We start from the raw sequence: 48,946 nt of genomic DNA on the forward strand, positions 1-48,946 counted from the left end.
TGAGAATAGGCAAGTAAGGCGTCCTGCACGCGCGCACCCATAAATATTTCCAATTCCTTTTTATTAATGAAGACTTTCATAACCATGCATAACCAATAATTTTGAACTGGAATCCTTAAGTAATGTACCCTCAATAATATCAACATTTTCGATCAGCACAACCCCGGGGTGTTTTCCTTTTTCAAAACTTCCCAGGCTGTCAAAACCAAAGAACTTAGCACCATTCATTGTTGCCCAGGAGAGCACTTCACAAAAAGGGATATCAGGAAAAAATTCCTGCAGGGTTTTCATCTCATCCAGCATCTGCAAAGAATCATTGGAGGCAAGACTGTCTGTCCCGAGTAAAATATTGCACCCCATTCGTCTGAACAAATCAACTAGTGGCAATCGATTCTCGATATAAAGGTTTGCATTGGGACAGAGGCACCAGGCTGCATTCACAAAATTTTTCAGTGCGAAATCTATATCCTGTTCCTCACTGAAGGTATTATGCACCAGTAAAATAGAAGCCTGAGCATCCAGATCACCGGCAATACTTTCCAGGGGACGTTTTCCGGTAGCTTCGAACTTTCGGATACCCGGGTTAAACAATTGTCGTCGATCTGCAATTGGACCTTCCCCGGACTTAAAAAACAGATTTTCCTGTTCACTCTCCTGGTGATGAATCGAGAAAATGCCTGATGGATTTCCCTCTTTCATGATTAGCTGAAAAAGGTCGGAAGACACGGAGTAGGTAGCATGAGGAGTGACAGATGATCGGGAATTCCGTTTCAGGCCGCGAAAAACCTGATTAAGAACCTTTATCTTTTCAAAAGCAAGATCAGCTCTAACCGGGTCGGATGCAAAGACTTCAGAAAAGGTATGAAAGAGTGTGGCAGATTTCTCCTTGAAATCTGCTGTGATATCTGAATTGGAGATATCCCCTACTGCGACAATGCCGGATTCAAGCATACTTTTTCCGGTGGTTTCAATCATCAGCAAAGCCTGATCACGGCTCACATCTTTTCTTAATATTTCGAGCTGCTGCACAAATCCATCCAACCCACCATGAGGTTCAATCATTTCTTTTGCCCAGGAAAGCTCCAGATGGCAATGAGCATTAACGAAACCGGGACAAAGGAACCCTTTGAATCTCTCTACAGGAATCACTTCTAAATCAATATTTTCCGGGCTAAGCAAGTCCTGAATTTTCCCATAATCATCTAATACCAGTATCCCATCCCGAATTGGGGAATCATGAATTGGGAAAATGATATCAGCAGAAAGGAACCTCATGATTCTGATTGATTAATCACAAATGTAGCGATAATCCATTTCTCAGGAACGAACAAAATCCTTCAGGGATACCGGGAGTAGTAACTTTCAGTCAGTTTATCTGATCGCAATCCTATTACGCTTTGGGATTATTCCTTATTAAATCATCATTTAAACCCTTATTAATAAGTTATCCCTATTTTTGCAGATTAAAGCTTTTTAATGAAAGATCCAAGATTAGTAACAGGGTTCTCCAGGTTGACCAAAGACCAGAAGATAGACCTGGTTTCCAGCCATGTTAAACACTCACAGAAATTTGCTGACACTTTACGATCCTTATGGCATCAGGAGCCTGCCGTGCAGAAATTATATGATGAATTCAGTGAAAATACACTTTCAAACTATTATTTCCCGTATGGAGTAGCACCCAACTTTATGATCAATGGCAAGTTGTACATTGTACCCCTTGTAATTGAAGAAAGTTCTGTTGTTGCTGCCGCTGCAGGGGCTGCCAAATTCTGGGCTGAGCGCGGTGGATTCCATTCTGAAGTAGTTTCTACAGAGAAAATAGGCCAGGTTCACTTCCTCTGGAAATCTGATATAAGCCCCCTTAAGCTTGCATTCCCTGAATTAAAAGCCATTTTGCTTGAACGCACTGCAAGTTTTACAGGCAATATGAAACAACGAGGGGGTGGGATTCTGGATATTGAACTGGTGGATATGACAGATAAGATCCCTAATTACTACCAGATTAAAGGAACCTTTGACACCCGTGATTCTATGGGTGCAAATTTCATTAACAGTTGCCTGGAAGAATTCGCTGATATCCTGAAGGAATTTGTCACCGATGACGACCGTTTTGATGTATCTAATTTGGAGATTATCATGTCGATACTTTCCAACTTCACTCCTGAATGCAGGGTTAAAACATGGGTTGAATGTGATTTAAGCAAACATCAGGGTTTTGATGATTCCTATACCGATGAAGAATTTGTGGAGAGATTTGCCCTGGCAGTGAATATTGCAAGGGTAGATATCTTCAGGGCTACCACTCACAACAAAGGAATATTCAATGGAATTGATGCTGTTGCTTTGGCTACAGGTAATGATTTCAGGGCTATGGAAGCTTGCGGACATACCTGGGCATCCCGCGACGGACATTATAAAAGTTTGAGTGAAGTTAGTATTACCAATGGGACTTTCCGGTTCTCCATTGATCTCCCTATCGCTTTAGGCACTGTTGGAGGGCTGACGAACCTGCACCCCCTGGCTAAATATTCCCTTGAGTTACTGGGAAATCCAGGGGCGGTTGAACTGATGCAGATTGCCTCAGCAGCCGGATTGGCCAACAATTATGCTGCAGTTAAATCACTGGTGACCAAAGGAATTCAGAAAGGCCATATGAAAATGCACCTGTTGAATATCCTGAATGTTTGTAATGCAACAGAACTTGAAAAAAAGCAGGCTGTAGAATATTTCAAACATGAAAAAGTGACCTATAGCACAGTGAACAAGTTTCTTGAAAGTATCAGATAATTTACCCATTTTGAATTCAGAATCATATTATTCAAATGCGAAACTTTTAATCTCCGGGGAATACCTGGTTTTGGAAGGAGCCCTTTCACTGGCAGTACCATTGAATTTAGGACAGGACCTGATCGTTGAAACAAACAGTGACAGAGAATTGTATTGGGAAGCCCTGGAACCATCCGGAACCTGGTTCATGACGAGGCTATCACTCCCCTTGTTTACCCTTCTGGAAACAACTGATGCAGCTGCATCGGAACAACTGATTAAACTTCTGCAGGCAGCAAGGCTTTTAAATCCGCATTTCTTAACTGATGAGAAGGGTTTCAGCATTAAAACACATCTGAATTTCAACAGGAAGTGGGGATTGGGAAGCAGTTCCACACTCCTCGCCAACCTGGCATCCTGGGCTGAAATCGATCCTTTTGCACTACACTTTGCAACCTCCACAGGATCAGGTTATGATATTGCCTGTGCAATGGCTCCGGGCCCAATTCTCTATCAACTCAACGGAGGTAAACCCATCATTCAAAACATTGAATTTCATCCTCCTTTCTCTCATTCCATATATTTTGTGTACCTTGGCATCAAACAAGACTCCAACCAAGGGATCCATGACTACCGGAAACGTGTGGCCGAATTGCCAGGCGAAACCATTAACACCATGAATGCCTTAACTTTAGCTATGGCAACCTGTCATTCCTTTAATGATTTTACTCAACTGGTTCATGAGCATGAAACCTTAATGGGTGGGATACTAAACAAACCGATCCTTAATAAAACCCTCTTTTCCGGATTTCCGGGTGCAGCCAAATCCCTGGGTGCCTGGGGAGGAGATTTTGCCATGGTATGCAGCCAGCTGCCCTTTGACGACCTTAGATACGAATTGAAAAAGAGAGGAATGGAGACTCTGTTCCGGTTTGATGATATTGTGCGTAAAAATCAAAATCTTTAAATGCAGCCTTTCGAATATAAAGGATCAGGTAAATATAAACCGTTGAGTGGCCCTTTAAGTGCACACTGGCAATCCCCTTCCAATATTGCATTGGTGAAGTACTGGGGGAAAACCGGCCTCCAGTTACCTGTGAACCCCTCTCTTAGCATGACGTTAAGCAAGGCTTTTACTGAAACTACCCTGACAGTATTTCCCCTTGAGAATAAAAGTGAAAGGAGTGTGAAGGTATATGTGGACCAGGTATTAAACCCCGGTTTTGAAGAGAGAATCAGCGGCTTCCTGGATTCCATCTCAGATATATTCCCATTTATTCCGGAAGTTTCATTCAAAATAGATACCAGGAATACATTCCCTCATTCCGCCGGAATAGCCTCTTCAGCCTCTGGTTTTAGTGCCCTTGCCCTTTGCCTCTGTACTTTACAGGAGCAACTCTCAGGAACAGCTATTCCCGATTTTCAAGCCGTAGCTTCGCATGTTTCGCGTTTAGGCTCAGGTAGTGCCTGCCGTTCAATTTATGGTGGATTCACACTTTGGGGAAATACCCCTTATCTTACTGGTTCTGACGACAGGTTTGCCATTCCGGTGAACAATATTCACCCGGATTTCAACACTTTAAGAGATGCTATTCTGATAGTTGGCAGTGGCGAAAAGAAAGTATCCAGTTCTGCCGGCCATAGCCGAATGGAGAACCACCCTTTCGCAAAGGCCCGGATAATACAGGCTCAGAATAACATAGGGAAATTGCTAAAAGCAATGGAGGTTGGTGATATTGATACCTTTATAAGCGTAACTGAGCAAGAGGCTCTCACACTTCATGCATTAATGATGACCTCCTCTCCCGGTTTTATTCTCATGAACCCTGAAAGTGTCCGAATTATCAATCGTATCCAGGAGTTCAGAAGCATAAGCAAACTTAATATCTGTTTCACCCTCGATGCCGGACCGAATATTCATTTAATATTTTTTGAAAAAGATCGTGAACAAGTCCATCGTTTGATTGTTGAAGATTTATTACAAAATGATAAACAAAACAACTGGATTGATGACGCAATTGGAACAGGACCTTTTGGTTCATGAAAAAAGCACAAAAGGGATAACCCTAAGTAAATCAAATACAATGAAGAGAAAAACTGATATATTTTACGGAAAGGTTTTATTATTCGGTGAGTACAGTATTTTATTCAATTCAAAGGGCCTGACTATCCCTTACTCTCATTTCACTGGTCAGTTGAGTTTTATCAACGACGATAAGTATACAGATTATGACTTTGCAGTTCAGTCGAACAAGCAGATGTTTGAATTCCTGGAATATATGCAGGCATTTGAAGTTGAGGGGTTAATGCCTTGCAGGATGGACCTCAAGCGTCTTAGGCATGACCTTGAGAGTGGATTGTATTTTGAATCAAATATTCCCCAAGGTTATGGAATTGGCAGTTCAGGAGCATTGGTAGCTGCAGTCTATGACAGGTATTGTCTTGACAAGATTGAGACAGATGAAAATATTAGCTCTGAAAATATAAGTCGTCTGCGAACCATTTTCTCTATTTTAGAATCCTTATTTCATGGGCAAAGTAGTGGCATTGATCCGCTGAATTGTTATATCCAGCACCCTTTACTAATCAATTCCCGGGAAAATATATCCATTACCGGAATTCCCCGGAGCAAATTTGAAAATGAAGGGGTTATTTTTCTTGTGGATACCGGTAAAATTGGGAAAACGGGTCCTTTGGTCAACCACTTTCTTGAGCAGATGCGTTTCAAAGAATATGAAACTTTATTCAGAACCGATTACATTCCCTGGGTCAACCAGTGCATTTCAGATATTCTGAATGGGAGGATGAAATCTTTTTTCGATGCACTAATCAAGGTATCTGAGTTTCAATTGCAGCATTTCGGCAATATGATTCCTTCTGGTTTTATAGCACCCTGGAAATGGGGACTTGATACCGGTACCTTCCAGCTCAAGCTTTGCGGATCAGGAGGTGGTGGATTCCTGCTTGGATTTACCACAGATTATGCATCCTCCAGGAAATATTTCAACAATCTCGAACATGAAGTGATTCCTGTTTACAAATCAGGGCAGTAGCTAAAGAATAATCCGGCCTCACACCTTCACAAATCCTTTCATTCCTCTTCGGATTTGGGTAAATTTGCAGTAACAACCGCAAATTAATGTACTATGGGGCAAATCTTCTCAATTACCGGACAAATCGTTGATGTAGTATCAGGAACAATTTTTCCCGGCAGGATAAATATCTCTTCCGGTAAAATTGAATCTGTTGAAAAATTTGAGAATTCTGAAACGGTCCATATCCTGCCCGGACTCATTGATGCTCATATTCATATTGAGAGCTCCATGCTTTCTCCCTCTGAATTCGCCCGATTAGCTGTTGTTCATGGCACCACAGCCACGGTTTCCGACCCGCATGAAATTGCCAATGTCCTTGGAATGGAAGGGGTAAAATTTATGGTTGAAAATGGGAAGCAGACCCCATTCAAGTTCAATTTCGGTGCCCCCTCCTGTGTTCCTGCCACAGGATTTGAATCATCCGGTGCCATCCTGGGTTCTGCTGAAGTTGAAGAGCTGCTGGCTGATAATGAGATTCTATATCTTTCAGAAATGATGAACTTCCCCGGGGTGGTTTATAAAGATGAAGAAGTCATGGCCAAACTAAAAGCTGCAAGAGACCTCGGAAAACCCATTGATGGACATGCACCGGGACTGTCCGGCGAAATGCTTGAAATATATGCAAAATCAGGAATTACAACCGACCACGAATGCGTAAACATTGAGGAAGCTGAACAAAAAATTGCCCTGGGAATGCATATCCTGATTCGGGAAGGCAGTGCAGCAAGAAACTTCGATAACCTCATCCCTCTGCTCAAAACACACCCTGATAAAGTGATGTTTTGCAGCGATGATAAACACCCTGATGATCTGATCAAAGGGCATATGAACCTGTTATTAAAGCGATCAGTAGAAAAAGGGTATAACCTGATGGATGCAATCAGGGCCTGTACTCTGAACCCTGTAAAACATTACCGGCTGAAGAGCGGACTCCTTCAACCAGGTGATGATGCAGACTTTATTATCGTGGATTCCCCTAAAGAATTTAATATCCTTGCTACCTATATCCGGGGAGAAAAATATTCTGAAAACGGTGTGACTACGATACCTTCTGTGATTAGCACCCAACCCAACAGATTCAATATTGGTGAGATAATTCCCCTGATGCTTAAGGTTCCATCGAAGGATGGCAAGATAAAAGTTATTCATGCTTACGATGGAGAACTGGTAACCGGGAAAATGTTGGTGGAACCTTTTGTGAAGAATGGTTTCGTTGAAAGTGATATTGAAAAAGACATCCTCAAAATCACTGTAATCAATCGTTTCAGCCCATCTACACCAGCTATGGGATTCATTCACGGGATAGGACTGAAGCATGGAGCAATCGCCTCAACAGTGGCACATGACAGTCACAACCTTATTTGTGTGGGTACGAGCGACGAATATATGATGAAAGCCATTGAACTGGTTTCAAAAACCGGAGGCGGGATAGCATTTGCAGATGAAAATCATGAAATGATCCTGCCTCTTCCAATTGCAGGCATAATGACGGATGATGATGGAAACAGTGTGGCTAAAAAGTATGAGATAATTAACGACCTGGTTCACCAGAAGGGAAGCAAATTGAGGGCGCCTTTCATGACCTTGTCGTTCATGGCTTTATTGGTAATCCCTGAACTCAAACTAAGTGACAAGGGTTTGTTTGACGGAAATACCTTCAGTTTTACAGATCTGTTTGAGCGATGAGTTACCGTACCAGTCCATCTAAAAATCTGCACCAATGGCAACACTGGGTTTTTCAATTAGGGTCCATCAAAATTTTAATTTTATAACCACCTGTCTTTTTAGAGTTTACGATCAATAATAATCCTAATTAAACATTTTATTTCAGATTTATTTCTCCATTCGAGCCCCAGGTACCGCTCTACAACAGGATCTACTAAATATATACATATTTATCTGTGTATTATGTATTTTTTTATATTTGCAAAAACATTCGAATTATGTCAGATCAATTAAAACTTGATATCGTAAAGCTAGAAGCTGCTGCTAGTAAGCTACGCGCGATGGCTCATCCAATGCGTATTGCCATCATTGAACTTTTGAGTAACAATAAAAAATTGAGCGTTACTGAGATCTATGAATCACTCAGGATCGAGCAGGCAGCTGCAAGCCATCATTTGAATATTCTGAAGAGTAAAGGAATTCTGGCCTCTCGCCGTGATGGCAAGCAAATCCACTATTCATTGAAAAATAGTACTTTACTTGAGATCATCACTTGTATCAACAAGTGCAATGATGCTGCCTAGTGCTGTTTGCAGCTAGCCATTCAAACTAAGAAGCCCTGGAATAATCAGGGCTACATTTGCCATTCTTCTTCCAGATCCCAGTTCCCCCTGACTTCAAATATTTTGGGGTGAATATCAATTCTTTCAGGTTGTCTGTATTGCAGAAACCGACCTGAATCCCATTTCCCATTAGCATTCTGGTCATATATGGCTTTCAATCCATATTTTCCCGGAATAAGGAAACCAAAATCAACCCAACCTGATTTATCAAGGACATGTTGCTGTAGTACAACATTTTTGTCCCCCAACAATTGGATAATTACAGGATGTTTAACCGTGGCAAGCACAATATTCATCTTAAATTGTCCATAGTCTTCTTTTGTACGGAGCTGGAACTTTGACCTGACAGTATCATTAATGGCACCATAGATATCCTTGAAAACTCCCTGAGGGAAACAGAAGCTCATAATCCTCTGCAGTCTTCCAGGGAAAGTTCACCTTTACCTTGCGATGTAATTGGTCAACAAATTGCAATACCGGGAAAAGTGTATCGGGAGTCTCCTTCCCCCTGATAAGCAAAACCTTTGAGGAATCCATCAGTTGGAGCGGATTTGGGAAAGTGATTATATATGGCATATTCCATTCCAACTGCCGGGTCCTTGCAACAGGAACAACAAAATGAAGGGATGAATCTGCTTTGGACTGGTTCTTTCCTTTCTCATTGGATCTGATTTTAAAGGTAGTCCCAATTTCAAGTGTATCAGTCAATCGAATTTCATCCTGAATTTTTAACTTCAGTGTATCCGGTACCACTCCTGTCAACCAGTAATAAACAGTATCCCTGGCTGCAGAATATTCCCTCATCGACCATTGAGCTGTACTATCCATATTCAAAGGAACTACAGACAACTCCTTCACAGGATACCTGAAAAACAGGGTCATCAGATGTGGAGCAGTCATCACCCCTTTTAATAGCCTTTGTGTGGAATCCGGTTCCGGGAAAAGGTTCAGCGCATATTCCCCTTCCGTTGACATTACTTTCAGACTGGTATCGATGATGGACTGCCCCAAATATAAAGGCTCAACAAGGCTGTCGTAAAAAGCAACATTTTCTGTAGCAGGATTATATAAATAGTCATTATTCCCATCCTTCAGGGCAACCAATCTGTACTTTCCTGCTGCCAGGCTATTCAGGATAAACGCCCCCCCTTCGCCTGATCGTGACACATACATCGGTCTTTGCAGCATAGGAACTGAATCGGCCAGGTCGCGGTATAACATCACAAGCGCATCTTTAACAGGCATACGGGTAAAGGCATCAGTCACCCTTCCTTTAAGGCTTAATGAGTCGATAAATGAACCGGTAGAAAAAGCGAAAGAGAGGTTCTTAAGAGGATTTCTTTCTGTGATATCTGCAATAGCATCCCCAAAATAGAAATTGTAAGTGGTATTGGAGCGAAGGGTGTCTTTTAATTTTACAACCAGGGAACGGCCTTTAATGCGAAAATCCGGATCTTCATTTAAAGGAGGGGAAATAATCAGGTGTTTATCAATATCTACCAGTTGAATATATTCACTGAAACCCAGTATAAGCCTGTCACCTTTAAAATTGGCTGATTTATTTAAAGGGTTGGAATAGATGAGTGTTGGTGGTATTTCATCTTTTATTCCACCTGTTGGAGGTACGATGGTAGCACATGAGAAAGTGAACACTAATAGTGCTAATAATCCAAAAAAGCCTTTAAAAATCCGGAACCCCTGGTGAAACCGTTTCATGCAGTTTTATTTCAACTGCAAAGATGACAATTTTTCTGTTGCCGTCATTCAGCAATGAATAAAGCAATATGCTAAATCTCCTTAATTAACTTGATATTCCCAAGCAAAGAGGAGTGATCAGGCATTCGGTTAAGAATAAACTTCTCATGCAACAACTGGGTTGAAAGAATACCAGCAATAGCCATCTGGTCAACTTCTGAAAAATTGCTACCTGAATTAACTTTCGTCACAAGGCTTTGCACCCTGGTTGGGTCAAAAAATCCGGCTTGCCGAATCTTATGTTCTGAGAATAAATCAGCTACAAATTCAGGAGCATTGGGACCAAAGAAACTCCTGGCAATGGGAGCCCGGTAAGCCTGTTTGGGACGGTTTAGAATTGAATCAGGAATTTTACCTTTTACCGCTTTCTTCAGAAGGTATTTTTCATCCAATCCATTTAACCTGAATTTCTCCGGGAGACGAGAAGAGAATTCTATCACCCTGTAATCGAGGAATGGATACCGGCCTTCTACCGAATTACCCATTGCCATTCTATCGCCCTGGGAGGAAAGCAGGTAACCAGACATGAAAATAGAAGCTTCAAGATATTGGGACTTTGAAAGATCTCCCCAATTTCCAAAGCCTTGTGGCAATTCGGGGTATAATGCGCTAACCGGATCAAAATCTTTAAGACCCGATGTTAGCTGATCTGAAAAGTAAGATCGGATTCTCGATGTATTATGCCATCGAAGCAGGTGCGAATAGAGCGGGTCCGCTGTTTCTGTGAGCCTGAAACCAAAAAACATTTTAAGGGAGTGGTTATTCATCCCTTTCATCATCTTCAGGTAAGGATAGAGCTTACTTAAAAGCAGTGGCCGATACTTTGACTGAGGGTCCTTTGCCCAGAAACGCCTGATCCGGGCTTCCTTGAAAATATTATACCCTCCAAAAAATTCATCGGCACCTTCCCCGGTAACCACAACCTTTATATTATTTTGCCGCACTTTTTCTGAAAGCAGAAACATAGGCGTTGGGGCTGTCCGGAGAATCGGGAATTCTGTGTGCCAGATTGTATCGGGGAATGCTTTGGCAATTTCCTCAGAACTGCAAACCATGGCCATATGCCTCGTTTTGAAGAACCTGGCAGCTTCCAGCTGGTAAGGGGTTTCATCAAACTCCCCATCTCTGAATCCGATAGAGAATGTATTCAGAATTCCGGGGTCAATATCATTAATAAAAGCGGTTGTAATGCTTGAATCAAGGCCACCACTAAGGTAAGCGCCTACTGGTACATCTGCCCTGAGACGAATCTTAACCGCATCCCTGAAAAGTGAATTAAACTCTTCAACAGCGTCCTGAAGTGACATTTTGGAAGATACAGGCTCTTCAGGATAGCTCAGGCTCCAAAATCGTCTTATTTGTACACCTTCGTCATTAACAATCATGTAATGTGCCGGAGGTAGCTCCCTGATTTCCTTAAATGGAGTAGAAGGAGCAATGGTAGTCCAAAAAGTGAAAACCTGGGCAAGACTTTCATGATCAATTTCCCGGGGAATCCCTTCCAGAGTAAACAATCCTTTAATTTCGGAGCAAAAGGCAAATTGTCGGTTCTGCTGCCAATAAAACAAAGGCCGGATCCCAACCCTGTCGCGGGCCAGGAATAGTTCACGTTTTTCTTTATTCCAGATGGAGATTGCAAACTGACCATTAAATCGCTGTAGGCAGTCAGGCCCATATAAGGCATACATCTGCACAACTACTTCAGTATCACTATGGGTTTTAAGGTGGATTCCCCTGCTAAGGAGTTCTTCCCTCAGTTCTATGTAATTGAAAATTTCACCATTGAATACAATCCAATAGTTACCTGATTCGTCAGAAATTGGTTGCTGTCCGGAAGCCAGATCGATAATACTAAGTCTGACACTTCCAAGGCCTATTCCATTGCCTGCATATATTCCACTTTCATCAGGCCCTCTATGCCTGATAATGGAAAGCATGCGTTTCAGAATCGCTTCAGTGGACTGTTCCTTGTCATGGTAGTTGAATACCCCGGCGATTCCGCACATTTACCTACATTTGATATTTACGCTGCACAAAGCTTGTTATAGCGTTGATCGACTCAAAATTTTCCTCCAGTAATTCCGCATCTTCAGCCCTGATGAGAACTCCTCCTCAAGAAAATTGATGAGCGAAATAAATCCCATTGAATCAAATATACCCTGAACAAAAATCAGGGTATCATCGTGAATCTGGCTGGCCGGTGTAAAAGTCGTTTCAGCTATGAAAGTTCTTAATAATTCTTTTAACTCGACAGTTGTGTACATTTCAGTTAGAATAGTTGCCTTCATAAATAGTATCTGGTGGTAGTCCGTTGTTTCTAGAATAAATGAGCAGTATGATTGGAGCCAAGTAACCAGACAATAATCCCGCGAACCCGCAAATGTACAAATTGCTGATTTCAGATGAACAGAATGTTAATAAATTCGTCCGGCAATCTTTATCAATTCAACTCTTTTTTACTGTTCAGACCTATTTCGACTACAAGTCTATCTTGCTGAACAATAATTTATAGCTCTTATACCATAAAGTAATACACCCCCACTCAACTATTCGTTGAACAGGTTCATAGCCATTGGTTTTAATTCTTTCTTATCAATTTTTCCATTGGCACTTTTAGGCATTTGATCCAGGATAATAACGTTTAATGGTATCATAAAAGATTCAAGATTCCGGGCACATTGATGAAGCACATTTTTATCAGTAATACCTGAACCTTCATGAATGGTAATAAATGCTATCACAGCTTCTCCCCATAAGTGGTGAGGGATTCCCAGGACTGCAGTTTCCCTGACTCCATCCAACTGGTAGATCACATTTTCAATTTCCACAGGACTTACTTTTTCGCCTCTTGTTTTTATGATATCATCGTTTCTGCCCTGGAAGTATAAAAATCCTTCTTCATCTTTTGTAAACCAGTCATTGGAACATAACACTTTCTCCCCGGAGAATTTTCCAGGCTTTAACATCTCAGCACTCAAATCTGGCCGGTTCCAATATCCTGCCATAACATGAGGCCCCCTCACATGCAGTATTCCCGGCTGACCGGAAGAAACAGGATTTCCGTCAGTGTCAAGGAGAAAGACTTCTGCACCGGGGATGGCTTTTCCAACAGAACGGGGTTTCAAATCAATTAATTCAGGTTCAAGGTAACAAACCCGCTTGCATTCTGTGAGGCCATACATTGAGAAAATCAGCGCATTAGGGAAAATCCGTTGCAATCCGGGGATAAATTCTGCAGGTAAGGCAGCCGCTGTATTGGTCACCTTTTCAATTCCAGGGAATGAAATCCCCGACTCTTTGTTCGAGGCGATCATCATTGCATAAATAGTGGGAACCCCGGGAAATACTGTAGGCTGGTAAGCATCAATAGCTTTGTAGATGGAAGCCGGGAAAGTAAACGAGTATTCAATGATAAGTGTCGCACCTAATGTAACTGACATCAGCAGCTGATATAATCCATAATCGAAGGCCAGGGGTAACATCAGCATAATGCGATCCCTTTCTTCCAATCGGAGGTATTCAATCAGGCTCCAGGTAGTAAAAACCATCGACTGGTGCGTCATCATTACCCCTTTTGGAAACCCAGTGCTGCCAGAAGTGTATATCAATGCAGCCAGGTCGTTGGGAATAATCTGAGGCAGTTCATGATCTTGCTTGCCGGGTTTAAGAATTAGTTCCAATCGCTCACCGGGTACTTTCATCTCCCGACTCTTGCACTTATTATCAGTGAAAATGATATGTTTAACAGAGTCATTCCCCTCGAGTGCTTTGTCAATTTCCGCCAGCATCATGTCTTCTGTAATGATAAAACGTGCAGTACTATCATTGAGAATATAATTGAGCTTGCTGGCCTTTGTTTGTATATTAACTACCATGAAAACTCCGCCTGCCAGGCTGGTAGCATAAATCGCAAGGGCACATTGCCAGGAATTGTGCAGGTAAATGGCCACCCTGTCCCCTTTTTCAAGGCCTTTGCCTGCCATATTTGAGGCTAAACGCAGGGCGTCAGACAGAAATTGCTCGTAAGTATACTCTATACCCCTGTTTATGATTGCCGTTTTTCCGGGGAATCTCCGGGCTGAAATCAGTAAGGACTCCCCAAGCAATCTTTGCGGTATCTCAGGCATCAGGTTTGTTATTTAGTGTTTACAGTAAATAGGGGAAATAACCTGTGGCCCCCTAAAGATTATTTACTTTTCGGGAAAAAGTAATCTTTAGCAGATATTAAAGAGCTCCTAACCGCAGGTATTCTGTGGTTTTCTGTTTCCGTTTAAAGTTATTGAATATCAGCTCTACTTCCTGTGATGTTTTCCCCATTACCTCAGCAACCTCTTCAATATTGAATTCATTTTCGAATGCATACCATAATAAATCGAGGTCAATGAAGGGTAACTGGAAGAAAAACTCCTCCTGTGACTGTTCTGCTGAATAGGTATCTGTTGTGGGTATACGTTGAATAATTTCTTCAGGAATACCAAGTACCTCAGCTAACTGGTATACCTGTGATTTATAATAATTCCCAATAGGCATTAAGTCAACTCCACCGTCACCATGTTTTACAAAGAAACCCTGCTCCACTTCATGCTTATTGGCCGTCCCTACTACTGCAAAATGACATGATTCAGCATGATAGTAAAGCATCGACATCCTGCTTCTCTGTTTGAAATTTGAAGCAGCAACAATCTGCAGGTACTCCCTGACCGGTAAAACTTTCTTTTTCTCAATTCCATCAGGGCATATAATAGTAAGGTAAAATATCGGAGGCAGGCTTTGCTTAATACTTGAATGGTGAATTCCAATCTTAGACTTGTAAGTTGTAGGATCAAATTCGGGAAACACTCTTTTTATAGCCTCATCTCTGCGGTCGTAGCAACGATATCCATCAAGAGCTCCGGAGATATTTTCCACCAAAGAGGGAACCCCAAACTTGTCAGCAAGATCCCTGGCCAATCTAAGGCTATCAGAATTCGACTCCTTTTCAGGAAGCATAATTCCAAGAACCCGTTCAGGCCCTAAGGCTTTAGCTGCCAGAGCCATCGTTACTGAAGAGTCGATTCCGCCACTTATACCAACGATCGCACCTTTTCTTCTAAGCCTTACCGTAATATCTTCCTGGATCTTTTTACATATCTTGATAATCTCATTATCAATATCTTGTATTTTAAGTATATCCTTTGAAAACTTAATTGAATTCATTGATTTCATTCTAAATTCTTACTTCTTTTATAACTTTTTGCTTTCAACTTTCCAAAATCCGGCACAAATGTATCCAATAAAATACATATTAACAATTTGATTAGCAATACTTGCCATTCTATGCCCTTATGGAAACCGATTTTCATTGGCTTGCCAAAGATCTTTCATTTTCGATGCCGTAATATTTGATAATGAAATTATAATCAACAAAGATAGGTGACAATGGTTTATTTAATATCAAGATTTTGCCGCTTTTCGCAGTAACTTTACCTTTCAATTCTGCAATCTGTAACCCTATGAATAAATTTTCCCCCATTGTTTTTATCATGCTGTTGATTAACAGTATGAGTTTTGCACAAATACCTGACCATCTGGAACTGATATCAGCCTCTGAGAAATCATCTTTCCTATCCTACTTTACCAGGCATAATTCAGGATTAAACAATAATTACGATCTCAAATATCATCGGTTTCAATGGCTGGTAGACCCCTCACAGGTTGCCATACGCGGATCTGTTACATCCTATTATGTATCGACCTCCCAGCTTATGACCTCGATTCAGTTTGAACTCTCTGATTCACTTTCTGCGGATTCCGCCTATCACAGAGGATTCAAACTAGGTGTAAACCATTCAGGCAACCTGGTAACAGTTAATTTCGGTGAAATTATCCCTCAAGGTGCATTGGACTCCATAACGATTTTTTATCACGGATCACCACCAAACTCAGGATTTGGCTCTTTTGGAATAGGAAAACATGGTGAAGCTGATGCCTTATGGACACTTTCTGAACCTTATGGCGCCAGTGACTGGTGGCCTTCAAAAAATGACCTAACCGATAAAATTGATTCAATAGATATATTTGTTGCTGCTCCAAATGGTAACAAGGTTGCCTCCAATGGTATCCTTATCGGAGAGTCTCCTTATGGACCTAACCTCACAGTCACTCATTGGAAGCATAAGTACCCTATCGTGAGCTACCTGATTGCAATTGCTGTAACGAACTATGCACACTACACCGAATACTACAACGGGCCAGGCGGGGCTTTTCCAATAGAAAATTATGTATATCCTGAAGATTCTGCTTTTTGTACCATTCAAACGGGAAGGCTTATCCCTGTTTATGAATTATTTGGGAACCGTTTCGGGAACTATCCATTTGAACATGAGAAATACGGACATGCCACTTTTGGATGGGGAGGCGGAATGGAACATCAAACCATGACATTTATAGGGCAATCTGCCTATAATATTGAAATTCTATCACATGAATTAGCCCATCAATGGTTTGGTGACATGGTGACCTGTGGCTCATGGCACGACATCTGGCTGAATGAGGGGTTTGCTACCTATTGCGCAGGACTCATGTATGAACACCTCACCCCAACCACTGATTGGCTGAAATGGTTGAGTCAGAATCACTCCTGGGTCACCTATTTCCCTGATGGTTCAGTTTATTGCACTGATACAACCAGTGTAGGAAGAATTTTCGATTCCCGCTTGTCATACAGTAAAGGGGCGATGGTGCTACACCAACTAAGATGGGTCATTGGTGATACCGCTTTTTTTGAGGCTTTGAGGAATTACCTGGAGGATCCTGAACTCAGGCACGGCTTTGCAATGACTGCCGACTTCAAGGCCCATGTTGAAGCAACTTCCGGAATGGATCTTACCCAATTCTTTGACGACTGGATATATAAGGAAGGCTATCCCAGCTACCAGGTTCAATGCTCTCAAGTGGACGGTACAAATACTTCGGTAACCATTAATCAGACCCAATCCCATAACTCTGTAGCATTCTTTCATCTGCCTGTTCCTCTGAAATTCTATGGAAATGGGCAAGATACCCTGGTAGTATTCGATCATACCTTTAGCGGCCAGGTTTTTGAATTTGATCCCGGGTTCAGGATAGATTCCGTTAAGGTAGATCCGGACCTTTGGCTGATTTCTGCCAATAACCAGGTTGCACTTGGCAGGGAAGAACTTCCAGCCGGGAAATTCCTTCAGCTTCAGCCTAATCCGGCTTCTGAGATTCTACAAGTACTTCATAACCTCGGTACATTTTCAACTATCACCATTACTTCATTAAATGGCATTAAGGTTCCGGGAAGACTGATAGAAAATACAAATGAAAGATTGATCTTAGATATCAATCATCTGGCTAATGGTAGTTACCTGTTGAACCTTTATTCCGGCTCCAACCATTGGGTAAGGAAATTTGTTGTTGTGAAATAATGCTTTCTTCAAAGCTGAAGAACAACTGATAATCTGGCATAATATTTCTAAAGGGAACGAAAAGTAAATCCCTGGTTAGTAAAATGCTCCAGGTACCTGGGTAAGGTATATTCGAGGCGATTCCAGGCTTTCTGACTATCATGAAAAACTATGATGGTCCCCGGTTTAGTATTTTCAATAGAGGTTTTGAGACATTCATAAGGTGAAACCTGCTGATCAAAGTCCCGGCTTAACAGGGTCCACATAATCAGCCTGTATTCCTTACTAAGTTTACGAGCTAACCTGGGTGTAATCTGTCCATGCGGAGGCCTGAATAACTTACTGTTGACCAACGAATTGCAAAGTGAAACATTCTCAAGATAATCTTTCAAGTCTGTATTCCAGGCTTTCAGGTGATTATGAGTGTGATTCCCAATGGAGTGCCCAGAATCCAGCAATTGTTGGAAGACTTCCGGATGTTTTGAGACATTATCCCCGACACAAAAGAATGTCGCTTTAGCCTTATGCTCATCCAATTGTTTTAAAACCCATGGTGTGATTTCCGGGATAGGCCCATCATCAAAGGTGAGATAAATCTCCTTTTGCCGGGCCGGTTGAACCCACTCAAGCTGCGAGGGCAATAAGTATCTCAGGAATCCGGGAATTTTATTAAGGTACATAGGAAAAGTCTGGGACCAGGCTTCACATCCTGGAAATTGAAACATCTAAAGTAGGCTATTTTCCTGAATGAATTCTTTTAAGGTTTTTTGAGATTCAGGCTTTACCATGTTTCCTTAGAAATGAATTACTTTTGCACTGCAATTTTATAACCTTTCTATTCTCCAGTCATTAACTTTAACAACCTATAGTATGAAAAAGCTTGTCCTTGTCCGCCATGGTGAAAGTGTTTGGAATAAAGAAAATCGTTTCACAGGCTGGACTGATGTTGATCTTTCCGAAAGAGGCGTAAATGAAGCCCATGAAGCCGGTAAAGTATTGAAGGAGAATGGATTTGATTTTGGCATCACCTACACATCTTACCTAAAAAGAGCCAATAAAACACTGAACATCATCCTGGAAGAGATGGATCAGATGTGGTTACCAGTCAAAAAGAGCTGGAGATTGAATGAAAAGCATTACGGAAATCTGCAAGGCCTCAATAAAGCAGAAACTGCAGAAAAATATGGTGACGCCCAGGTACTTGTCTGGAGGAGAAGTTACGATGTCCCTCCTGCCCCACTTGCCGCTGATGACCCAAGAAATCCAAGACTGGATCCCCGGTATAAGGCAATAGGTAATGATGCACCACTCACCGAATCTCTTAAAGAAACTGTTGAAAGAATGGTGCCTTATTGGGAATCGGATATCCGTGAATCTCTCAAAACTTACGACCAGGTATTGGTAGCAGCTCATGGCAATAGTCTCAGGGCAGTTATTAAAGTTTTGAAAAACATCAGTGACCAGGATATTGTCAGCCTTAACCTGCCCACAGGTATCCCATATGTGTTTGAGTTTGATGATCAGCTCAACCTTCAGAAAGATTATTTCCTTGGCGACCCGGAAGTTATTAAGAAATTAATGGAAGAAGTAGCCAACCAGGGAAAATCAAAAAAATAAACATTATGGGAGGGATGGCAAGTTATTCCCCATTCCCTTCTGAATCAAATAATTGAAGAAAGAAAATGAACACCTGGGTTATTCCTGATATTCACGGCTGCCTTATTACCCTTCGGCAAGTTATAGAGAAGGAGATAAAGCTGCAGAAGAACGATCAGCTCTTCATCCTTGGTGATTTCATTGACCGGGGGCCTGATAGCAGGGGAGTAATTGATTATATCATGAACCTTGAAGCGAAAGGTTATATGGTTACCACTATACGCGGGAATCATGAAGATTACATGCTCAAGGCCATCATTGAAGATCAGCACCCTGGTTTCCTCGACCGGTTTATGGGCAGGAACAGGACACATAAAGAGTGGTTCCGGTTTGGAGGTGAAGCAACATTAAAAAGTTTTGAGGTAGAACGACTCAGTGAGATTCCCCAAAAGTATGTTGACTGGTTAAGCGCCCTACCCTATTATGCCAGCTGGGAAAACTACCTGATAGTGCATGCAGGATTCAATTTCAAAAATGAGAATATTTTTGAGGATGAACATGCAATGATGTGGATCCGTGACTATGATATTGACCCTGAAAAACTTAATGGTAAAAGGATCATTCATGGGCATGTACCTGTTGACCTGGAATTTATTTTCAGTTGTGTAAATTCCACAAATTTCAACTTTATAGCCCTTGACAACGGTGTATATATGTCAAACCGTCCTGGATTCGGTAACCTGACCGCCCTGGAACTGAATACACTTAATCTGAAAGTTATTGCAAATATGGATTTCTAAGGAATCCAGTTTAAGGATAAAAGGAAGTGGAGGATTTACCAATCATCCACTTTCTTTTGTATAGGGGGTTCCATCCCCTTCTTCAGGCTTTCTATAAGTTTGCGGGTATGATCATCAACCTGTGCCAGGTAAAGATCCAATGATGGGGTATATGCTTTATCTGTTTTATCCAGCCATTTTTCAATAGGAACCCTGGATGCCTGCTTCAGGTTAAAATTGGTAATGGTATATCGGTAACGACCTTCTTTCATTTCCAGTTTCAGGGTATAATCAACAATGCCACCGGCACGTGTTACCCCTTTTTCATCCAAAGTCAGTTCGATACGGTGAATCAATTCAATTAGCCCGGTTTCGGGATTACGCACTTTGGTAACATCGGCAGGATTTTTATAAGTCTTATTGATCCATTCAACGGCCCTGTTGAACAAGTCAAGTTTATTCCCTTCCTGCTGTACAACCTCTTTGTAGGTGATCAGTTTGGTGTCGGGGTCGATGGGAAGGGCAGCAGTGTTTTCCTGCGCTATGGCTGTAGTTGTCAAGAAAAGAAAGACCAGGTATGCCGGGACTAGTAACTTCATTTTAAAAATTTTGGTTTTTAAAGGAGCAAATTTCGTGCCTCAAAAAATCAATCCTTGATATTGGGTTTACGGACAATCAGGAAAATATCTTCACTGTCGCGTTTCATCAGGTACTTTTCCCTCCCCAATTTCTCAGCCTGGGATGAATCATTCAGAAGTTTTTGATAATCAATACTATCCTTCTCAGTTTCTTGCAGGTAGAATTGTTTTTCCTTTTGCAGTTTTTTCAGGTCCGACCGCAATCCCCATTGAGCGATAAAATTGTTCCGGTCAAGGAATAGCAGCCAGATTACAAATACCGTAAATGCGATAAAGTATTTGTTTTTAATAAAACGAGGAATCCGGTCGTATATTTTCCTGAACATAAATTCAAAGATAAACAATAGTTATCAAAAAGGCTTATCATAGCCCGATTTCTTCTGCAATCCCTGCCATTGCCCCAATTGCCAAAGCAGCAAATTCATCGATGGGTATCCCGATTTTCTCGCATTCCATGATATTCTCCCTCTTGACAGAAGCAGCAAAAGCTTTTTCCTTCATCCGTTTTACTACCGATTTTGACTTAACAGAGGCTACTTTCCTATCAGGATAAACATAGGCTGTAGCAGTGATTAACCCGGTTATAGTTTCACCTGCTGCAAGAGCGTGCTGAAACACCGTACTCCTCTCCTTCCCTGAAGCCATTTCATTATGCATAGCAATTGCATCTGTGATCTCTTCATCAACACCCATCTCAACCAGCCATTTTGCCCCTTCCGGGCCATGAATGAGGGGATCAGCCTGGGTAATCTCAACATCGATATCATGCAGCAGCCCGGCCTGGCCCCATCCTTCAGGATCTTTACCTAATCGTAAAGCCAATGCACGCATCACTGCTTCAGAAGCCAGACAATGAGCAATCATCTTTTCATTTTTGATGTTTTTATATAGCAGAGCTATGGCCTGTTCACGAGGTAAGATCATACGTCGGATTTTGTTACAAATTTATGGAAACTGTTCATCAATGTTCCTTAATAGTTGTAAAAACTACATGGATTGAAATGGCTAATTCGATACTTTTGTTTTATTGATTCTAATCCGGAAAAACTATGCGACATTCTCTTCACCTTGCTATCCTGTTACTTATCATTCCTGTTTTCTGTATTGCGCAGGATAGTAAATTGTACCTGTTTTTAAAATCCATTCCGGGAGCAGAAGTTAAAAAAGCAGATAGTTCAGCCTGGACTGAATTCTATGTGCTCATGCTGCCACAGCCCCTGGATCATTCCAACCCAGGTGGGAAAACCTTTAAACAACGCATTTTTGTAGGGCACCGTGGATTCGACCGACCTGTTGTGATGGAAACGGAAGGTTATGGTGCTGAATGGATGAATGGATTTCTGATCAATGAGCCGGCTACCTTGCTTAATGCAAATCAGATATATGTAGAGCATCGGTTTTTCGGGGCTTCTGCTCCCGAAAAGCTGGAATGGAAATACCTGAATGCAGAGCAGGATGCCGCTGATTATCATGCGATCAGGTTACTTTTTAAAGAGATTTACCCGGGAAAATGGATTACAACCGGTGTAAGCAAGGGAGGACAAACAGCTGTTGCCTATAAGGTTTTCTATCCTGATGATGTAGACGCCACTATCCCTTATGTAGCTCCCTTAAATTATAAAAGGCTGGATGGCAGGATCAACCGGCATTTCAAAACAGTGGGGACCGAAGAATGCCGGGATCATATTACCCGAATCCAGGAATACCTCCTGAAAAACAAGAAAGAAACACTTCCCATCTATGAGAGCCTTTGTAAAAAACAAGGTTACTCTTTCAAAATCATGGATGCAGAATCCGCCTTTGACTATTCAGTTTTGGAATTCCCTTTCTCATTCTGGCAGTATACCGCTGACTGTGCAGTGCTTCCGGATGAAACCAAAACCGATGTTGATAAGATGGTGCGATTTCTGATTCGAATTGTGAACCCCTATTGGTATACTGAATCAGCAGATGATTTTGCACCTGCCAACTACCAGTTCTACACGCAATTGGGGTATTATGAATACAATGAGTGGCCATTTCGTAAATACCTGAAACACAAAGACTATCCAAATTCAGCTTTTGTCCCAAAGGATTCTGACGCCCGCTGGGATGGTACTTATATCAAGAAACTTAAAAACTTCATGCAAAGTGATCCGGATCATATGATTTTCATTTATGGAGAATCAGATCCCTGGGGAGCAACTGCTCCTATAATAAAACCAGGGAGCCGTTCCCTGAAAATGATCCTTAAGGATGGAACCCATGGGGCAACTATCACAGGGTTGGATAAAACCCAGCAGGAGACAGTTGTACGCAAGCTGGAAGAGTGGCTGGGGGAAAAAATAGTCTTGCCGCTTCAAACAAATTAACCTAAGAAGAGGTATCTCCTGGACACATTATTTCGATGGCTACCCTGAAAACTGGGCAGATCACCTTGGCGGAGTCGATCTTTTAATCAAACAAAAGACATGAAAAATCCTGATACAACTACATTTTTCAAAAACCGTTCAGAATTCAGGAATTGGTTGTTGAACCATCATGACTCCTGCACGGAACTCTGGATCCAGTATTATAAAAAGAATAGTGGGAAAGAGTCTCTATCCTACAAAGAAGCCGTAGAAGAGGCCCTGTGTTTCGGGTGGATCGATGGCATTGTTAAAAGTATTGACAAGGAAGCCTATATTCAACGGTTTACTCCGAGGAGGGTTAAGGGAAACTGGTCAGAAGTAAATATCAGGCATGCTTTACGATTGCTTGAAGAAGGAAAGATGCATGAATCGGGACTAAAATTCAAGGATCGGTGGATTCCGTCAGACTCAGCCCGGGTTCATAAAAAGTTGGAAGGCTCAGATGTTGAAACCTGGGAATCAATGCTTCAACAATTTCCCGCAGCTTCAGACTATTTTCATTCACTTACGGCCACTCACAGGAATCAATTCACCCTATGGATTTCAAGTGCAAGGCGGCCCGAAACCAGGCGGAAAAGAATGATTGAAGCAATCTCTACCCTTGAAAAAGGTGAAAAGCTGGGTTTGAAGTAAACGGTTTAAGGATTTACGCTATATTTGCTTTAGTGTGAATGGGCTTTGAGTGCTGAGTGCTGAGTGCTGAGAGTGCTGAGTGCTGGGTGCTGAGTGCTGGGCACTGGGCACTGGGCACTGGGCACTGGGCACTGGGCACTGGGCACTGGGCACTGGGCACTGGGCACTGGGCACTGGGCACTGGGCACTGGGCACTGGGCACTGGGCACTGGGCACTGGGCACTGGGCACCAAAAGGGGAGTTTTTGGCTCTGAGTCTGACTGACCGACAGGGTTCTACATAAAAATTAAATTAACTCAAAACTATAATCATTCATGGAATTCAAAGATGTAATCCTTAAGCGCGAAAGTGTTCGCAATTATGACCCATCAAGACCGGTACCGAAAGAAGTACTCGAACGCATTCTTGAAGCTGGCAGGCTTGCTCCTTCAGCTGCCAATTATCAGCCCTGGGAATTCTGGCTGATTTCAAGTCCTGAGAAACTTGCCGAAGTTCATCCATGTTATACCCGTCAATGGCTTCATGACGCCCCTCATATCCTGGTTGTAACCGGTGACCTTGACCAGGGTTGGGAAAGAGAAGATGGATTCAATTCGTTGCAGACAGACCTGGCCATTTGCATGCACCAGATGATATTGTCTGCAACCAATGAAGGCGTAGGTAGTTGCTGGGTTACAAACTTCAAACCTGAAGTTCTTCGTAAAGCGCTGGGACTCAAAGAAAGCATGCAGGTTTACGGCATAACTCCATTGGGATATCCCAGACCTGGATTTGTAAGCAGGACTGCCATTATGAGGAAGCAATTGCATGATGTTGTGATCTACAAATAAAAAATTGTCATTCCTTCAAAACTTTCCTGCTGGTATTACTGTTTAATGTTCTATGAAAGTTCATTAAACATAAAACAATAATACAATGAGTGAAATTAAAAATTGGGTCGATGACCTGAACAATATGATTCTGCAGGGTAAAGCAATGGATGCTTTTGAAAAATACTATGCAGAAGATGTAGTAATGCAGGAAAACAATTACCCTGCTACAGTAGGGAAAGATGCAAACCGTCAGCGCGAACTTGATTTCTTTGCAGGCATTACTGCTTTCCGTGGCGCCAAGGTTCATGATGTGGCTATTGGCGACAATGTATCAATGGTGGTATCATCCCTGGATTATTCACATAAGGATTATGGTGACCGTAATTACACACAGGTGGCTGTGCAACACTGGAAAGATGGTAAAATTGTAAATGAACGATTCTTTTACGGTGCGTAATTGGAAAGTATAGCTGTAGCTGGCTTAAATTAAAAAAAGCGCTCTTAATCAAATGATTAAGGGCGCTTTTTTTAACCGGACTACTATTGTTTGCAGAAAATTCAGAAAATATTGGTAACAAGGGATTCAATGCAGAATAAAATATCACCGCAAGGACGCCAGGTATGCGCAAGGACGCAGGCGTATTTTTATAATGTGGTTATAATCCTACCTTTGTCACGATAATTTCAATTCAAATGAACAGGGAAGACAAAGCAACACTTTATTTTGAAAGCGGGTTTAATTGTTCCCAATCAGTATTTACTGCTATTGCGGAGAAGCATGGACTTGACCCGGGTACTGCCCGGAAAATAGCCTCCGGTTTTGGTGGAGGGATCGCAAGGCTTCAGAAGACCTGTGGAGCTGTCACCGGTGGTGTAATGGCCATTGGCTTTCTCAAAGGCCATGAGCAGGTTGGAGAATCTGAAAAAAAGGACGAGACCTACCGGCTCATCAGAAAGTTTGTTGAGGAATTTACAGGGAAACATCACAGTATTGAATGCAGTGATTTACTTGGTTTTGATATGAATACCGAAGAGGGAAAAGCTAAAATCAAGGAATTACAACTGACTGAAAAAGTATGCCTGCGATGTGTAAAAGATGCGGTAAACCTGGTGGAAGGATTACTGGCTGAGCCTAAAACTTAGAGATTGATTCTAGTTTTTCAGGATTATTCTTCGAAAATAAAAACCTGTTCGATGGTTAGGGCGAATTCCCGCGCAATATCATAGGCTAACCGAAGGGAAGGATTATACTTGCCCTGCTCAAGGAAAACAATAGTTTCGCGCCTCACCCCGGCCTTTCTTGCCAACTCATCCTGGGTAAGATTATGTTTTGCTCTTAGCTCTCTGATCCTGTTATTCATTCCTGATCCCTCTAAAGTTAAAATACACCCAACTCAGGGCAAAAATCACCGCCATTCCAAGGATCCCCCAGCCAAACATCACATCCGTCTCAGGCTTAAACTTATCCGTGAGATACATGATCACCAGCCAAAGATAAATGGAGATATAAAAAGATAAGGCTGCAGCTTTCTGTAATACTTTTCTTGAGTATTCATCTTCTGCCGGCTCTCCTCTCTTTACACTTGTAAGCCGCCTATAGGCAAAATAAAGTCCGAAAGCCACAATGACCATGATAATGATGAGCTGAATGTTTTCGCCCCAGGTAATGGAAGCGGAATTGAACAGCCAAACCAAACTGCTGAGAAGTATCAGGGCAGATACTATAATTGCAAGTACAGATCTTTTCATAATGTCTAATGTTATATTTTTCTAACACAAAGTTATATATTTCTAACACGTTTTCGACAAATAAGATAAAATTATTAAGGTCTATGATGCTTAAACTGTCATACCTAAATTTTACATATAATTGATTATCAAAGTACTAAAAGTAAAATGGGACTTTTCGAGAAGAGGCTATAAATCCACCAAACCATGAATTTTTTTAACCAGTTTTCGCATACACCCATAAATCCCGGTCTATCAGTCAGGACTCCCGAAGGTGTGACCCGTATACAGATTGTTATACCGGAATGGCCGAAGGAATAACATCCTTGTTTATCACAACGGGAATTTGTTTCAAAATTGAAAACACGCCATCACTTGCACAATATTAGAATATTGTCCCGTATTGGCATCATGGTTTCAAATTTGGACTAATGAGCATCAATGCTATGAAGCATCATGACGGAATGGCGAAGGGTAGGAAGAATTTCCGTTAAGTACTCATCTACAGCCCTCACACTTCCGGGAAGGGTATAAATCAAGGTATTGGCAGTGAGTCCGGCCACCGCCCTCGAAATAAGGGCATTGGGTTTCTGGCTTCCATATTTGTACCTGATCAGCTCCATGATCCCCGGGATCTCCTTTTGAAGCATGGGGCGGATCACATCCACCGTGATATCCCTGGGGCCTATGCCTGTGCCGCCTGTGGTAAAGATAAAATCAGATTCCTTATTTACAAAGCCTGCAACCAGCGATTCAAGCTCGTCTTCATCATCAGGAATCACGGTATTATCGATAGAATACTGCCAGCCCATCTCCTCAAACCAGGCACTTAATTTAGCAGTAACTGCAGGACCTGATTTATCTTCATATTCTCCCCTGCTGGCACGGTCGCTGAGGGTAAGTACCTGAACTTTATAGACTTTTGGGGAATAAGTGAATACATCACCTGCCTTAACCACTCCATTCCTGAGTACCCTGGCAAAGATCCCCTCTTTTGGCATCACACAATTCCCGACTTCCCTGAAAATATTACAGGAAGTGCCATGACATTCTTTCCCGATCTGGGTGACTTCCAGCTCTATATCTCCGATGGAGATTCTATCCAGGGGATGGCTTTTCCATAATTCCAGCCCTTCAGTAGTAATATTTTCGGCAAACTCACCAAAATTAATTTGTCTGCCTGCCTCCTTTGTAAATTTATGAATGCTTTCGACCGCCAGTAAGCTTACCTGCCGATGCCAGGAACCTGAATGTGCATCACCTTGAACACCCCGTTCATTAAGCATAATCTCAGGCACCGGTAATTTTATGGTTCCTTTTTTTTCAGAAATATTTACAGATACAATTTTCATACTTTGACTTATCAACCAGTTTTAATTTACTTAAGTGCTTCCAAATTCCTGAACCATAATATTATGTCCCACGCTCGCCAGGATCTCTTTCCCGGTAATTTGCAGCCCTGCTGAGTCTTTCATCCGGCAGATCATTTCTGCCCTTAATAAACTTCACACCTTCTATCACATAGAAAATGGAGGAGGCCAGCAACGACAATCCAAGGGAGATAAAAAATGTGCCTTTATAAAGTTCCGGGATCAGTTCCCATCGGCTGGAAAACACACCCAAAAGAATCATAAATGACATCAGGAGATAGCCTTTCAGGTCAAAGAATCCAAAAATACAGGGCCTGGCATACTTATGATGAATAATCCTGTTCACATATCTTTTGCTAACTTTCCTGAATACCAGGAGGAAGAACGGGAAAAAGCCTGCCAGACCGATTAAATAATTTAGCCAGTGATGCAGTGCATTATGCTCTATCATTTCAATTCCCAGATGCAGGATACGGTAGGATGCATAAGCCCAAAGGGAAGCCCCCAGGATAATGAGCACTATTTTAGGTGCACCGGGCTTAAATTTATGGTAGGATCTGGTCATGAGGATATTGGCCTGGAGGAGGGGGTGGAACTTTGCGAAACAAGGAAGCTTCGGAATGCAATTTCATACGTTTTAAACCGATTCTCCAGATGATGATCAGGAAAGGAATAAATCCCAGGATGAGCAGTGGTTGCCCTGAAAGTATCAGGAAATCATACGTTCCATGAAACAACCAGGGAATGGTAAAAGCTTTCCAGAGAAATTCCGCTTCCCTTTCGGGTATAAATTTAGCTAATCCCAGGTAATACCCCATCATTATTCCAAAAAGTGTATGAGCGGGAACAGCAGTAACAGCCCTCAGGAGACCAACAGTATAGGAGCCTTCAAACACATAAAAAATGTTCTCCACAGCTGCAAAACCCAGGGAAACGGCCACTGCATATACAATACCATCAAACCTTTCATTGAAATTCCGGTTCCTCCAAAATAACAGAAAAAGGATTGCATACTTGAAGACCTCCTCTGTTGCGCCTGCAACAATAAAGCCTTCATATGCCTTTGGCCATCCCCTGCAAACCGGGAAATATTTTCATTAAAGCCTGTTCTAAAAAAGCTGCCGGGAATAGTATCAGCGCTCCGGCAATAAATCCCCTTAAAATGAGTCCAAAAGGCTCTTTCTCGTATTTATCGCGGAAATACACGTATGCCAGGAGTATAAAAACCGGGGCAAGTGAAAGTATTAAAAGGGTTATCATTGACTCAGTATTGGCGGTTTGTGTTTTAATAGGAGAAGCGACTTCAATAACAGCCTAAAGGAATCCATTCTAAGATCAAAAAATCATCAATATGGTAAATCTGATTTTGTTTTTTCGATGAGCCTGACCTGTCCGATCACCATAGATTTATCCACCGCCTTGCACATATCGTAAACAGTTAATAAAGCCACGGAAACAGCTGTAAGGGCTTCCATTTCAACACCCGTCTGTCCGTTACAGTGCACCTCGGCAGAACAATTTACCCCATTCGGAGCAATAGCAAGTTGAACATCTACCTTAGTTAAAAGCAGGGAATGGCATAAAGGGATCAGTAGCGGGGTTTGTTTGGCTGCCTGAATACCCGCTATTTGAGCTACCGTAAGAACATCTCCCTTTTTGATGGCATTTTCCCTGATCAGTTTCAGGGTTTCATCGCCCAGCAATATCGATCCTTCAGCCTTTGCTATTCTGAATTGTGCAGGTTTTGAACCAACATCCACCATTCGTGCTTTTCCACGGGCATCGGTATGCGTAAGTTGGGGCGTCTTTTTTGAGTTCATTCCTCTATATGAGTTTTATGTTCAAATTGTGATCAGGCAGGATACTATCAGCATCAAAGATAAAAGTAGGCAGTTTCCGTGTAAATCTATCCTCCTATATTAAAGAACTCGCTATTCAAATTCATGGTACCGCAGGGAGGCTTCTTTTCAAGGGCTGATTCAATCGCTTTCCTGGCCCCCAGTTCCCTGACATTGAATTCCATGTCATTAAAAAGACAGGGCTTCACCATACCATTGGCCGTCAGTCGTAAACGATTGCAACGGGCACAATCCCCTCCACTCCCACCATGAACTACATAAAATTCTCCGTTTTCCAGGTCCATTTCCCTGATAAAGCGGACCATCAAGCCATTAGTTTCACAATACTTCTTTATTAACAGGGCATCGGGTTCATCAGGCGTGTTTTTAATCACACAATTTATTTTTACAGGATACAGTCCGGCCATTCGTGCAGCTTCAATCCCTTTCAAAACTTTATTCACATCACCTCCCCGGGTAATGGTCCTGAATTTTTCAGGGTCCAGGGAATCGAGGCTGACATTGATCCGATGCAAACCGGCCTCTTTTAAAGGTAAAGCAAATTCTTCCAACAGGATACCATTGGTTGTCATCCCCAGGTCCCTGATTCCCTTTATTTTGGAAATCATTTCTACCAGTGAGAGGATTCCTTTTCTTACCAGGGGCTCCCCACCGGTTATCCTCACTTTATCTACGCCCAGCTCCACAGCCACTTCAACCACCTCAAGAATTTCCTCAAAACGCAGGACATCCTCATGTTTCATCATGACCACACCTTCTTCAGGCATACAATACATGCATCGCAGGTTACACCTGTCAGTCACTGATATTCTCAAATAGTGGATCTTCCGGTTATAAGAGTCGAACATCGGCAAGGCTTCCTTTCAATATTTCCTGAACACCTAATTCAACCGCCATGAATCCATCGGCATGGATATAGGAATGAATATGTGCTGAACCGTGGTAATCCACTTTACCAATAGTTCCATCTTTTAAAATCACAACAGGGACGAAAGCTTTGCGATCAGTCCTTTTTCTGCGGTAATCGAATCCCAATGGCAGTCGCAGTGTTTTTGAATGAGCAGTATTACCTACACAATGATTCATCAGGTGTTTGACCAATAATTCGAATTGCACAAAACCCGAGACAGGATTTCCGGGTAATGCAAATACATAAGTATGGTTCCTGATGGCAAAAATGCTTGGCTTTCCCGGCTGAACCGCCAGGCTCCTGAATAACAGGTCAAATCCGGCCTTTTCAAGCACCGCAGGAACAAAATCGAAGTCACCTACGGAAATACCGCCTGTAAGAATGACAATATCATTCTCTGCGGATGCTTTCTCAATAAGAGCTAAAGTACTGGTTTCATCATCGATGGCGATTCCATAATAATTAGCAATGGCATTGGATTGCCCGATTTGTGCAATGAGTTGCCAGGCATTGCTGTTGCGGATCTGTGAGGGACCCGGAACTTGATGGGGTTCCACCAGTTCATCCCCTGTGGTAATGATCCCTATGCGGAATTTATTAAAAACCAGGGGTTTCGCTGCCCCAACGCTTGCTAAAACCGCAATTTCCTGCGGACGAAGTAGGGTGCCTGCTTCCAGCACCCGGCTTCCCTTTCTGAGATCTTCAGCCTTAATGCATATGTTAGATGCGGATTTATCAGCAATAAACCTGATCGTACCGGCTGAGACGGTTTCCACATCTTCTATCATAATGACCGTATCGGCACCTTCTGGTAGCATACCCCCGGTCATCAGTTTGGAACATTCCCCCTGACCCACTTTAAACTGAGGCACTTTACCAGCAGGGATTACCTCCAATACCCTGAGGTTAACCCCAAGGTCCGAGTGGCGACATGCATATCCATCCACCGCAGACTTATCAAAAGGTGGCATGTCCATATCAGAGTAAATATCTTCTGCCAGTATCCTTCCTGAACAATCTATCAGGCTAACCCTTTCAGTGGAAATGGGCCGGGCTGTTTTCTCAATAATGACAAGTGCTTCTTCGAAAAGTATCATTTTCTGATTTCAGGGACACAAAGATAATTATTCAGAGGAGTTGAGAGTAACTGCCGGCACATGAGAAAGAATTATCTTTGAATGACAGTGGGAAGAATTAACAAAATTCAAAATTCAAAAAATCCATCCGCGGGGGATACAAGAATCCATCCGCCGGTTGGCGGACCAAAACAAAGAATCAAAAGCCTGCTCTTATGCGAGCAGAGTATTAATAAATCAGCAAAAGATTATAGTAAAGCCATTCTGAATTCTGACAGGCTTATGGATTCCAAAAAAAGGGAATATCATTAACAATAAATAGTCTCTATAAACTATGACTACCGAAAGTGTCCTGAGGCCATGGACGATGAATGACCTTGAAAACCTGGTTAAATATGGTGATAACCCCGGGAGTTGCAAAATTCATGTCAGATGGCTTTCCCAGTCCCTATACTCATGAGCGGGCCCGCCCTTTTCATCAGGAATGCGTAGAAGATATGCCTGTAAGGATTTTTGCAATTTCTGTTGAAGGTGAAGCTGTTGGAGGAATAGGGATACATCCGCAATCAGATATCCACCGCAGAAACGCTGAATTAGGATACTGGCTGGCGGAACCTTTCTGGGGACAAGGCATTATCACCCGGTCCATCATAGAAATCGTGGAATATTCATTCAAATCATTTGATATCGACAGGATTTTTGCCCGTCCGTTTAGCAGTAATAATGCCTCCCAGAGAGCGCTTGAAAAAGCCGGTTTCACCCTGGAAGCCAGGTTCAGCGGAGCCCTGATAAAGAATGGAGAAATCCTTGATGAAATGATTTATGCAGTAAGGAGAAAGCTTAATGATAATGTGTAATCAGAGGAAAGGACGTGTTACCCTTTTCCAGAATTCGCAATTCATTTAGAAAACCTGCAAGGTTAATTTACCAGAGTCATTGTCCCCCTTTTTTCAAAAGGGGGTGTCCGCCTAAGGCGGACGGGGGATTTACGACGGGATGAGAATTGTCCCTGATCTTGCAGAATTACCTTCAATGCCCCAAATCCCCCTGCCCCCCTTTTTCAAAGGGGGATGGATGTTGAGCTATATTCGCCGTCCCCCTTTTTACAAAAGGGGGTGTCCGCCTAAGGCGGACGGGGGATTAACATCGGGATGAGAATTGTCCCTGATATTGCATAATTACCTTCAATGCCCCAAATCCCCCCTGCCCCCCTTTTTCAAACTACCGTGTGTACACATTTTTCGAGAGCGACCAACCATCAAATATGTCATAGAATCGTCTTAGTCCAATCCATAAAGTAGTAATTCCTGGAGGGCGTTCTGATTTATATCCTTTCCAACCACCAAGCCTGGCTATTACCCACGTAGATCTAGCAAGGCTTCTCAATGGATATGGATTTTTAAGTTTCTCTGTTTTCCCTTCTAATAAAGCACATTGTTGTTCCAAGCATTCTTGTTGAAACTCTGTAAAACACATAGCTGATTCCAACGTTTCTCCTTCCGGAATACTATAGCAGAATCGCATTTGAAGAAGCTTTATTATGGTGCTTAACATCATTAGACTCAGCTTTCGAATAGATTTAGCTGATTCCAACTCACTAGCTTCAATATTATAGCCTTCTTGTTTGAGAATTCGGAATATTTCTTCTATGATCCACCGCCAACTATACCATTGAATAACACATAATGCTTCTTCCAGATTAGTTATTGACAAGGTTGTAAGTATTCTCCAACTGATTGATTGCCCTGCTCTGACATTAACCTCTTTTGCCTCAACAGCAAATAGTTCTATCTTGTTTGATATACTCTTTGATGCTGAATCTGGCCTTTTTAATTGAACTGGGCAAAAACGAACTTCTAAAACTGCAGTCCGTTTAGTTTGTTTCTTTCGCTTATCTCCTGGTATATCTAATGAAAATGTTCCGGATGCCTCACAATTAGATAGCTTAGCGAATAATTTTATGCCATCAGCCAATACTCTATCGGCTTTTGATCGAATCAATAATTGTGTTTTTTCATCTGGTACAAGTGCAAACTGTTCATATATATCACCCTCTCTATCCTGAACTATTATTGCCGTTGTTGCTTGAGATAGAATTTCTTTTGACTTTAAGGAAGAGTCGATCCATTTATAGGACTCCTTCTCTTGAATGGGAAGTTTCTTATACTTCCGGTCATACTTTGTTGCTTTCTCTGTTGATCTATTCCAAAGCCTGATGTCTGAAAAACCAATAGGAAAACCACATTGAGCATCAATAACAAAAGAAGGATGAATGAAAAAACCCAAGCCATAATCCGATGAAGTAATATTTCCAACAGAACCATCCATTTGAATCCTGTTTCTATGTCGGAATAGATTAATCTCGGTAGTGTCTTGTATACTCACAACGATCTTGTCTTTAACAGAGGAAGAACATTGCTGGGTTATCTCTTGGATGATGGATTGCTCTGTAGTTTTTTCGTTTCTTAGAAACCGATACCATCCACGTTGGCTTGCATAATCACCCGAAATTTGTCGAATGGAATGAACTGTCTTGAAAAATAAATCTTTGGTCATTAATATTGCTCGTTTTTGGAGTCGTTTATCTCCAAAACAATTCTCAAATGTTAGCTCCATACTCTTTTTGGAATACAAAGCTAACTATTTGTGTACACACGGTAGTTTTAAAAAAGGGGGACATCTTTTATTCCCAATCCCGAACCCTCGCATCCCCAAATCCCCAAATCTCCACATCTCCACATCTCCACATCTCCTTATCTCATCATCTCCTTATCTCCACATCCCCACATCCCATCATCTCCATATCCGACATCAAACATTAAAAATCCGCAATCCGAAATCAGCAATCCGAAATAAAAAACTAAAACCTCAGGTAAAAGCCGTCCCCTCATTCTCCTTTGACTGAACAGTGATCGTTCCTTTATGTACCATCATGATCTGCTTGCAGAGACTCAGGCCGATACCATTGCCATTTTTCTTGGTACTGAAAAAGGGAATGAAAATCTTCTCAGCACATCCTTCGACATTCCCGAGCCATTATCAGCTACCTTGATGATTACCTTGTTATCATTATCAGTATAAGCTGAAAGTACAATTTTCGGGTCCGGTTTGGCTTTCACTGCATCAATAGCGTTCAGGATCAGATTGATCAGCACCTGCTCTATTAAACCCACATCCATCTCTACCGAAAGCAGGGGGTCCTTTCAGAATCACACTTACTTCAATATTTTCTGTTCCAGCGTGGGCTGCATCAGTCGGTGGATATTATCAAACAATCCACTCAGGAACACCTTTGCCAGGGAAGCCTTGGTTATTTATTCAGGTTTCGGTATGTCTCGGTGAACTTCAGCAACCCTCACCCCTCTTCTGAATGGTATCAATCCCAGTTCCAGGTCCTCCGCAAGGCCTGTCGGATCAGGGATATCCATTTTAAACTGCCTCAAACGTCCCTGCAGGGGTATGTGCAGGGGATGAGATGGGTGCCACCGAGTTCATGATCTCATGGGTCATTACACTCAACAACTTCTGCCAGGCTTTCGATCTCCCGTTTCTTCCAGGGCCTCATTCACATTCTGAAAGGCGATCAGCAAAATGCAGATTTTCTGTCTGGAAAGCTGTTGCCGACAGCACCACCTTCACACTGTTCTTTTCATGCTGAATGGTGCTGATGATGCGCTCCCAGGTCCAGCCCCACAATCTTGGGTATACAGCAGGTGATCCCTTTTTCAAGCAGGTGAATAGTACGCATATATGGCATCTCCAGCATCTTTTTCACGACTCATTCATCCATTTAACCTCTCCGCTGCCGGTATCGTAGAAAGGATCCTGTATCCACCAATTCAAGCACCTTTTGAGGTATTGGTATTGCATCTCCTTTTCCTGCCTTACCACCCTGAAAGTGGTATTGATTTCATTAAATCCCTGCCTCAGCGACTTCCTCCACCGGGCCTGCTTTTACATTGAAATACTTCAGAGAAATCGCGGTAATGAATGGATTCCACAAATTGCTCCACCTCATCCTGAGCCTTTTTTATGCAGACGGTGAAGTCCACCAGCTGGAAAATAATGACAGGAACCAGCACTGCATCATAGATATATTGCTTCTGCAATACCGTGAAGGCAAAGGCAAGAAGGGTAATCATCAAGAGCATCACCCTCAGGAAAAGTCCCAGGTTGTTCTTCCTAAATTTCATACTTGCTCAACCTCCTGTATAATGCGGTGCGCGTGATACCCAGTTCTTTGGCAGCTTTCGAAATATTGCCACTGTTCTTTTCAATCACCCTCAGGATGGTATTTTTCTCAATATTGCTGAGCCGGGTTTCATCCCCATCCGTCCGGGCTTCCGAAGAGGTGGATTCAATCGGGGAGAATATGATGTCGTCAGGGGTGATCTCATTTTCATTCGACATAATAATCACCCTTTCAATGATATACTGCAATTCGCGCACATTACCGGGGTATGAATACTGCTCAGCTTTTGCAGGGTGGCATCGGAAAAACGGATATGAGCCTTAAAATACTTGGCTGAATACATTTTTACGAAATGGTCGATCAGCAGTCGGATATCTTCTTTGCGTTTCCGAAGTGGCGGGACAATGATCTCCACGGTGTTGATGCGGTATACCAGGTCTTTGCGGAACCTATTCTCATTGGCCAGTTCACTCATGGGGAGATTAGTAGCACAGATCAGGCGGATATCGACCGGGATTGATTGATTGGACCCAGTCGGGTGATCGGCCGGTTTTGCAATGCTGAAAGCAGCTTTGCCTGTTGCTGCAGTGAGATGTTGCCAATTTCATCAAGGAATAAGGTCCCGCCATTGGCGGCTTCAAACCGACCTATTCTATCCTCGCGTGCATCAGTGAAAGCCCCTTTTTTATGTCCGAACAGCTCACTTTCGAAGAGGGTTTCGGTGAGGGCACCGATGTCTACTTTTATGAATGGTTGTTTACTTCGCAGTGATTTCTCATGGATGGCTTTGGCGATCAGGTCCTTGCCGGTTCCGTTTTCCCCCAGGATTAGGATATTGGCATCGGTAGGTGCAATCTTCCCGATTTTGGAGAAGATATCCAGCATTACATCGCTGTTCCCGAGCAAATCAGGAAGAACATTTGGCAGGCAAAGGCTGGACAGTAGAGTGCTGGGCCTGTTTCTTCAGTATATCAGAAATGGTGGATAAAAGCTTTTCATTATGCCAGGGCTTCACGATGAAGTCGGCGGCACCTTCTTTAAGGGAACGGACTGCCAGGTCGATATCGCCATAGGCTGTGATCATGATGACGGCGATATTCGGTTTCAGCTCCTTGATCCGTTTCAGCCAGTAGAGGCCTTCATTGCCGGAATTGATAGAAGCATTGAAATTCATATCGAGCAGCACCAGGTCAAAGGGGCGAGAGCTGATAGGGAAAGGATATTTTCAGGGTTTTCTCGGTGACCACCTGTTGCACCTCTGTTTTGAGTAATAAGCGGACGGCGGTGAGCACATCCACATCATCATCAATTACCAGTATGCTTGCTTTTAATAAACTCATAATCCGGAAGATCTTAAACCCTATTAAACGTCTGGCCTTTTGAGTTTGTTACAAGAGAGGCTGTATTTTGGCCTTTTTGCTAAAACACTAAGGATGGCGGATAAATAGTCATTAAAGGTAAGGCAGAAATAAATGAGGAATAAGATGGGTCAAGGAAAATATTCATAAGGGAAGAATTCACATCCTGGCTCACATCACTGCAACAATTGTGAAATTGAGCGGAGGATAAAGATGGTGCAAAATGGTAAATTGGTTTTTACCGCAAAGACGCAAGGTTAAAAAGAAGTTCGCAAAGGGTCTTCCTGTTATGCCACTCTTGCGTCTTCGCGCTTTCTTTGCGTCCTTGCGGTGAAAAATCTTTCAGCCATCTAATGCAAATCTGATATAACAATAGTAATTTACCGGAATTATGAACCTCCATCGAACATTATTGCTCTAAACTTTGTTTAACGATAAATGGAATTCTATGAACAAAACTGAAACTTACTTTCGCCATTGCATTGAAGAATGACCAGGATTAACAGGAGGTAGAGACTTTTACCGCAAAGATGCAAGGGGAACGCAAGGACGCAAGACAATTAAAATTTGATAGAAACCACTATAAAATTGTCCATCTTTATCAAACGAAGCATTCACTCAAAACACGATAAGCCATGAAACAGATACTTTTTACTCTCATTTCATTTATCCTGATCAGCACGACTGCTTTGGCACAGATCAATCTTGTCGGAACAAGTTCTAGCGCCAATGGCGGCATTGAAATTGTCAAATGGCAGGCTTTTGATTCTTTTCATCGGTTGAACGCTATCCCTCGGGCCTGGATGCATACCTTTTGCTTCTTCTTCATTCAATGCCTACAACAGTAATTACTATTTAAGCGGGTTTTCAGCAGATACGGGTGTGTTGCTTTCATTTAACACAGAAACCAATACTCCCAGCCTGAGCAATTTCAGCGCTTTTTCCAATATTTCTGAAATTGATATGAGCACCGGCAAGCTTTATTCCCTGGAATTAGATACGGTCGGATTTATCAGTGTTAACGAATTCGAAATCAGTACAGGGGCTGAAACTTTGCTTGGAACCATCGTTGAGCCGGGAGTAAATGGCATTGTTGCAGATGCCATTGGTTTCGACTCCAACAATGGAATACTCTATTATATTGGATTTGATGAAACATCCATTTGTCTTTATGGCATCCCCGTAAGAAATCCGGATTTTTCCTGGATAAAGACCACCTTGCTGACTACCACACCCTTCAATTATTTCTCCAGTGTAAACTATGATAATGTCAATAATCTTTTATTTGCTGTCAACACTCAGTTTGACTCAACCTTTAATGAAGACGGTAAGTGGATCGTTGAGATCAACACCCAGACCGGTGATGTAATTGAAAGGGGACAGATAGTAGGGTTCCCTTATTACCTGGCAGGTTCCTCCTCCTTTGACCAGAATTCGGGAACTTTCCTGCTGGTGGATTTGATGAAGCTTTCAATGAAAAAATGATTGCTTTTAACACCCTGGACAATACACTTTATGCAGGTTATGTGCCTTCGCTGGTCTCGGAAATTATCTGCGATAATTACTCTTTTGCCAGAAGCGCCTACAGCACAACTTCAATTCCGGAATTCGAATTAGCAGTATTTTCCATTTCCCCTAATCCTGCGAGCAGTAAATTCACTGTTAAAACTGATGATTCAGAAGAAGCCTCAAGTCTGAAGATTCGGGATATGAGTGGCAGGCTATACCTATCAATGAACATTCAGCAGCCGGAAACAGAAATTTATACTGATCAGCTTGGAAAGGGATTATATGTGGTTACACTGCAAAACAGCAAGGGGACTAAGAACCAAAAGTTGATCATACAGTAGCAATTGGCCATACAAAGGCAAAAGACTTGTGAATGCCAGAATAATAAGGCATTATTGTTCTATCAATGTTAAACAGCTGTCTGGAAAGCCGATATTTGACTAACAGGAAATAAATTTATTCTGAGGCTTATCAGTTTTATGAGAATCTGAAAGCAGGAACAGGTCTTCCTGAAAGAGTACTTCCGTAAATAAAGACAGATGAAAGCAACCCAGGTTGGAAAATTAGTAGCGTCACTCCTGTTGCCGATTTGTGTTGGTGGTATTGCCGGAATGTTTACGACAGAGGCAATTCCGGGATGGTATGCTTCGCTCAATCAACCTTCCTTCAATCCTCCAAACTGGGTTTTCGGACCTGTGACCATGCTGTATATCCTTATGGGTATCTCGTTGTACCTGGTTTGGAAACAGGAGGCCGGCAAGCAGCGAAATCAGGCGATTCTGATTTTTATGTTGCAGCTGATTTTGAATTTCGGATGGAGTTTCCTCTTTTTCTATTTCAATCTGATTGGAATTGCCTTAATTGAAATCATTGCCCTTTGGATAATGATCGTTTTAATGCTGATCAAATTCAGAAGGATAAAACCACTGGCGGCCTACCTCAACATCCCCTACCTGTTATGGGTAAGTTTTGCCACGGCCCTGAATGCGGCGTATTTTATCCTGAATTAAGGTTAAACCGAAAGAATCGATCATTGATCCTTTGACTATAATCTTACCCTTTGCATAACAAGTGAATAAGTCCCAAAATCGCATCATTTGATCCTTGACACAAACACGACTTTTGAATTTTACTGCTTTGAATATATAACTTAACAATATAAAGCGAATGAAAACAATTTTGATCGTATCCGCCATTGCAGTATTTATTTTTATCATCTTTCAATCCTTCATGCTTATGCCATCCACCAAAACCGAAGAGCAGAAATACACTGTAATCCTGCAGGAAAAGGATTTCGAAATCCGGTTTTATCCATCGGCTACCATTGCGACCATTAAATCCAATGCAAAAACGTACAAGGAACTCGCAAACCCCGGGTTTCGCAAATTGGCGGGCTATATTTTCGGAGGAAATGAGAGCAGCACAAGCATCTCAATGACTGCCCCTGTTCATATGGACATCAATGATTCCGTTTCAAGCATGAGCTTTGTAATGCCATCATCCTATACCGAACAAAACCTCCCAAAGCCAAATGATCCCAATGTGCTGATTCAAAAAACCGCAGATGAATATGTCGCTGTGATAAAGTTTGGGGGCTTTGCATCTGATAGAAAACTGAAATCCTATTCAGAAAAACTTTATACTATCCTTGAATCAAAAGGCATCACATCCTACGGACATACCAGGTACCTGGGATATAATCCCCCCTTCCAGCTCTTTAACCGGCGCAATGAAATTATAGTTTCAGTCAGTTGGAAAGTGGAATAGGTGACGGCTGACTTTCCCTTCGACACTTTCATTCAGTACTTAAGGTACAGATTATATACCCGTAAGGGTACTTTGGCTATATATGACAATATTTTTATACCCTATAGGGTGCAATATTGTAATTATTACAATGTTTTATACCCGTAAGGGTGTATTTTTATGAAATTGTATTATATTTGTACCCGAAAGGGTATATATTATGACTTTAAGTGAATTTGTAAAAGAAAAAAGGCGACTAGCCAACCTTACTCAGCCTGAATTGTCAGAAAAAGCTGGCGTAGGTCTTCGCTTTGTCCGTGAACTCGAACAGGGTAAAGAAACTCTGCGTTTGGATAAGGTCAATCAAGTGCTGCAACTTTTTGGCTATGAAGTGGGCGCTATACCATTAAACCGAAATACGCTGCCGGATGAGAAAAGCTGAAATAAAAGTAAACGATAAAACTGCAGGCTGGCTCACACAGGACGAAAATGGGTATCATTTTCAATACGATAAGATTTTCCTGGAATCCTCTGATACCGTGCCGGTCAGTGTTACACTGCCACTACAGGATAAGCCTTTTGACAGTAAGGTCTTGTTTCCATTCTTCGATGGTCTTATCCCTGAAGGATGGCTGCTTGATATCGCCGAAAAAAACTGGAAATTAAACCCACGCGATCGTATGGGATTGCTATTGGTATGTTGTAAAGATTGTAAAAAAGATGTTTGGCCAGGCCATTCCCCCTGAACTCCAGTATCACGAATCACAAATGGAAGAACTGGCTCTGCAGGTAATCAGCAGCCAGATGGCTGTTACAGGTGTACAACCCAAAATATCACTGAATTTGTCAAAAGGTTTAGGAAAGAATGAGCCAAAACGCTTCACCATTATGGGTGTCTGGGGAGCTTATATTCTGAAACCACCTACTCCCTATTATCAGCATTTACCTGAAGTTGAAGATCTCACAATGCACCTGGCTGAAATTGCAAAAATCAAGGTGGTGCCACACACTCTAATTCGACTACAATCTGGCAACTTAGCATACCTGACCAGGAGAATTGACCGTGACAAAAGAAATAAACTGCATATGGAAGACATGTGCCAGGTTACTGAACGATTAACTGAAGATAAGAACCATGGTTCTTACGAACAGGTAGCGAAGGCTATTTGGAAGTTTTCTGCCAACCCGGGATTGGATGTCATTAATTTCTTTGAACAGGTATTATTTTCATTCCTCACCGGCAATGCCGATATGCATCTGAAGAATTTCTCCTTGATCCGTCAACCGGGAATTGTGAATATACTATCCCCGGCTTATGATATGGTTGCTACAGCACTTGTAAATCCGGCCGATGATGAAGATATGGCGCTAACATTAAATGGCAAAAAGAAAAGATTAAACCGGAAAGATTTCAGTATTGCTTTCACTTCCTTGAAGCTAGATTCGAAGCAACAGGAAAATATATTCATGAAAATGGAGAAGTCCCTGGACAAATGGATGGAGTTTATCGATATCAGTTTTTTAAATACTGACTTTAAATCTTCCTATAAAAATCTCATTCTTGACCGCTTTTCCAGGCTCAGGGCTTAAGATATTAAAGGAGATTTTTAGGGGGTAGGATTATTGCAGTATCCTGATGATGTCTGAATTTGAAAACCCTTCGCTCATCAAACCCTCCTGCCTGCTTATTCAGATCATATACAAGCGGAACTTGCACTTTAAAGTGATAGCTACAATAAAAAATCATATATTTGAATTAGTTTATCCGATATCTTGAATTTAATCAACCGATTCTATGAAAAAAAAGGCTTTCAAATTTTATCTACTCGGGTTATTGTTTATAATAATTTGTAAAGGAACAACTGCCAACAGCATAATTTGCAACAACAATTCCGAAGTTGTTTGTACTACTAACTCATGTACAATAATTAAGATACATAGCACAGAACCTGGAGCCAATCCGATGTATTTTGTTATTGCTGAAATAGCAAATGTATTTCTTCCGGATATGTCAAGATTTGTATGTATTCAAATAGTCGGTGAGGACAACCAGGAAATTTGTGATGCAATCTATTATAGCATGGAATTTATCACCTCAGTTGTTGGAACAGGAAGTAAAACAGTTAGAATCATCAAAAATGCTGTTGAACACCGCTGAAAGACAAATTGAAAAAAGCAGTTTAAAGTTTTTCACCCAAACAATAGACTTAGCTTACAATATTGCCAACACAATTGATGCATTTAAGAAGTTAGATCTAATTCGATGGAACAATGTAGAAAGAAACTATACGGAATTAGAAAATGCATATGAAGGAAGTATTACTTTATCAAATGTGACCAATAGAAATCTAACTTTTCAGATAAGCAGTGATGGTATAACATGGGAATCCATAAATTTTAAAGGGGGTGAATATAAAAAAATGAATTTCTGGCTTGGTCAAAAATCACAAAATTACGGATTCATAAGGAAATAATATTTGTAACTTGCAAGTGTATACAAATAAAGATTATAAAATTAGATATAATCAATTAACTAAAGAGTTCTACATATCTGACAGATGAAGGCATCCTACTTTTTTATTAATTGTGATTTCTCTGCAACTAATTCATACGATTTTCGGGTATCAAAGAAACATCAGAGAACCCTTCTGAAAACAATGAATATGTTGCAAAGAATGAAGTAATTACAGTTCTGATGATATAGAAAAAGAACATCCTAATATCGAAGTAATAGATAGCGGCCAAGTAAAAATTGAGGAGTATATTGAAGAAGACAAGTTAGATGAAAATTCTGCAGAGAAGCAAGAACTTTCAGTAGAATTTGTAGGATACATAGATCTTACGAGTGATGCAGAAGAAAAAATGAAAGCGCTTTGTTCTGATACAAAGTATCAAAGGAAAAATGGGCGGTTAAAACGTCTTAAGATTGCAAGGCAACTTAATCGAGAAGGCTTCCGTAAAAATAATGGTAATAGATTCAAGATTCGTGATATCCCTAAATACTATTAAAACTAACCAGGGAAAGTCCATTAAGTGTTTGCAGTATACTTAGCCTTTAGTTGTATCTCTATATGCGCGACCGAGTGTATTCATGCTGAAATCAATATTAATCATCATCTTCACCATGCTCTGATTTTTCTTTTGAATGGCCAACTTCTTTTTTATTGTTTCCTTCTTCACCTTCAAAGGCTTCGTGTTTATTCCCACTCTTGTGGCACTTTATGCAATTCTCAAATTGATAAATACCATGTTCTCTGTGTTCTTCATCGATTTTTCCCGCTGAATGCTCATGACAACCATAACATGAATATTGTTTTGTTTCAGATTTGACATGACAAGTCTTACAACTGACATTATGATCATTGTCTAGTACAAAATAGGTTGAATGGTCGAATGTTGATGGATACCATTTGTATATATTATGACACTCATTGCAACTTGCCGAAAATGAATCATGAATTTGGTCAGAGGGAGCCTTATGGCACATACTGCATTTATTCCTGTCAATACCATCGAGCAATGCATGATCAAATTCCCCGATAAACTTCCATTGGTCTGTCTGATGACAGTTATGACTAAATTTTTAAATGGGAATGCAAACTATCATCGGGTTTAGCATGACATGATACGCATTTGTCATGAATTTCAGGTTTAAGATAAGTATGATCAAAACTATTAAGAAAACTCTTTGGAACTATACCATTGTGATCACTATGGCAATTAGTGCAATTCTGGTCAACTAATTTATCATGGAATGAAATTTTCTCTACATTCCCTGTAAGCTTTTGATTGTTAATTGTATCTATCCCAATAAGTTTTAGGTTATGACACTCTACGCATTTTTGATAATCAATTCCCGAAAAATATGAATGACAGGAAGTGCATTTCTCTTTTTTTAGATTCTGATGGCTATTAGATAATTCTCCCGGATTCAGCATCAAATGCGGATACTTTATTGAAAGAATTATAATCAGGCTGGCAAAAGCAACAGTAACAAGGCTCTCATTTGACAAATGTAAAAATGGAGATAATATGGAGAATTGCAATAACGTATAGAAGAAGTGTGATGGGTACGTGAACACTTCTCCACTTGCGCATAATATCAACTGCCAGAGCGTCAAAGAATAGTTTATTTTCAGCTTCTTTCAAGGAGAAACCAGATTCTGATAAATTTCTCAACTTCTCATTATAAGCTGTGTTTGACTTCTTAAGCAAAAATTTTCCGGTCAAGCCCGATGCTATTGTTATAATGAGCATCATAATTCCTAGCCATGGCAAGATTGCATTAAAATGAATTCCAGCATGAACCAGGATTAATAAAGATCCCATCCAGGCCAGATATTCATGTAGGATCAGAAGTTTTTTTGGTGATCCGAAGTGAATAATCTTATGCTTCCGAAGTGAATATGAAAAAGATAATAGAATTAACAAAGTACCGAAATAACCAAAATATCTTCCAATTGAACTTAGGTTAAATCGGTGAAATAAATAATCAATGATAATAGTGAGTGCTATCATTGAAATAAACCACTGAAAAAAAGGTACCACTTTTGAAATAAATATTGAATTTCTCATTGAGTATAGATTAAACACTTCTGCCTTTTAAAAGAAAAACAACTAAGACTAAAGATTCTATAACTTTTGGAATATGTATTGTACCTGTATATCAATTAGATAAGTGTTGGTTCTTGACACTTAATGTCATTTAGGACGATGCTAATTGAAAAAGCCATATCATAAGTAATAGATAATGTAAAGATAGAAAGTTCTTCTTTTAGAATGCTATCTAGAGTCAAACTATTGGACCGCTTTTCCTTATTTCAACTCTCTCCCTGCGTTCGATTAGTCTTTTTTATTTCAGTCCCGGGGTCAAGCAGAGCTTGGACGAACTGAAGGTAGATGCAAGCAATGGCAAGTCCTAAATGGGGAGCAGGCCCAGGGGGAAGCCCGTTCCCTGCTCCCGGGGCGGTAATGGCCTTTTTATTCAAGTCTCAGGTCCAAGGTGGGCCGAAAGAGGATCAGTGATTGCATGATCCTGATTGTGGAGACAGCACATAGAAGCCCGCTCCCTACGGTCGCACGGTCTTTTTTATTTATAGACCGAGCTCAAGCGCAGCTTGGCCGTACCGATGGGAGATGCAGGATTATTGCATGATCCTGAATGGGGAGACAGCCCATAGAAGCCCGCCCCTTCGGGGCTACGGTCTTTTTATTCAAGTCTCAGGCTCAAGCAGAGCTTGGCTGGTCCATAAATAAAAAAGCCCTGGTCCTTCGGACCGGGCTTCTATGTAGCGGGGGCAGGATTCGAACCTACGGCCTTTGGGTTATGAGCCCAACGAGCTACCTCTGCTCCACCCCGCAATATATTTTTATGTTGAAAGAACGTTTCTGTTTGGGAGTGCAAAAGTAGTATAAGGTTTTGGATTTACCAAAAAAACATTCAAGTATTTATCATACTATTGAGTCTCTTGAAGTTAAGATACTATATTCAGGCATGGAATTGAATTAATAATAATCACAACCTAAACAGAATCCAGTCCATACAACTACAACCTGACCATCTTTCCATCTTCAAAAACCCATTTAACTTTACCAAGTTCGGTTATATCCACTAAATCCTCACTCACAAACTTTTTTCCTATTAACACACCATCTTCAATACTTAGTAATTCAACATATTCTCTGTACTCAAGATTTTCATGTGGATTAAAAGTGGAAGAGTATTCCAGCGATTGCGAAGTATTTAGAAACAATGAGCAGAAGCGGGCATAATTATTCCCGCCGTCAAAACCTTCTATTCCATATAAAATCACTGCGTCATTAAGCCCATCAGAATTGACATCACCAATCACAGCTGTTGCTGTGCTAAATAATTCAGGCGTTTTGCAAAAAACAACTCCAGTTAATGTTGACTGGCTCATCACCAAGAACACCATCCTTAATCATTAAGCAGTCATCATTCCAATAATAGTCTGAAGGTTTTGTATTTTCATAAAGGAACTCCTGCCAGATTTTCTCTTGAAAAGCTTTCTTGAAAGCAGATAGGACTGTTGCTTGTGTAACTTTAAACTCTGTTGATGCAACGCTGGTTGCTAATTCTGGTGTGGTGTTTCCACATGAAAGAATAAAAAGCATAATGCAGGTTGTGCAAAGGATGAGATTTGATTTCATATAACTTAGTTTTAAGATGAAAATGGATTTATAATACCAACAAATATAATAAGAATCAAAATTTACAAAGCACTAATTTAATGACATATACTTGATTTTTGTGTTCGCATTTACCGATAAATGTTAAATCCCTAATCCTATCAGTAAATCTCTACCTAATTATGAACCCTTTTGACTTTCGCACTGATTGTCAATTTTCGTATGTTTGTTATCAGTATTATTTCAAAGTTAAGTATGCAATATTAAAGAAACTCATCCTCGCGGAACAAACTATTCTTATCAACTTTAATTTCGCATACCTGCAAGGTAGTGGCTAGTAGGGTTGATCGAACTGATAAAATAATTACAGAAAAACTTACACATATGAAAAAACTTAAATTTTTGGGAATTATCGTTGTTTGTATTAGTGTAATTAGTTGTTCTACATTATTATTCCCTCCAATCGATCAAAATCCACCTACAAGCAAACTAAAACCTCCAACTAGTATTAAGCCTGGTAATCTTGAAAACTTTAAATACGTTTACATTTCTCCCACAAACATTTTAAGTTCGAGTACAGGATATACAATTAGTGGCCAATATTATTCTAAGAGTAAAAGTGTTAACCCAAGTGATGTTATTGCAGGAATATTAACAAAAGAAGGATTTATTAGATTGCCTGAACTTAAGCCTGAATTATCTGACGAAACCGTAATTGTAAACTATGGAGAAAGTGGTAAAAGAACTACAGGTTTTGGAGGATATGCAATTGAGGTTACTATTCAATTAATTTCAGCAAAATCATCTACATTAATCTGTTCTTGCACAGCAGAAGGACAAGGAGAAACAGAGGTCGATGATATCAGGCAAGCTGTTACCCGATGTTTAACCGAATTAATACCAAAAAGGAATTGATTCCCTGCTTTCAGAAGCTACGTTTAATTTCTCATACCTTCATTATTTTATAAGATACTCGAAAATTACAGTCCAAAACACAAGGCACCTCTAAAGCATAAATACAAATACTGTATTAAAATTCAAATTATTTCTTCCAGTCAGACATTTATGAACCTCTCCTCCCACAACAAACTCGTTTCATTTATCTGGTCCATTGCCGACGACTGCCTTCGTGATGTATATGTCCGCGGCAAATACCGTGATGTAATCCTCCCGATGACCGTCCTGCGCCGGTTTGATGCCCTGCTGGAATCCACCAAAGATGCCGTTCTTGAAGAAATGACCTTCCAGAAGGATGAAGCCGGCCTCACCGAATGGGATGAAGGCGGCCTTAAAAGGGCTTCGGGCTACGTGTTTTACAACACCAGCCCATGGACTCTTCAACGTTTACATGATACGGCCACCAATAACCAGCAGATACTCCAGGCTAATTTTGAAGATTACCTCAATGGCTATAGCGCCAATGTGAAAGAAATTATAGAGAAATTTAAGCTGAGAAGCCAGGTCCGGCATATGGCAGCCAAACTCCTTTTGAGAAACTGGACCCGGAGGGCAGAAAACTCCCTCCCCTTTCAAACCTGGGCATGGGCTATGTATTCGAAGAACTCATCCGGAAGTTCAATGAGGAGAACAACGAGGAGGCCGGGGAACACTTTACCCCCAGGGAAGTTATCAACCTGATGACCCACCTGGTTTTTGACCCTGTAAAGGATAAACTTCCGCCGGTCATGCTCATCTATGACCCTGCCTGTGGCTCCGGGGGAATGCTTACAGAATCGCAGAATTTCATCCAGGATGAAGATGGGGAAATTCGGGCAAAAGGCAAGGTTTACCTCTATGGCAAGGAAATCAATGATGAAACCTATGCCATCTGCAAATCGGATATGATGATCAAGGACAATGATCCTGAAAACATCCGCAACGGATCTACTCTTTCCATTGACGAATTTGCGGGAACCAGCTTCGATTTCATGCTTTCCAATCCGCCCTATGGCAAATCCTGGGCGAGTGAGCTCAAATATATCAAGGATGGAAAGGACGTGATTGACAGAAGGTTCATCGTAAAGCTTAAAGACTACTGGGGCAATGAGGAAGACTGCGATGCGACACCGCGTTCTTCGGATGGACAATTGCTCTTCCTGATGGAGATGGTAAACAAGATGAAACCTCTTACCCTAAGTTCGCTGGGAACAAGAATCGCCTCTGTGCACAACGGAAGCAGTCTCTTTACCGGGGATGCCGGGGGCGGTGAAAGCAATATCCGCAGGTTTATTATTGAGAATGACCTTTTGGAGGCAATCATCCAGATGCCTAACAACCTTTTTTACAATACCGGCATTACCACCTATATCTGGTTGCTTTCCAATAACAAGGAATCCCATCGGAAGGGGAAAGTTCAGCTGGTTGACGCCGGTAACTTGTACCGTAAACTCAGGAAAAATCTGGGAGCAAAAAACTGCGAATTTGCCCCTGAGCATATCACCGAAATAATGAAAGACTGTAGGGAGATGCAGGCTCTTGAACGGAATGGTGAAGTAGGGATTGCCAGCCAGGTCTTTGATAATTCGGACTTTGGATATTACAAAGTGACCATCGAAAGGCCCAAACGGCTGAAATCACAATTCACGGAAGAGCGTATCGCTGAGCTCCGTTTCGATAAGTCCCTCCGTGAACCCATGGCCTGGGATATGAAACCTATGGGATAGTCTCTACTCAGATATTTCAAAGCACGAAAGGAAATCCTCGAATGGGCTGAAAAACAGGAACTGGACCTGACAGCTAAACAAAGAAAGCACTTGTCAGCAACGAACTATGGAGCAAACAACGTAACCTTCTCAATGTAGCTAGCGGATTGCTCAAATCTATTGGCAACAGGGAATTCAATGATTTTAATGCATTTAGTTCACTGGTAGATACTGAACTGAAA

At 41.5% G+C, this 48,946-nt stretch carries 51 protein-coding genes, 1 tRNA gene and 5 pseudogenes (1 of these 57 running past the window's edge); 26 read left to right on the forward strand and 31 right to left on the reverse strand.

Features of this window, described 5'->3' with window-relative positions; translation table 11 throughout:
- On the reverse strand, nt 1-80 hold the beginning of the coding sequence (locus IPH84_03875) for a hypothetical protein (GenBank protein ID MBK7172374.1). 127 nt of this gene lie to the left of the window's left edge; only the first 80 of its 207 coding nucleotides appear in the window; its start codon is at nt 78-80; its stop codon lies beyond the left edge, outside the window.
- Complete coding sequence (locus tag IPH84_03880) at nt 64-1,275, reverse strand: amidohydrolase family protein (protein MBK7172375.1); 1,212 nt, start codon at nt 1,273-1,275, stop codon at nt 64-66. The genes IPH84_03875 and IPH84_03880 overlap by 17 nt, the downstream gene beginning before the upstream one ends.
- 201 nt (nt 1,276-1,476) lie before the next feature.
- Here IPH84_03880 and IPH84_03885 point away from each other — a divergent pair, with 201 nt between their 5' ends.
- The 6 genes from IPH84_03885 (at nt 1,477) to IPH84_03910 (ending at nt 8,113) form a co-directional block, all read left to right on the forward strand.
- Complete coding sequence (locus tag IPH84_03885; GenBank protein MBK7172376.1) at nt 1,477-2,790, forward strand: hydroxymethylglutaryl-CoA reductase; 1,314 nt, start codon at nt 1,477-1,479, stop codon at nt 2,788-2,790.
- Nucleotides 2,791-2,800: 10 nt separating this feature from the next.
- Nucleotides 2,801-3,736, forward strand: a complete 936-nt coding sequence (locus IPH84_03890) for a GHMP kinase (GenBank protein MBK7172377.1) — start codon at nt 2,801-2,803, stop codon at nt 3,734-3,736.
- Complete coding sequence (mvaD, locus tag IPH84_03895) at nt 3,737-4,813, forward strand: diphosphomevalonate decarboxylase (GenBank protein MBK7172378.1); 1,077 nt, start codon at nt 3,737-3,739, stop codon at nt 4,811-4,813.
- Nucleotides 4,814-4,853: 40 nt separating this feature from the next.
- Entirely contained in the window at nt 4,854-5,822 is a 969-nt protein-coding gene (locus IPH84_03900; protein MBK7172379.1) for a mevalonate kinase, read from the forward strand.
- 93 nt (nt 5,823-5,915) lie between these two features.
- On the forward strand, nt 5,916-7,550 hold the full coding sequence (ade, locus tag IPH84_03905) for an adenine deaminase (GenBank protein MBK7172380.1): 1,635 nt from the start codon (nt 5,916-5,918) through the stop codon (nt 7,548-7,550).
- A 257-nt stretch (nt 7,551-7,807) separates the two neighbouring features.
- On the forward strand, nt 7,808-8,113 hold the full coding sequence (locus IPH84_03910; protein MBK7172381.1) for a helix-turn-helix transcriptional regulator: 306 nt from the start codon (nt 7,808-7,810) through the stop codon (nt 8,111-8,113).
- 50 nt (nt 8,114-8,163) lie between these two features.
- Here the strand turns inward: IPH84_03910 and IPH84_03915 are convergent, their stop codons facing one another.
- From IPH84_03915 to nadE, 6 genes and pseudogenes are all read right to left on the reverse strand, one after another.
- A complete protein-coding gene (locus IPH84_03915; protein MBK7172382.1) occupies nt 8,164-8,559 on the reverse strand; it encodes a hypothetical protein in 396 nt (131 codons plus the stop codon).
- Complete coding sequence (locus IPH84_03920; GenBank protein ID MBK7172383.1) at nt 8,507-9,868, reverse strand: Ig-like domain-containing protein; 1,362 nt, start codon at nt 9,866-9,868, stop codon at nt 8,507-8,509. The genes IPH84_03915 and IPH84_03920 overlap by 53 nt, the downstream gene beginning before the upstream one ends.
- A gap of 71 nt (nt 9,869-9,939) precedes the next feature.
- Nucleotides 9,940-11,913 carry an asparagine synthase (glutamine-hydrolyzing) gene (gene asnB / locus IPH84_03925; protein MBK7172384.1) on the reverse strand — a complete coding sequence of 658 codons (1,974 nt, stop codon included), beginning with the start codon at nt 11,911-11,913 and terminating at the stop codon, nt 9,940-9,942.
- A 4-nt stretch (nt 11,914-11,917) separates the two neighbouring features.
- Nucleotides 11,918-12,171, reverse strand: a pseudogene (locus IPH84_03930) (acyl carrier protein).
- A 282-nt stretch (nt 12,172-12,453) separates the two neighbouring features.
- On the reverse strand, nt 12,454-14,034 hold the full coding sequence (locus IPH84_03935) for an AMP-binding protein (GenBank protein MBK7172385.1): 1,581 nt from the start codon (nt 14,032-14,034) through the stop codon (nt 12,454-12,456).
- Nucleotides 14,035-14,131: 97 nt separating this feature from the next.
- Entirely contained in the window at nt 14,132-15,112 is a 981-nt protein-coding gene (nadE, locus tag IPH84_03940; GenBank protein ID MBK7172386.1) for an NAD(+) synthase, read from the reverse strand.
- A 287-nt stretch (nt 15,113-15,399) separates the two neighbouring features.
- Between nadE and IPH84_03945 the strand changes: the two genes are divergently transcribed.
- Complete coding sequence (locus IPH84_03945) at nt 15,400-17,337, forward strand: T9SS type A sorting domain-containing protein (GenBank protein ID MBK7172387.1); 1,938 nt, start codon at nt 15,400-15,402, stop codon at nt 17,335-17,337.
- Nucleotides 17,338-17,384: 47 nt separating this feature from the next.
- On the opposite strand, the gene IPH84_03950 is transcribed toward IPH84_03945, so the two are convergent.
- Nucleotides 17,385-17,996 (reverse strand): polysaccharide deacetylase family protein, encoded by a 612-nt coding sequence (locus IPH84_03950; GenBank protein ID MBK7172388.1) that lies wholly within the window; start codon nt 17,994-17,996, stop codon nt 17,385-17,387.
- 190 nt (nt 17,997-18,186) lie between these two features.
- Here IPH84_03950 and gpmA point away from each other — a divergent pair, with 190 nt between their 5' ends.
- Nucleotides 18,187-18,933, forward strand: a complete 747-nt coding sequence (gpmA, locus tag IPH84_03955; GenBank protein ID MBK7172389.1) for a 2,3-diphosphoglycerate-dependent phosphoglycerate mutase — start codon at nt 18,187-18,189, stop codon at nt 18,931-18,933.
- A 65-nt stretch (nt 18,934-18,998) separates the two neighbouring features.
- Complete coding sequence (locus IPH84_03960) at nt 18,999-19,712, forward strand: serine/threonine protein phosphatase (protein MBK7172390.1); 714 nt, start codon at nt 18,999-19,001, stop codon at nt 19,710-19,712.
- A gap of 35 nt (nt 19,713-19,747) precedes the next feature.
- Here the strand turns inward: IPH84_03960 and IPH84_03965 are convergent, their stop codons facing one another.
- The 3 genes from IPH84_03965 to IPH84_03975 are packed head-to-tail and all read right to left on the reverse strand — an operon-like array spanning nt 19,748 to nt 21,253.
- Nucleotides 19,748-20,290 carry a DUF4468 domain-containing protein gene (locus IPH84_03965; protein ID MBK7172391.1) on the reverse strand — a complete coding sequence of 181 codons (543 nt, stop codon included), beginning with the start codon at nt 20,288-20,290 and terminating at the stop codon, nt 19,748-19,750.
- 47 nt (nt 20,291-20,337) lie between these two features.
- On the reverse strand, nt 20,338-20,655 hold the full coding sequence (locus tag IPH84_03970) for a septum formation initiator family protein (protein MBK7172392.1): 318 nt from the start codon (nt 20,653-20,655) through the stop codon (nt 20,338-20,340).
- A 37-nt stretch (nt 20,656-20,692) separates the two neighbouring features.
- Nucleotides 20,693-21,253 (reverse strand): HDIG domain-containing protein, encoded by a 561-nt coding sequence (locus tag IPH84_03975; protein ID MBK7172393.1) that lies wholly within the window; start codon nt 21,251-21,253, stop codon nt 20,693-20,695.
- Between the two features lie 125 nt (nt 21,254-21,378).
- Here IPH84_03975 and IPH84_03980 point away from each other — a divergent pair, with 125 nt between their 5' ends.
- The 5 genes from IPH84_03980 to IPH84_04000 all read left to right on the forward strand — a co-directional run bounded on the left by IPH84_03980 (nt 21,379) and on the right by IPH84_04000 (nt 25,307).
- The gene (locus tag IPH84_03980) at nt 21,379-22,680 is read left to right on the forward strand and encodes an aminopeptidase (protein ID MBK7172394.1); all 1,302 of its coding nucleotides are present in this window, start codon (nt 21,379-21,381) and stop codon (nt 22,678-22,680) included.
- A 99-nt stretch (nt 22,681-22,779) separates the two neighbouring features.
- Nucleotides 22,780-23,352, forward strand: a complete 573-nt coding sequence (locus IPH84_03985) for a YdeI/OmpD-associated family protein (GenBank protein ID MBK7172395.1) — start codon at nt 22,780-22,782, stop codon at nt 23,350-23,352.
- A gap of 314 nt (nt 23,353-23,666) precedes the next feature.
- Complete coding sequence (locus tag IPH84_03990) at nt 23,667-24,182, forward strand: nitroreductase family protein (GenBank protein MBK7172396.1); 516 nt, start codon at nt 23,667-23,669, stop codon at nt 24,180-24,182.
- An 85-nt stretch (nt 24,183-24,267) separates the two neighbouring features.
- On the forward strand, nt 24,268-24,621 hold the full coding sequence (locus IPH84_03995) for a nuclear transport factor 2 family protein (protein MBK7172397.1): 354 nt from the start codon (nt 24,268-24,270) through the stop codon (nt 24,619-24,621).
- Between the two features lie 236 nt (nt 24,622-24,857).
- Nucleotides 24,858-25,307, forward strand: a complete 450-nt coding sequence (locus IPH84_04000; GenBank protein MBK7172398.1) for a C_GCAxxG_C_C family protein — start codon at nt 24,858-24,860, stop codon at nt 25,305-25,307.
- Nucleotides 25,308-25,330: 23 nt separating this feature from the next.
- On the opposite strand, the gene IPH84_04005 is transcribed toward IPH84_04000, so the two are convergent.
- The 9 genes from IPH84_04005 to IPH84_04045 form a co-directional block, all read right to left on the reverse strand.
- Nucleotides 25,331-25,525 (reverse strand): helix-turn-helix transcriptional regulator, encoded by a 195-nt coding sequence (locus IPH84_04005; GenBank protein ID MBK7172399.1) that lies wholly within the window; start codon nt 25,523-25,525, stop codon nt 25,331-25,333.
- Entirely contained in the window at nt 25,518-25,913 is a 396-nt protein-coding gene (locus IPH84_04010) for a DUF2178 domain-containing protein (protein ID MBK7172400.1), read from the reverse strand. The genes IPH84_04005 and IPH84_04010 overlap by 8 nt, the downstream gene beginning before the upstream one ends.
- Before the next feature lie 407 nt (nt 25,914-26,320).
- On the reverse strand, nt 26,321-27,244 hold the full coding sequence (locus IPH84_04015; protein ID MBK7172401.1) for an MOSC domain-containing protein: 924 nt from the start codon (nt 27,242-27,244) through the stop codon (nt 26,321-26,323).
- Nucleotides 27,245-27,305: 61 nt separating this feature from the next.
- Nucleotides 27,306-27,827, reverse strand: coding sequence for a hypothetical protein (locus IPH84_04020; GenBank protein ID MBK7172402.1), 522 nt, complete (start codon nt 27,825-27,827; stop codon nt 27,306-27,308).
- Nucleotides 27,808-28,308 (reverse strand): PrsW family intramembrane metalloprotease, encoded by a 501-nt coding sequence (locus IPH84_04025; GenBank protein MBK7172403.1) that lies wholly within the window; start codon nt 28,306-28,308, stop codon nt 27,808-27,810. Before IPH84_04025 ends, IPH84_04020 begins: the two co-directional genes overlap by 20 nt.
- A 7-nt stretch (nt 28,309-28,315) precedes the next feature.
- Complete coding sequence (locus IPH84_04030; GenBank protein ID MBK7172404.1) at nt 28,316-28,522, reverse strand: hypothetical protein; 207 nt, start codon at nt 28,520-28,522, stop codon at nt 28,316-28,318.
- A gap of 86 nt (nt 28,523-28,608) precedes the next feature.
- Nucleotides 28,609-29,082, reverse strand: a complete 474-nt coding sequence (gene moaC, locus IPH84_04035) for a cyclic pyranopterin monophosphate synthase MoaC (protein ID MBK7172405.1) — start codon at nt 29,080-29,082, stop codon at nt 28,609-28,611.
- An 86-nt stretch (nt 29,083-29,168) separates the two neighbouring features.
- Nucleotides 29,169-29,969, reverse strand: a complete 801-nt coding sequence (locus IPH84_04040; protein MBK7172406.1) for a radical SAM protein — start codon at nt 29,967-29,969, stop codon at nt 29,169-29,171.
- Complete coding sequence (locus IPH84_04045; GenBank protein MBK7172407.1) at nt 29,953-31,128, reverse strand: molybdopterin molybdotransferase MoeA; 1,176 nt, start codon at nt 31,126-31,128, stop codon at nt 29,953-29,955. Before IPH84_04045 ends, IPH84_04040 begins: the two co-directional genes overlap by 17 nt.
- 313 nt (nt 31,129-31,441) lie before the next feature.
- On the opposite strand from IPH84_04045, the pseudogene IPH84_04050 reads away from it, so the two are divergent.
- Nucleotides 31,442-31,964 (forward strand): annotated as a pseudogene (locus tag IPH84_04050) (GNAT family N-acetyltransferase).
- Between the two features lie 364 nt (nt 31,965-32,328).
- On the opposite strand, the gene IPH84_04055 reads toward IPH84_04050, so the two are convergent.
- From IPH84_04055 to IPH84_04070, 4 genes and pseudogenes are all read right to left on the reverse strand, one after another.
- On the reverse strand, nt 32,329-33,723 hold the full coding sequence (locus IPH84_04055; GenBank protein MBK7172408.1) for an IS4 family transposase: 1,395 nt from the start codon (nt 33,721-33,723) through the stop codon (nt 32,329-32,331).
- A 137-nt stretch (nt 33,724-33,860) separates the two neighbouring features.
- Nucleotides 33,861-33,998 carry a hypothetical protein gene (locus IPH84_04060; protein MBK7172409.1) on the reverse strand — a complete coding sequence of 46 codons (138 nt, stop codon included), beginning with the start codon at nt 33,996-33,998 and terminating at the stop codon, nt 33,861-33,863.
- Nucleotides 33,976-35,300 (reverse strand): annotated as a pseudogene (locus tag IPH84_04065) (HAMP domain-containing histidine kinase). The gene IPH84_04060 and the pseudogene IPH84_04065 overlap by 23 nt, the downstream one beginning before the upstream one ends.
- Nucleotides 35,290-36,639, reverse strand: a pseudogene (locus tag IPH84_04070) (sigma-54-dependent Fis family transcriptional regulator). The pseudogenes IPH84_04065 and IPH84_04070 overlap by 11 nt, the downstream one beginning before the upstream one ends.
- 653 nt (nt 36,640-37,292) lie before the next feature.
- Here IPH84_04070 and IPH84_04075 point away from each other — a divergent pair.
- The 9 genes from IPH84_04075 (at nt 37,293) to IPH84_04115 (ending at nt 42,386) form a co-directional block, all read left to right on the forward strand.
- A complete protein-coding gene (locus IPH84_04075; protein MBK7172410.1) occupies nt 37,293-37,505 on the forward strand; it encodes a hypothetical protein in 213 nt (70 codons plus the stop codon).
- Nucleotides 37,506-37,539: 34 nt separating this feature from the next.
- Nucleotides 37,540-38,142: a hypothetical protein gene (locus IPH84_04080; GenBank protein ID MBK7172411.1), complete on the forward strand. Its 603-nt coding sequence runs from the start codon at nt 37,540-37,542 to the stop codon at nt 38,140-38,142.
- Nucleotides 38,139-38,507, forward strand: a complete 369-nt coding sequence (locus IPH84_04085; GenBank protein ID MBK7172412.1) for a T9SS type A sorting domain-containing protein — start codon at nt 38,139-38,141, stop codon at nt 38,505-38,507. The genes IPH84_04080 and IPH84_04085 overlap by 4 nt, the downstream gene beginning before the upstream one ends.
- A gap of 198 nt (nt 38,508-38,705) precedes the next feature.
- The gene (locus tag IPH84_04090; GenBank protein MBK7172413.1) at nt 38,706-39,176 is read left to right on the forward strand and encodes a tryptophan-rich sensory protein; all 471 of its coding nucleotides are present in this window, start codon (nt 38,706-38,708) and stop codon (nt 39,174-39,176) included.
- A gap of 157 nt (nt 39,177-39,333) precedes the next feature.
- Nucleotides 39,334-39,933 (forward strand): heme-binding protein, encoded by a 600-nt coding sequence (locus IPH84_04095; protein ID MBK7172414.1) that lies wholly within the window; start codon nt 39,334-39,336, stop codon nt 39,931-39,933.
- Between the two features lie 199 nt (nt 39,934-40,132).
- The gene (locus IPH84_04100; protein ID MBK7172415.1) at nt 40,133-40,354 is read left to right on the forward strand and encodes a helix-turn-helix transcriptional regulator; all 222 of its coding nucleotides are present in this window, start codon (nt 40,133-40,135) and stop codon (nt 40,352-40,354) included.
- A complete protein-coding gene (locus IPH84_04105) occupies nt 40,341-40,658 on the forward strand; it encodes a HipA N-terminal domain-containing protein (protein ID MBK7172416.1) in 318 nt (105 codons plus the stop codon). The genes IPH84_04100 and IPH84_04105 overlap by 14 nt, the downstream gene beginning before the upstream one ends.
- Nucleotides 40,633-41,502 (forward strand): HipA domain-containing protein, encoded by an 870-nt coding sequence (locus IPH84_04110; GenBank protein MBK7172417.1) that lies wholly within the window; start codon nt 40,633-40,635, stop codon nt 41,500-41,502. Before IPH84_04105 ends, IPH84_04110 begins: the two co-directional genes overlap by 26 nt.
- Nucleotides 41,503-41,975: 473 nt before the next feature.
- Complete coding sequence (locus IPH84_04115) at nt 41,976-42,386, forward strand: hypothetical protein (protein ID MBK7172418.1); 411 nt, start codon at nt 41,976-41,978, stop codon at nt 42,384-42,386.
- A gap of 632 nt (nt 42,387-43,018) precedes the next feature.
- Here IPH84_04115 and IPH84_04120 read toward each other — a convergent pair.
- The 6 genes from IPH84_04120 to IPH84_04145 form a co-directional block, all read right to left on the reverse strand.
- Complete coding sequence (locus tag IPH84_04120; protein MBK7172419.1) at nt 43,019-43,399, reverse strand: hypothetical protein; 381 nt, start codon at nt 43,397-43,399, stop codon at nt 43,019-43,021.
- 88 nt (nt 43,400-43,487) lie between these two features.
- On the reverse strand, nt 43,488-43,925 hold the full coding sequence (locus tag IPH84_04125) for a hypothetical protein (GenBank protein MBK7172420.1): 438 nt from the start codon (nt 43,923-43,925) through the stop codon (nt 43,488-43,490).
- Complete coding sequence (locus tag IPH84_04130; GenBank protein ID MBK7172421.1) at nt 43,915-44,487, reverse strand: hypothetical protein; 573 nt, start codon at nt 44,485-44,487, stop codon at nt 43,915-43,917. Before IPH84_04130 ends, IPH84_04125 begins: the two co-directional genes overlap by 11 nt.
- A gap of 714 nt (nt 44,488-45,201) precedes the next feature.
- Nucleotides 45,202-45,273 (reverse strand) — tRNA-Met (locus IPH84_04135).
- Between the two features lie 185 nt (nt 45,274-45,458).
- Nucleotides 45,459-45,833: a hypothetical protein gene (locus IPH84_04140; GenBank protein MBK7172422.1), complete on the reverse strand. Its 375-nt coding sequence runs from the start codon at nt 45,831-45,833 to the stop codon at nt 45,459-45,461.
- Nucleotides 45,787-46,083 carry a hypothetical protein gene (locus IPH84_04145; protein ID MBK7172423.1) on the reverse strand — a complete coding sequence of 99 codons (297 nt, stop codon included), beginning with the start codon at nt 46,081-46,083 and terminating at the stop codon, nt 45,787-45,789. The genes IPH84_04140 and IPH84_04145 overlap by 47 nt, the downstream gene beginning before the upstream one ends.
- 363 nt (nt 46,084-46,446) lie before the next feature.
- Here IPH84_04145 and IPH84_04150 point away from each other — a divergent pair, with 363 nt between their 5' ends.
- Both IPH84_04150 and IPH84_04155 read left to right on the forward strand, forming a co-directional pair.
- Nucleotides 46,447-46,977, forward strand: coding sequence for a hypothetical protein (locus IPH84_04150; protein MBK7172424.1), 531 nt, complete (start codon nt 46,447-46,449; stop codon nt 46,975-46,977).
- Nucleotides 46,978-47,235: 258 nt separating this feature from the next.
- Nucleotides 47,236-48,863: pseudogene (locus tag IPH84_04155) on the forward strand (SAM-dependent DNA methyltransferase).
- Nucleotides 48,864-48,946 lie beyond the last annotated feature (83 nt).

It is taken from the genome of Bacteroidales bacterium (assembly GCA_016707785.1).
Lineage (GTDB): Bacteria > Bacteroidota > Bacteroidia > Bacteroidales > UBA4417 > UBA4417.

Coding starts and splice junctions, on each gene's coding strand:
- IPH84_03980 (MBK7172394.1), top strand. CDS start 21,379: ATGCGACATTCTCTTCACCTTGCTATCCTGTTACTTATCATTCCTGTT.
- IPH84_04010 (MBK7172400.1), bottom strand. CDS start 25,913: ATGAAAAGATCTGTACTTGCAATTATAGTATCTGCCCTGATACTTCTC.
- IPH84_04000 (MBK7172398.1), top strand. CDS start 24,858: ATGAACAGGGAAGACAAAGCAACACTTTATTTTGAAAGCGGGTTTAAT.
- IPH84_03920 (MBK7172383.1), bottom strand. CDS start 9,868: ATGAAACGGTTTCACCAGGGGTTCCGGATTTTTAAAGGCTTTTTTGGA.
- IPH84_03945 (MBK7172387.1), top strand. CDS start 15,400: ATGAATAAATTTTCCCCCATTGTTTTTATCATGCTGTTGATTAACAGT.
- IPH84_04100 (MBK7172415.1), top strand. CDS start 40,133: ATGACTTTAAGTGAATTTGTAAAAGAAAAAAGGCGACTAGCCAACCTT.
- IPH84_03975 (MBK7172393.1), bottom strand. CDS start 21,253: ATGATCTTACCTCGTGAACAGGCCATAGCTCTGCTATATAAAAACATC.
- IPH84_04110 (MBK7172417.1), top strand. CDS start 40,633: ATGTTTGGCCAGGCCATTCCCCCTGAACTCCAGTATCACGAATCACAA.
- IPH84_03960 (MBK7172390.1), top strand. CDS start 18,999: ATGAACACCTGGGTTATTCCTGATATTCACGGCTGCCTTATTACCCTT.
- IPH84_04020 (MBK7172402.1), bottom strand. CDS start 27,827: ATGACCAGATCCTACCATAAATTTAAGCCCGGTGCACCTAAAATAGTG.
- IPH84_03910 (MBK7172381.1), top strand. CDS start 7,808: ATGTCAGATCAATTAAAACTTGATATCGTAAAGCTAGAAGCTGCTGCT.
- IPH84_04085 (MBK7172412.1), top strand. CDS start 38,139: ATGATTGCTTTTAACACCCTGGACAATACACTTTATGCAGGTTATGTG.
- IPH84_04090 (MBK7172413.1), top strand. CDS start 38,706: ATGAAAGCAACCCAGGTTGGAAAATTAGTAGCGTCACTCCTGTTGCCG.
- IPH84_04120 (MBK7172419.1), bottom strand. CDS start 43,399: ATGTGCCATAAGGCTCCCTCTGACCAAATTCATGATTCATTTTCGGCA.
- IPH84_03915 (MBK7172382.1), bottom strand. CDS start 8,559: ATGAGCTTCTGTTTCCCTCAGGGAGTTTTCAAGGATATCTATGGTGCC.
- gpmA (MBK7172389.1), top strand. CDS start 18,187: ATGAAAAAGCTTGTCCTTGTCCGCCATGGTGAAAGTGTTTGGAATAAA.
- IPH84_04060 (MBK7172409.1), bottom strand. CDS start 33,998: ATGAGGGGACGGCTTTTACCTGAGGTTTTAGTTTTTTATTTCGGATTG.
- IPH84_04130 (MBK7172421.1), bottom strand. CDS start 44,487: ATGAGAAATTCAATATTTATTTCAAAAGTGGTACCTTTTTTTCAGTGG.
- IPH84_03985 (MBK7172395.1), top strand. CDS start 22,780: ATGAAAAATCCTGATACAACTACATTTTTCAAAAACCGTTCAGAATTC.
- IPH84_04040 (MBK7172406.1), bottom strand. CDS start 29,969: ATGTTCGACTCTTATAACCGGAAGATCCACTATTTGAGAATATCAGTG.
- IPH84_04015 (MBK7172401.1), bottom strand. CDS start 27,244: ATGAAAATTGTATCTGTAAATATTTCTGAAAAAAAAGGAACCATAAAA.
- IPH84_03900 (MBK7172379.1), top strand. CDS start 4,854: ATGAAGAGAAAAACTGATATATTTTACGGAAAGGTTTTATTATTCGGT.
- IPH84_04045 (MBK7172407.1), bottom strand. CDS start 31,128: ATGATACTTTTCGAAGAAGCACTTGTCATTATTGAGAAAACAGCCCGG.
- ade (MBK7172380.1), top strand. CDS start 5,916: ATGGGGCAAATCTTCTCAATTACCGGACAAATCGTTGATGTAGTATCA.
- IPH84_04145 (MBK7172423.1), bottom strand. CDS start 46,083: ATGAAATCAAATCTCATCCTTTGCACAACCTGCATTATGCTTTTTATT.
- nadE (MBK7172386.1), bottom strand. CDS start 15,112: ATGAAATCAATGAATTCAATTAAGTTTTCAAAGGATATACTTAAAATA.
- IPH84_04115 (MBK7172418.1), top strand. CDS start 41,976: ATGCAATCTATTATAGCATGGAATTTATCACCTCAGTTGTTGGAACAG.
- IPH84_03950 (MBK7172388.1), bottom strand. CDS start 17,996: ATGTACCTTAATAAAATTCCCGGATTCCTGAGATACTTATTGCCCTCG.
- asnB (MBK7172384.1), bottom strand. CDS start 11,913: ATGTGCGGAATCGCCGGGGTATTCAACTACCATGACAAGGAACAGTCC.
- moaC (MBK7172405.1), bottom strand. CDS start 29,082: ATGAACTCAAAAAAGACGCCCCAACTTACGCATACCGATGCCCGTGGA.
- IPH84_03935 (MBK7172385.1), bottom strand. CDS start 14,034: ATGCCTGAGATACCGCAAAGATTGCTTGGGGAGTCCTTACTGATTTCA.
- IPH84_03965 (MBK7172391.1), bottom strand. CDS start 20,290: ATGAAGTTACTAGTCCCGGCATACCTGGTCTTTCTTTTCTTGACAACT.
- IPH84_04075 (MBK7172410.1), top strand. CDS start 37,293: ATGAAACAGATACTTTTTACTCTCATTTCATTTATCCTGATCAGCACG.
- IPH84_04095 (MBK7172414.1), top strand. CDS start 39,334: ATGAAAACAATTTTGATCGTATCCGCCATTGCAGTATTTATTTTTATC.
- IPH84_04005 (MBK7172399.1), bottom strand. CDS start 25,525: ATGAATAACAGGATCAGAGAGCTAAGAGCAAAACATAATCTTACCCAG.
- IPH84_04030 (MBK7172404.1), bottom strand. CDS start 28,522: ATGATAACCCTTTTAATACTTTCACTTGCCCCGGTTTTTATACTCCTG.
- IPH84_03885 (MBK7172376.1), top strand. CDS start 1,477: ATGAAAGATCCAAGATTAGTAACAGGGTTCTCCAGGTTGACCAAAGAC.
- mvaD (MBK7172378.1), top strand. CDS start 3,737: ATGCAGCCTTTCGAATATAAAGGATCAGGTAAATATAAACCGTTGAGT.
- IPH84_03880 (MBK7172375.1), bottom strand. CDS start 1,275: ATGAGGTTCCTTTCTGCTGATATCATTTTCCCAATTCATGATTCCCCA.
- IPH84_04140 (MBK7172422.1), bottom strand. CDS start 45,833: ATGAGCCAGTCAACATTAACTGGAGTTGTTTTTTGCAAAACGCCTGAA.
- IPH84_03995 (MBK7172397.1), top strand. CDS start 24,268: ATGAGTGAAATTAAAAATTGGGTCGATGACCTGAACAATATGATTCTG.
- IPH84_04105 (MBK7172416.1), top strand. CDS start 40,341: ATGAGAAAAGCTGAAATAAAAGTAAACGATAAAACTGCAGGCTGGCTC.
- IPH84_03970 (MBK7172392.1), bottom strand. CDS start 20,655: ATGTTCAGGAAAATATACGACCGGATTCCTCGTTTTATTAAAAACAAA.
- IPH84_04055 (MBK7172408.1), bottom strand. CDS start 33,723: ATGGAGCTAACATTTGAGAATTGTTTTGGAGATAAACGACTCCAAAAA.
- IPH84_04150 (MBK7172424.1), top strand. CDS start 46,447: ATGAAAAAACTTAAATTTTTGGGAATTATCGTTGTTTGTATTAGTGTA.
- IPH84_03990 (MBK7172396.1), top strand. CDS start 23,667: ATGGAATTCAAAGATGTAATCCTTAAGCGCGAAAGTGTTCGCAATTAT.